The organism is Pseudomonas sp. P4_C1, from assembly GCF_056402155.1.
Genome location: NZ_JBFUHY010000008.1, coordinates 56,960 through 114,153, shown reverse-complemented (window position 1 = coordinate 114,153; position 57,194 = coordinate 56,960). Strand labels below are relative to the sequence as shown.

Genomic DNA, 57,194 nt, shown 5'->3' with positions numbered 1-57,194 from the left:
CGGCAGTTGTTCTGGCCGATATTTACTACGCTGGTGATAGGTGGTGTCGTGGCTACGGGCATGGGCGTGCTGCTGGGCTGGTGGTTCGGTGCCGAACACATGATCCTGATGACCATGGCGCCGAAGTCGGTAACCTCGCCGATTGCCATGTTGGTGGCTGAGCAGATCGGTGGTGTCGCGGCGCTGGCAGCGGTGTTCGTCTTGATTACGGGTGTGATCGGGGCGATTTTCGGCCCGGCCCTGTTGACCCGGCTCGGCGTGCACAGCCCGGAAGCCAGGGGGATGGCGCTGGGCATGACGGCCCACGCTGTCGGCACGGCCGTGGCGATGCAGGAAAATGAAGAGTGCGGCGCCTTCGCGGCGCTGGCGATGAGTCTGATGGGTGTGGCCACGGCGGTTCTCCTGCCGCTGGCGGTGTCGATGGTGGTGTAAGGAAATGTCTATGAGTCTGCCGCTTTTTCCGTTGAACACAGTGCTGTTTCCAGGCTGCATCCTCGACCTGCAGATTTTCGAAGCGCGCTATCTGGACATGATCGGCCGCTGCATGAAACAGGGCGGTGGTTTCGGCGTGGTGTGCATCCTCGAGGGTGAAGAGGTCGGGATCGCCCCGGCCGGCTACGCGCTGGTGGGTTGCGAAGCGCTGATCACCGATTTCAATCAACAGGACAACGGTCTGTTGGGGATTCGGGTTCGAGGCGGACGGCGTTTCCATGTATTACGATCGGAAATCCAGCGCGATCAATTGACCGTCGCCGAGGTCGAGTGGCTGGAAGACGAACCGGAGCAGCCACTGCAGGACGAGGACGCCGACCTGGTGGCATTGCTCAAGGCCCTGGCGGAACACCCGATGGTTGAAGCCTTGAACATGGGCACTGAAGCGACCGGGCAACAGTCACTGGCCAATCAGTTGGCGTACTTGTTGCCCTTCGCTGAACTGGACAAGATCGACCTGCTGCAACTCGACGATCCGCAGCAACGACTGGATGCGATTCAGGCGTTGCTGGATGAGTTGCAAGGGGAGTTGTTTGCCTGAGGCGCTGACTTTTTTTGTTGCTTATCTGGCAGTTTGTTCGCTCCGTGAGCAGTGAAGCACCTGCCGCCCATCGATAACCCATAGCGACGCCAGGATAGTCTCCAGGCGTCGTTTTTTATGGGTAGCACGCCGGTGGGTGGGATCGATTTTACAGAATCAGGTTCTGTAATGCTCGGGAACTGGCCAGACGATATCGTTGGCAAATACCTCCACATCTCTGGGAAGTTCCAGCACCGGTTTTCCCGAAGCGGCAACCTCGTCTATCAGCTGATCATAGCGAGTCACCGGTACGAAGAAAGTCCCATCACCCGGCACTACCTCCTTTCGATAGGATACGGCCTGGTTGTCTCCCGCCCAGGTTGCTTTCTCGATAGCGTCAGCGTCGGCCCCGGCTTGTGTGTAAATATCGTCGACCCTGGCGGCCCGGGTCAATTCTGAATTCACCAGCCAGATCCTCTCCGCACTGATGCCTCGGGTGGGCATTGATATGCGGCCTTCCAGTGCATCCGGGTCAAAATGTATTCCAGTTCGATTTAGTTCAATGTTTTCCCAGCCGGGTACGACCTCGATCCCGCGTGTGTCAATGACATAGATGAATCCCAAGTGTTGGTTGCGTCTGAGCGCCGGATAGTCTTTTGAGTCGTCAAACACAAAGGAGCTGTCAGAGTCCGACTCGGAGCCGTCACGATTTCCTTCTGTAACAGTGCTGTCCGAATCCGAATTCCTGGCGGGGTAGAGGTTGGCTTGAGAGTTGTACTTCAGTGGGTGCTCATAACCGCCGAGATGTTTTTTATACCCGATGGCGTTACCCAGACTGAACGTTACGCTGAATCCCCGTTTTGTGGTGGAGCCGGTTGCATTGCCTTTAAGGTGGATCATGCGCCTGTCTCGGGCCAATTCCATCGGTGTACGATGATCGCCCCTGAACATCGATGGAATATCCGTTCGGTATAAAGCGCCGTGCAGGTTGCGCTGATAGCCAGCGTGTTGCAGAAATTCGTCAAAGAATTCTTCAGTAAACCTATCCCGAAGTTTGTGCTGGCGGCCATAATCGTCGCCTTCATTTCGCAATTTTAAGATGTACGGTTCCAGCTCTTCAGCGACCAGTTTAAATCTCTGATCGTCGTCTTTATTTTGAGTCAAAAGCTTGTGTTGTTCAGCCCACTCAGGCATTTGTCCGCTTGCCAGTTCCTGGCGCAACCGTGCCTGTTGGTTCTCGCTCAGGTTGTAGCTGCGCAGCAGTTTCGCGCGCTCGGCAAAGGAATGCTGCGGATAAACCCATTTCAATGAATCGGTTAAATAGAGGTGGGTGGCAGGTTCTGCGAAACGCCTGACCCATAACGGCACTTTACCGGTTTGTTGCACTTCTGCCCGGAATAGCAAAATTTCCGGGCCGTGAATCCGATACAGTTTCCAGATGTCGCCATCGGTCCATTGCGCCAGGTTCACCGGTACAGACGCATCACCCCTGGCTTGGGCTGGATCCACGCGAACCCATCGGTGTTGTTCATCCCTGAAGGCGAAACCACTCTCGGGGGCTTGAAAAGGCGAGCCGCCGTAGCTGACTGCGTAATACCCCTGGGCATCCGGTAGATGGCTGACGGTGTATCGGTTGCTGTCGAAGTAAGTGGTGGGTTTGTTCAGGCTCCAGACATCGCCCGTGACGCTTCGATAAAGCGGTGGCCCGAAAGCGCCTTGTTCTTGGGGTGACTTTGCGCGGTAAGTGTTGAGTCTGGTATCGAACTCGACCATCACTGTTTGTGTACTGTTACCCACGCCGTCGACGACCTCGACGTCGACAAACCGTCTGTTCTTGAAAATCCTCAGTCCATTCTCGTCGGGTGCGGGTAACTTGCTGGAAACCTGTTGTACATAGGGCTCCAACAGTGGAGTCCTGACATCATGGTGGGATGTGGCGGGAGCAGGGATTCCGGTCGCCACCACGATTGGTAACTTGAGCGCAGTGTTGTCGAGCGCAGGGTCCTGGGCCGGTTTCACAGGGGCGGAGGAGACGGTTGAGCCTTCGGGCCAGAATCGGTTTGCTGGACCGAACACTGGATCGTCGGTCGAGCCGTCCGGCGTTCTCGGTCGCTGCGTTGAGGTTCCTGGTGCTTCGACCGTTGGGGTGGTGGGACGGATTCCAGGTTTTTGACGCATGAGGGTGCACTCCATCTTTAATGAATCAGCCATTCCTTCGGCTGAATGAGGCCAGCGCCGACGTGACGATGAACGTCACGTCGGGCTTGCGGTGATAAGTCGATGACAGGCTGATCAACCAGGCTGGATCGGTTGTATAAACAGAGCCTGGGGGGCAATGCGGTAGTCGGGATCCGTATCGATGCCCCAATAATCGTCGGTTGAGTTGTAGTACACCGTTCCGTCAATCCGTGGCGAGAAGCCGATATGTTCAACAACAATTTTTGCGGCCAGTTCTTCTCGCTGCCGGTGGGCCCGGATGTCGATTAGCAAGGCATCGATGCTGGCGTAGCCTCGCGCGTTGATCAGGTAGAGTTGCAGCACTTCAAATAAAAGCTCGACGGAATAAATGTTTCCGGATGAAGTCGCTACGCTGATGGAGTCTACCGGCCCCGGATGGTCCACACTCGGCAACAGGATCGCTGCGCTACCGACTTTCAGTTTTTCGGACGTCAGGTGTATTTCGTTGCGCGTAACGGTTTCTGTCAATTGCGTACTGAAGAGGGTCCAGGTCGATGCGTTAGAGGTTTGCGCGACGGCACCCGGTGTGGACAGGCTGAACAGGGTGTTGCTGAGGGGATACACATCGTAGGTCGAGGCTTGGCCATGCACGACATAGATCCCTTTATGCGGGGGCGGGGGGAAGTTGACCTTCTGCGGACTGGCGGCAAGCAAATAAGGCTTGATGCGTACGGGGTTGAGAAAGCGATAGTGCCCGTGACGAAGCTTCAGGCATTCCCGGGTGCTACGTGATTTGTAACCCGGATTGGTTGCGTCCTCACGGTAGGAAATATTCGGGGGGACCAGTCGATAGGATTTGCCATCCTGCATCACCAGGACAACGTCATGCGCGCAGTGAATGCCGGCGATCCGAATGCCGCTATTCATATAGGCCGCTATGTGTCGCTGTTGTTTTTCGCGAATGATGCCTGTGAGATTAACAATTTTCGAAGGCAGAAAAATCCATATATTGAAGTTTGAATACTTCAGAAACGTGTAGCCCGAGATGCCCGTTTCCGCTTCGACGGTATAGCTGACTTTAATTTCATCTATTTCCTCATCTTTGTAGTCCAGATATACCGCGACGGAAGTTTCAGGCGTGTTGGCTTCGGCGATGAAGTTGACTCTGCGGCCATCGCGCGAAACAAAGTAGTGCGGCGAATCCCGCTTGGCGATCACCACTGCTCCGCTGTTGGTTATATAGGGCGCCGGCGCCGGGGGGCCGCCAGTCGCCTCGCACTCTACATCGTAATCGAGTGAGTCAGGCAGTTGAGCAGGCAAGATGGGCACCAGCTGGTAACCGTCCTGGGTTCTAAACTGCAACCGGTTGTTTTTCACCCGGCGCAGACCGTCGACATGTTCATAGATATTCTCGACGGTCAGCGCGTGTTGCGGGAGCTCGCCGTCCGTGTCCCGCAACGAACGGATGACCAGCGAGGTATCGATGATCCTCCAGCTTTGAATGCGCTCCATGGGCCAGCCGAATTCGATGAGGCTCGCTTGTTCGCCGTCTTCGACTAGTGATACTCGAGCGTTTGTATCCGCAATGTAGTAGCGGTCCGTTCCGGGGCCGCCATCAACCCGAGCGTCCCAGCCGCGGATCGCGATCGTGTCATCTCCTGGTCCGGCATCGATGTGGTCGTAACCGTTGGCCGAGATCTGATTGGCTTTGTCGTCCCCGGTGACTCGATTTGAACCCTTTCGCAAGGTCGAGATGTTTTCGATGGAGGTGAACTCCGCGATCAGGATGTCGTCTTTCGCACGGTCCTCATGACGCAAGGCCACCTTGCCGGTCTGCAGGTTGACATCGTAACCGACATGAAGTGTATCAGCGCGGGGACGGGAACCCTCGAAGGCCAGGGTGTCGGAGCCCTCAAAACCGTCCAGAACACTGGTGCGTGCCGGCTGCACTGGCCGGTTCAGTTCCGCTTCGGTTGTTTCGAAGTAAAAACTGTCATTCTTGTCACCACCGACCAGTTTTTTGACCCCGTTGCGATAGACGAAAATATTGGGCTTGTCCTTGGGGGCGTAGACCTGATCATCGCCGTCACCGAGTCGCCAAAGAATGCCTTTGTTTTCGCCTCCGCTGCCTTTGACACTGCCTTTGAGGTTTGACGGAAGCCCGTCACGCGCAAGGATAATATCGTCGGTCTCAACGATAGCCGGCTCCGTATCAAGCTTGTAGGGTTCTTCTCCGGCGTTTTCGTCCCATTGGTAGTGCCAGATTTTGATTGTCTTCAGTGTGACGTCGAAACCGCCATTTACGATGTATTCCAGTTCTTCTTTATAAGGACCTTCAAGTAAGGTTTTTGCCGAAAGCTCTAACTGTGCGGTGTAATCACTCAAGGTCTTGTTAATTTTGAAGCGGTCCATCACATCCTTTTGCACTTCTTGACGAAAGAAGGCGAGCAATCCGGCAAGCATCCGTTCGCCAAAGTCCAGTTCAACGTAATCATCAATATCGTCCACGATCCGTGCGGCCCGGTAGATTTCCCCTCCCACGATGAGGATCGCAGCGGCGGCGAGGCCAACAGGACCGGCGACGCTGCCGAAACCGGCCAGCGCTGCCGCGCCCAGCGAAAGACTGAGTATCGCGCTCGTCACGTTCATCGCGCCGCTGACATAGTCATCCTGTGCTGCCTTGCCTTGCTTGCCCGCAGCGGCCTGGAAGGAACTGACGGCTCCGTAAATGTCGAATGGCAGAGTGAGGACGCTGGCAAATAACCCGGCCCCTCGACTCAGGGTTTTCCCCACCGATGTGGCGCAGTACCCATTGAAGGCCGTTCCGCCGCCTACGAGCATCTTTATACCGACTTTGGACAGGCCTCGTTCGACGATCAGTGAACCTGCTTCGCTTGCGATACCGCCGGCGTTTATTCCTGCATCAAGCCATTCACCGGCGTCAACGGCGTCCCTGATTCCGCGCATGCCGCTGTAAATGCCATAGGCCTGCATACCTACGCCGAAGCGGCTGAGATTTTTATTGACCCAAGGTGGCAAAGGAACGTCGGCTGGATGAATGTCGATTTTCTGGGCTGCGTCGGCCAGCCTCGCGAAACGATCCGTCGGGCTGCCAGGCGTGATTGATTTGTCGGCGGCCATGAGGCGTGGGGCGTTCTCCGAGCGCAAGCAGGCCAGTTCGAAGATGAACGTGGTCACTTTGCCACTGTCTGCGGGATTGGCGGAAATGTCCCGGGCCATGACCTTGGCCGGATCGATGCTCAGAGCGTCGAGGAAATCCTGATAGGGCTTTTTAAAGTTCGTGTTTGCCGCGCTGATGTCTTGGCCAGCGATCTTCGCGCCCAATTTGCTGAGTTCCACACGGCTTATGGTGCTTTCGCCAAAACGCAGTGGCCCCAGCTTTTTATCCAGCGAGGCAAGCGTGTCGGCAGATGAAGAGTTGGCTGTTACAGCGTCCGGCGCAGGTGTCAGGGGTGGCGCGCTGGGAGACGTATCAATCACGTCCGTTGGCCCAGGTGTCAGAGGTGGAGCGCTGGGAGAAGTATCAATCTGGCCGGCGGGCGGCGCATGACTGTTGGCCGATGCGCTGATCGCCGTGACCTGCATCGGTAAGTGGGTTGAAGTTTCCATGGCGGGTTCGATAAGTTTGGCCATTGTTTAATCCTTTAAATAATGAATGTTATAAGCCCCGGTTTTTACCGGTGCGCAAGGTCGGGTGTTTCCCTCAAGGCCATATGACGTCATAGCCAAATTCGTTTTTATTGCCAGACAGCTTCAGCATCGGTTTACCCGCGGCCTCCACTTCATCGATCAATTGGTCGTATTCATGTTTGTTGGCGTGACCCGCATGGGTAGCGGCTTCGATACGTGCGCCGCGACTGCCGGCTTGCGCCTCGATGTCGTATACCTTTGCGCCCTTTGTCAGGGCTGAGTTCAACAGCCAGATACGCTCTGCCTCCAGCCCCTTTTTAGTCACCGAAATCAATCCTTCGTAGTCATCGTCGGGAAACCAGGTGGGCGGCGTGTCGCGGGCCGCTGAATTGAAACTGTGGTTTTCTTCATGCGGGACCACTTCCAGGTTGCGGGTGTCCAGCGCATACAAAAACATTTCCGTTTGCCGCGCTCTGGTGCTTTGGTAATTGCGTTCATGATCCCAGGGGATCGGACTTCCCGCATCCGACCATTCGGAAGATTCGCTGCTGTCCGTATCGCTTGCATTGCTTGCATCACTGTCCGAATCGTCAGTGTTTCGTCCTGGGTATTTGTTGGTTTGCGAGTTGAATCGCAAGTACTCGGGATCGGGGGTTGAGGCGTACATCAGGCCCTCATTGAGGCTGAAGGTGGCGCTCATCGGCTTATGGGTGGTGGCGCCGGGGTGGTGCGCATAGCGAGGCAGCATGGCGCCGTCGTTCGCCACTTCGAACGGGGTGCGCTCGTCGCCCCTGAACAGAGCCGGTATGTCCGTTCGATACAGACAGTTGTTCTTGTTACGCCGATAGCCCAGTTTCGCCAGCAGCGCCTCGCGCAATGCGGGGGTCAGGCTGGTCTCGGGGTCATAGCCGTCATGCCGGGCATCACGCTTGAGATTCAGCTCATTGATGGCGTCTCGGCTGAATTGATCGAGGTAAAGTGGATTGCCAACGTCTTCAGTCATGCGTTTGTGCGCTAGTGCCCATGGCGGCAATGTCAGCTCGGTCTGCAGGTGCTGTTGCAGGCGAGACAGTTGGCTCGGCAGCAGGTTGTAGGATTGCAAGAGCGCCTGGCGTTCGTTCGAGGTCAGGGTCGGGTGCAGCCAGCGCAGTGAATCTCGCAGCAGGTTGACGACCGGGTCCTCCGTTACATTGGGTTCGACCCACTGTGGGGGCTTGCCCGAGGCTTGTGCTTCGCTGCGGAAGCGCTCGATATCCCGACCGTGAATCCCGTAGAGCTCCCAGATCTCCCGGTCGGTCCAGTGTGTCAGGTGGGTGGGTTGCGAGCCGAATCCTCCTGCGGGAGGGTCGACCTCAATCCAGTTTCCGTAACGATCCTTGAACGCAAACCGTGTGTCCGATTGATTCGACCCCGACCTTGGCTTGAACTCGTGATAACCCTGGGCATCCGGCGAGCGCATCGATGCGGTGTACAGTCTTTGATTGATGTAGGTTGGCGTGTCCGAAGATCGTGGTCGTTTCGGTACGACCATTGTCGCAGGCTGCTCGCTCGATGATGGCGCGGGTCGCTTCGTCGCGGTGCCACTGCCTGTCTGGAAGTCATCGCCGGTAACAGGTTTTTCACTGATCTGCGCTGTCAGGCGCCAGGTGGAACCTGTTTCGTTTTTATAAAGGATCGGGCCGGACGGATGTTGCTCCGTCAGTAACTTCATTCGATAGACACCGAGTTTTGCATCCAGATCGACATGAGCGGTCTGTAAAACGCCGCCATCGTCTACATCGACAAATTTGCGCCCGACGATGTAGCGCAAGCCGTCTGCATCCGGTGCTTGCATGCCGCGCAGAAAGTTCGCAGATAACCAGTATTTGGTCAATGATGTATCGCTCTGCGAAGAATCGGTTATTGTTCGAGTCGGCAAATCGGTTATTTCAATGGCAGGGTGGACAGGTGGATCAATGTCCGGGCGAGTTGCAAGACCATTATTGGACCTCAAAGGAGCAGTGGCGTCGGCAGGCCAGGTTCTATGGGGCACGAATATTGAAGTGCTCGAATCAGGCCTTATTGTTGGCTCGTTCGTTGATACCGGTTTATTCGGAGTTGTTACGGGTGGCTTGCGGGGTGTTTTGGGACTCATGGCAAACTCGCTTATAAAATAAAATTGATAAGTTATGTTGATCCGCCTGATGGCATTTTTGGTGAATATGAAAAAGCGATAAGTTAGTAGTTACATTGTTGAAATATGGATTGTGCGTGGTTCACGACAAAGTGGGTTTTAATGTAATTGATTTTTCAGGTCGTGAAAGGTGAAGACTTTGGAAGTGACGGGAAAATATGTAACTTCGATTATTAGTCAGGCGGATGTTCAGCGAAGACGCGGCCGCGTCGCAATCAGGCAACTCGCGAGATCAAGCACCACGCTTGTCGGAGAATTCCTTGAAGCGTGGCGAAGAAGGGACTCTGTTGCTGTGAGTCGATAGACTGGCGAACCCGTGATGTCAGTAGGCGTACCGCAACATTGCAGGGGGCAGATGACGCAAGGCGAAAAAACTGAACAATGCCAACAGTGCCGGCAGGATCAGCCACCAGACCTTGAAGGGCATGGCATTGAGGGACGTCTGGCGTTGGCTCAGCCACAAGCTCACGGCACACACGCACGCTGCCAGCATGGCGCCGGCCAGCACGTCGGTGGGCCAATGTGCGCCGAGATAAACCCGGGACAAGGCGATCGACAGTGCCGGCAGGCAGGCCAGCAGCAGCCAGGTCAGGCGCATACGCGGGGGCTGTCCGCGACCGGCGAGTACCCCAAGGGTCAGAAACAAGGCAAACGCCCCCGAAGCGTGGCCACTGGGCATGCTGTAGCTGGTCAAGGGGTCGCTGAGCACTTCCGGGCGTACCCGGGCGAAGAAGTTCTTGGTCGCGGTATTGGCCAGGGCGGTGCAGAGCAGGGTGCCGCCGGCAAACAGCGCCTGGCGCCATTGTCGGCACAGCAATAGCAGGCCGGTGAGCAGGGCACTGAACAGCAGCATGTTGCGGAACTCACCGATCAGGGTGAGTGTGATCGCGATTTCATCCAGCACGGGTTGGCGGTGTTCCTGCACCAGCGTCATCACGCCTTGATCGAGTGCCGTCAGGTACGGATAGCCGATGAACAGGCCGATCAGAATCAACAGGCTCATGCTGCCGATCCAGATGGTTGCGCGACGGTGGCGGCGCAGGCTGCTGTTGACGCTGAGTCCGATCATCACCGCAATACTGCCTGCGACAATTCCGGCTTCCAGCCAGAACCCTTCAGGCAATGGCAGGCGCAAGGCCGCCCCGGTGGCCCAACCCGGCAGCAGATAAGCCAGGCTCCAGCCGGCGGCGGCCAGCAGGCTGACAGCAGCGAAGCGCGGGAAGGGCATGTCGCACATCCCGGCGACCATTGGCAACATCGGTCGCAGCGGGCCGATGAAGCGACCGACCAACAGGCTGGCAATGCCGTAGCGCTGGAAATAGCTTTCAGCGCCGGCCATCCATTCAGGATGATGGCGCAACCCCGGTAGTCTTCGGATGTTCTGGTGGAAATGGCGCCCGAGGAAGTACGAGATCAGATCACCGAAAATCCCGCCGAGAAAGCCCAGCAACAAAGTTTCGCTCAGTGATAGCGCGCCGCTGCCGGCCAAAACGGCGACGGCGAACAGCAGCACGGTGCCTGGCACGATCAAGCCGGCAATCGCCAGGCACTCCACAAAGGCAACAATGAAGACCGCAGCAGCCAGCCACTGCGGATTGGCCGCCAGCCATCCGGTCACGCTATCGAGCCATGGGCCCATAAAACCACTCCATCAAAACTTCAATTGATCCCAAAGGATGCAGGCAATCTTCAGCAGCACTCAGTTCCCCCTTGTGGGATTTCATTTGTCGCGGATTTAGCGCATATCAGGGCCGCAAGAAATAATCCCGGCCTTCGACCTGGCCGCGTCGCAGCGGGTTGCGCGTACACCATTGCGCGTAGGTCGCGTCGACAAAGCGGTACATCAGGTGCTCATCACGGCCATGGGGAATGCCCAGGCGTGTGGTTTGAATGATGTGCGAAGGCGCCGGCCCGGTGTCTTCTACCAGAAGAACGTCATGATCGAAACGCTTGGCATCCCACATCGGAACCTTCAACCCCAGTGCCTTGCACAGCAAGGTCTGCCCGGCGCAGAGTTTCTGCGATGGCCGCGCACGTCCTTGAGCATCGGGATTGTTCAGCAGCATCTGCGCAAGGCTCGCCGGCCCGCTGATTTCATCGACCCACGGATAAGCCGATTTGATCAGCACCGCATTGCCTGGCCCTTGAGCGCTGAAGTTCAGCGAATCGCCGCCACGGGCGTAATACATATAGATGTGGCCGCCATCCAGAAATAAAGCCTTACGCTTTTCCGTGTAGCCCAGCGAGGCGTGGCTGCCTTTTTCCGCGCAGTAATAGGCTTCGGTTTCGATGATCCGCGCGCTCAGCCACAGATCGCCGACCCGATGACGGATGACTTTACCGAGCAGATCCTGCGCCAGCATTTGCGCATCTCGGTCGAAAAAGGCATCCGGTAAGCCCAGCGGCAGGCGCTCGGCGCGGTTGCGAACGGTCAGATTGGACATGGCAGGCAACGTTTATCCAGACTGAAGAGGTCGTGATGATAACAATGCACGGCTTAATTGGGCCTGAACGCTGGCGAATCAGCGTTCATTTCGACCATCCGCCCGTCACCGCTGTTAGTCCCGGGACGCGACAGCTATAATCTGCCGCTTTCCTCTTTGCCAAGACCCCAGCAGACCATGACTGAGTCCGTTCTTGACTATATGACCCGATTGGGTCGCGCCGCCCGTGAAGCCTCCCGGGTCATCGGCCGTGCCAGCACCGCGCAGAAAAACCGCGCCTTGCAGGCTGCTGCCAATGCCCTGGACGCCGCTCGCGCCGAGCTTGCAGCAGCCAATGAACAGGATCTGGCTGCCGGTCGTGCCAATGGTCTGGAGCCAGCGTTGCTGGAGCGTCTGGAACTGACCCCGGCACGCATCGACGGCATGATCGTCGGTCTGCGTCAGGTTGCTGCGCTGCCGGATCCGGTCGGTGCGATCCGCGACATGAGCTTCCGTCCGTCGGGCATTCAGGTCGGCAAGATGCGCGTGCCACTGGGCGTGATCGGGATCATCTACGAATCCCGTCCTAACGTGACCATCGATGCCGCCAGCTTGTGCCTGAAGTCCGGCAACGCGACCATCCTGCGCGGTGGCTCCGAAGCGATTAATTCCAACCGGGCGATTGCCGCGTGCATTCAGCGCGGTCTGGCCGAAGCAGAGTTGCCGGCCGCCGTGGTGCAAGTGGTCGAAACCACCGATCGCGCGGCCGTCGGCGCGCTGATCACCATGCCTGAATACGTCGATGTCATCGTGCCGCGCGGCGGTCGTGGCCTGATCGAACGTGTCAGCCGTGACGCCCGCGTACCGGTAATCAAGCACCTGGACGGCATTTGCCACGTTTACGTGAGTGAACACGCCGATCTGGCCAAGGCCCAGCGCATTGCGTTCAATGCCAAGACTTACCGTTACGGCATCTGCGGTGCCATGGAAACGCTGCTGGTGGATCAAACCGTCGCCAGGGATTTCCTGCCGGCGATGGCGGCACAGTTCCGCGAAAAAGGCGTCGAACTGCGCGGTTGTGAACGTACCCGGGCAATCATCGATGCCGTGGTCGCCACTGAAGAAGACTGGAGCACCGAATACCTGGCGCCGATTCTGTCGATCCGTGTAGTCGACGGAATGGACCAGGCCATCAAGCACATCAACCACTACGGTTCCCATCACACCGATTCGATTGTCAGCGAACACCAGGGCGAAACCCGGCGTTTCGTGGCTGAAGTCGACTCCTCGTCGGTGATGATCAATACCCCGACATGCTTCGCCGATGGCTTCGAATACGGATTGGGTGCCGAGATCGGCATTTCTACTGATAAGCTGCACGCCCGCGGCCCGGTGGGCCTCGAAGGGTTGACCTGCGAGAAGTACATCGTGGTCGGCGACGGGCAGTTGCGCGGACAGGAGCCAGCCTGACTTGGGCGACTTAGACCTGCCAGCCCCGATCGCCGTCAGCGAGCCAGTGCCTTGCCGCATTGGCGTGCTGGGCGGAACGTTCGACCCGGTGCACATCGGCCATTTGCGTGGTGCGCTGGAAGTCGCCGAAACACTGGCGCTCGATGAACTGCGACTGACACCCAGTGCCAGGCCGCCCCATCGGGATACGCCGCAGGTGTCAGCCAAAGACCGTCTGGCGATGGTCGAGTGCGCGGTAGCCGGTGTGGCGCCGTTGGTGGTGGACGCCCGCGAATTGCAGCGGGACAAACCGTCCTACACCATTGATACCCTGGAGCTGATGCGCGCCGAACTGGCCGCCGAGACCCAGGTTTTTCTGCTTTTGGGCTGGGACGCTTTTTGCGGCCTGCCCACTTGGCACCGCTGGGAAGAGTTGCTCCAGCATTGCCATATCCTGGTGTTGCAACGCCCGGATGCCGACAGCGAACCGCCGGATGCCTTGCGCAACCTGCTGGCAGCGCGCTCGGTGAGCGACCCGCTGGCCCTCAAGGGGCCGAGCGGACAGATTGCATTCGTCTGGCAGACACCGCTCGCGGTATCCGCCACCCAGATCCGTCAACTGCTGGCCAGCGGTAAGTCGGTACGTTTCCTGGTGCCCGACGCGGTCCTGGCCTACATCGATGCGCACGGTCTCTACCGTGCGTCGAACTGAATAGGAGTGCTTCAAGGCACGTGGCAACAACGTGTATCGAAGCCCCGAACATACGAGCAAAACGAGTTTTATATGACGAGCAACAACGAAACCAAAGTAAAACGCAAAGGCACGTTCAAGAGCGCCCCGCTGCCTGAGAAAGTCCTCGCTGCCGAGCCGCCTAAAGGCGACGAGCTGGTCAAGATCGCCGTAGCCGCCCTGGAAGACGTCAAGGCCCAGGACGTGCTGGTGATCGATGTTCGCGACAAGCAGAGCATCACCGACTACATGATCATCGCCACCGGTACCTCCAACCGCCAGATCGGCGCGATGCTGGACAAGGTCCGCGAAGCGGTCAAAGCCCTGGGCATCAAGCCGCTGGGTGAAGAAGGCAAGGGCGATAGCGACTGGGTGCTGCTGGACATGGACGACGTGATCGTCCACATGATGACTTCCAATGCACGCCAGTTCTACGACCTGGAGCGCCTGTGGAAAGGTGCCGAGCAGAGCCGCGCGGCCGATGGCAAACACCACAGCCCTGAAGTTGGTCACGAGCACTTCAACAAGCTCAACAAAGACCAGGAATAAGGGACCGCTGTGCGACTGCGACTGATCGCCGTCGGTTCACGCATGCCCAAATGGGTGGAAGAAGGCTGGCATGAATATGCCAAGCGTCTTCCGTCCGAGCTGGCGCTGGAACTGGTGGAAATACCGCTCAATACCCGTGGCAAGAACGCCGACGTGGCTCGCTTCATCCGTCAGGAAGGCGAAGCCATGCTGGCCAAGGTCGGGCCGAACGAGCGGATTGTCACTCTCGAAGTCCACGGCAAGCCCTGGAGCACCGAGCAGCTGGCGGTCGAGCTCGATCGCTGGCGGCTGGACTCGCGTACGGTCAACTTCATGGTCGGCGGCCCCGAAGGGCTGGCGCCGGAAGTCTGTGCCCGGGCTGACCAGCGCTGGTCGTTGTCGCCGCTGACCTTGCCGCACCCGCTGGTGCGGATCCTGATCGGCGAACAGTTGTACCGTGCCTGGACCGTGCTGTCCGGTCACCCTTACCACAAGTAGCTCTGCCCTCATGTCCCAGCCGATCCGCATCAAGGACCACGAAAAAGACGCCCGTCTGGTGCGTGGCCGCGTCGTGTTCGGGGCCATTGCAGTGGTGGCGCTGATTGGCGTGCTGATCGCGCGCCTGTATTTCCTGCAGGTGATCCAGTACGAGTACCACTCGACCCTGTCGGAAAACAACCGCGTCCATGTGCAGCCGATTCCGCCGCCCCGTGGCTTGATTTTCGACCGCAATGGCGTGGTGATTGCCGATAACCGGCCGAGTTTCAGCCTGAGCATGACCCGCGAGCGTTCCGGCGACTGGCAGCAGGTGCTCGACGTGATCGTCGAAGTGCTGCAACTGACGCCCGAGGACCGGGTGATCTTCGAGAAGCGCATGCGTCAGGGCCGCCGGCCGTTCGAGCCGGTGCCGATCCTGTTTGAGCTGACCGAAGAGCAGATTGCGCGCATCGCCGTGAACCAGTTCCGCCTGCCAGGCGTAGAAGTGGTCGCGCAACTGGTCCGTCACTATCCGCAGGGTGCGCATTTTGCGCACTCGGTGGGTTACATGGGGCGGATCAACGAGAAAGAGTTGAAGACTCTGGATCCGGTGAGTTACAGCGGCACCCATCAAATTGGCAAAACCGGCATCGAGCGTTTCTACGAGCCTGAATTGCACGGCCAGGTGGGTTACGAGGAAGTCGAGACCAACGCCCGGGGCCGCGTATTGCGCGTGCTCAAGCGTACCGATCCGATTCCCGGCAAGGACATCGTCCTGAGCCTGGACATCAAATTGCAGGAAGCCGCCGAAGCTGCGCTGGGTGGTCGTCGTGGTGCGGTGGTAGCGCTGGACCCGAAAACCGGTGAAGTGCTGGCGATGGTCAGCCAGCCGAGTTTCGACCCGAACCTGTTCGTCACCGGCATCAGCTCCAGGGCCTATTCCGAGCTGCGCGATTCCATCGACCGGCCGTTGTTCAACCGCGTGCTGCGTGGCCTGTACCCGCCGGGCTCGACCATCAAGCCGGCGGTGGCGATTGCCGGCCTGGATTCCGGCGTGGTGACCGCTTCGACCCGAGTGTTCGACCCTGGTTACTACATGCTGCCCAACTACGACCATAAATACCGTAACTGGAACCGTACCGGCGACGGTTTTGTCGACCTCGATACGGCGATCATGCGTTCTAACGACACCTACTTCTATGACCTGGCCCACAAGCTGGGGATCGATCGGTTGTCGTCGTATCTGTCCAAGTTCGGCATCGGTCAGAAGGTTTCCCTGGATATGTTCGAGGAGTCGCCGGGTCTGATGCCGACCCGCGAATGGAAGCGTGCGACCCGCCGGCAGGCTTGGTTCCCGGGTGAAACGCTGATTCTGGGGATCGGTCAGGGCTACATGCAATCGACCCCGTTGCAACTGGCCCAGGCCACCACACTGGTGGCCAACAAAGGCATCTGGAATCGTCCGCACCTGGCCAGGACCATCGAAGGCGAGAAGCCAGTGGACCCTAACCCGATGCCGGACATTATCCTGCGCGACCCGTCGGACTGGACCAAGGTCAACCACGGCATGCAGCAGGTTATGCATGGTGCCCGGGGTACGGCGCGCAAAGCCTCGATCGGCGCGCAATACCGAATCGCCGGCAAGTCGGGTACGGCCCAGGTGGTCGCGATCAAGCAGGGTGAAAAGTACGACCGCTCCAAGGTCCAGGAGCGTCACCGTGACCACGCCTTGTTCGTCGGCTTCGCGCCGGCCGACGACCCGAAAATCGTGGTGTCGGTGATGGTCGAGAACGGCGAGTCCGGCTCCGGCGTCGCAGCTCCTGTGGTGCGTCAAGTCATGGATGCCTGGCTCCTGGACCAGGACGGTCGGTTGAAGCCCGAATACGCCAGCCCTATCAGTGCAGAGGCTACCGCCCGTGATGAATAACTTCGATCGCATGCTCTCCAGCGAGGATGTGATGCGTCGCCGTGCGACGCTGCTGCAACGCCTGCACATCGACGGCCCATTGTTGATCCTGCTGCTGACTCTCGCCGCCGGCAGCCTGTTCGTGCTGTATTCGGCCAGTGGCAAAAGCTGGGATCTGCTGGGCAAGCAAGCCACTTCGTTCGGCATCGGCCTGGTGTCGATGATCGTCATCGCCCAGTTCGAGCCGCGCTTCATGGCGCGCTGGGTGCCGCTGGGCTACGTGGTCGGGGTAATGCTGTTGCTGGTGGTGGACATCATGGGCCACAACGCCATGGGCGCCACCCGCTGGATCAACATTCCCGGGGTGATCCGCTTCCAGCCCTCGGAATTCATGAAAATCCTGATGCCGGCGACGATCGCCTGGTACTTGTCCAAACGCACCTTGCCGCCCCAGCTCAAGCATGTGGGCGTCAGCCTGATGCTGATCGGCGTGCCGTTCATTCTGATCGTGCGTCAACCGGACCTCGGCACTTCGCTGCTGATCCTGGCCGGCGGCGCTTTCGTATTGTTCATGGGTGGCTTGCGCTGGCGCTGGATCCTCGGCGTACTGGCCGCCGCCGTGCCCGTGGCGGTTGCCATGTGGTTCTTCATCATGCACGACTACCAGAAGCAGCGAATTCTGACGTTCCTCGATCCGGAGAGCGATCCGCTTGGTACGGGCTGGAACATCATCCAGTCCAAGGCCGCCATCGGTTCCGGCGGTGTGTTCGGCAAGGGCTGGTTGCTGGGCACCCAGTCGCACCTGGACTTCCTGCCGGAAAGCCACACCGACTTCATCATTGCAGTAATGGGTGAAGAATTCGGCCTGGTGGGGATCTGCGCGCTGTTGCTGATCTACCTGCTGTTGATCGGCCGCGGACTGGTGATTACCGCCCAGGCGCAGACATTGTTCGGCAAGTTGCTCGCGGGCAGCCTGACCATGACGTTTTTTGTTTATGTTTTCGTCAACATCGGTATGGTCAGTGGCCTGTTGCCGGTGGTGGGGGTGCCGTTGCCGTTCATTAGCTACGGAGGAACTTCGCTGGTGACGCTGCTGTCAGCGTTTGGGGTTTTGATGTCGATCCATACCCATCGCAAGTGGATCGCACAGGTTTGAATAAGGTGAAACTTTCAATGCAAGTAATGCGTGGCTGGGTGACTCGGTATGCGCCATGGGTCGGCCTGGTAAGCATCCTTGGCACCGTGCAGGAAGCGTTGGCCGGCGACTACGAAGGCTCACCCCAGGTGGCCGAATTCGTCGGTGAAATGACCCGCGACTATGGTTTCGCCGGTGAACAATTGATGGGCGTGTTCCGCGAAGCCGAGCGCAAGCAGTCGATTCTGGACGCCATTTCGAAACCCGCCGAACGGGTCAAGCAGTGGAGCGAATATCGCCCGATGTTCATCACCGATGCGCGCATAGCCCGGGGTGTGGATTTCTGGCGTCAGCACGAAGCGGTGTTGGCCCGTGCCGAGCAGGAATACGGCGTTCCGGCCCAGGTGATAGTCTCGATCATCGGCGTTGAAACCTTTTTCGGCCGTAATACCGGAAATTTCCGGGTGATCGATGCCTTGTCGACCCTGGGTTTCGACTATCCTCCCCGTGCCGAGTTTTTCCGCAAGGAATTGCGTGAGTTCCTGCTGCTGGCCCGCGAAGAGCAGGTCGATCCGTTGACGCTCAAAGGCTCTTACGCCGGCGCAATGGGGTTGCCGCAATTCATGCCGAGCAGTTTCCGCGCCTATGCGGTGGATTTCGACGGTGATGGCCATATCAACATCTGGACCAACCCCGACGATGCCATTGGTAGTGTCGCCAGTTACTTCAAGCGTCATGGCTGGGGCGCCGGCGAACCGGTGGTCAGCCGTGCCGATGTCCGTGGCGATCAGGTCGACGAGGGTTTGACCGCAGGAATCGAACCAACGAAAACCGTCGGGGAGTTGCGAGCCCTGGGGTGGTCAAGTCATGATGCGCTGCGCGATGATATGCCGGTTACCGCTTTCCGCCTGGAAGGCGACAATGGCTCCGAGTACTGGATGGGCCTGAAGAATTTTTACGCGATCACGCGTTATAACCGCAGCGTGATGTACGCCATGGCCGTACATCAACTGTCTGAACAGCTGGTCCAAGCACGGGGCGTCAAGTAATGCGGGCATTGCCTATCAATAAACCCCTGAAGTTGATGGCATTCGCCGCGTTGGCTGTGCTGGTCGCCAGTTGTTCGACCAGCCGCGCGCCAGCCCAGAAGTCCACCACCGCCGTGCGCTCGACGCCGGGGCTGGACATCAACCGTGCCCACAAGGATGGCGCGCCATGGTGGGATGTCGATGTGTCGCGCATCCCGGACGCCACGCCGACCCTGCATACCGGCCCGTACAAGGCCAGCCCGTACTCGGTACTGGGCAAAACCTATTTTCCGTTGCAAGAATCCAAGACGTACGTGCAGTCGGGTACGGCGTCCTGGTATGGCACCAAGTTCCATGGTCAGAACACCGCCAACGGCGAAGTCTATGACCTGTACGGCATGAGTGCCGCACACAAGACCTTACCGCTGCCGAGTTACGTTCGGGTGACCAACCTGGACAACAACAAGAGCGTGATCCTGCGCGTCAACGATCGTGGGCCGTTCTACTCGGACCGGATCATCGACCTGTCATACGCGGCCGCCAAGAAACTCGGTTATGCCGAGACCGGTACCGCGCGGGTCAAGGTCGAGGGCATCGATCCACAACAGTGGTGGGCCGCCAAGGGCCGTCCGGCGCCTTTAATGCTCAACGAGCCGCAAGTCGCGCAGAATAGCGCCCCGGTGATCACGGCCTCGGCCGGCACCGTCGAGCAATGGACACCACCGCCGCAGCAACACGCCGCAGCCGTTGTGCCCGTACAACTTGCTGACGCAAAAAAAAACGCTTCTGCACCAGCCTCTGGCCAGTATCTGCAGGTGGGCGCGTTCGCCAACCCGGACGCTGCAGAACTCCTGAGATCGAAGCTCAGCGGGATGGTGAGCGCTCCGGTGTTCATCAGCTCGATCGTGCGCAATCAGCAGACCCTGCATCGGGTTCGCCTGGGCCCGATCGGATCGCCGGGTGAAATCCAGCAGGTGCAGAACAGTGTGCGCCTGGCCAATCTCGGTTCGCCAAGTGTTGTGACTGAGTAAAACGTAGAACTTGATTGACGGTTCGTCTGCAGTTTTGGGGGATGAACCAGGTTGTTGGCTCGTCGAAGAACAAAAGCCCGGCAAAGGGTGGCTGGAGTGAGCAACTGAACACGCGATGACTCGTTAGAAAGTCATCTGATTAAATTTTGCCTTCGGGCAGTTTCCATTAGCGATTTCGAGAGACGGATGAACATCACCACCTTTGCCAAACGCCTGTGCCTTCTAGTCCCGCTGCTCCTCTCTCCAGCCGCCTTCGCGGTCGAGATGATGCCGTCGCCACCGCAACTGGCTGCCAAGGCCTACGTGCTCATGGATGCCAGCAGCGGCAACGTGCTGGTCGAGAACAATGGTGATCAGCGTCTGCCGCCGGCCAGCCTGACCAAGCTGATGACCGCGTACATCGCGACCCTGGAAATCCGTCGCGGCCAGATCGGCGAAAACGATCCGGTGACCGTCAGCGAAAACGCCTGGCGTACCGGCGGTTCGCGGATGTTCATCAAGGTCGGTTCGCAGGTCACTGTCAGCGACCTGCTGCACGGCATCATCATCCAGTCGGGCAACGACGCCAGCGTCGCGCTCTCCGAGCACATCGCCGGCAGCGAAGACGCTTTCGCCGACCTGATGAACAAGACCGTCGCCGACCTGGGCATGACCAACACCCACTTCATGAACCCGACCGGCTTGCCAAACCCTGAGCACTATTCGTCGGCTCACGACATGGCTGTGCTGGCCCGCGCGATCATCCACGAAGACCCGGCTCACTACGCGATCTACTCGCAGAAAGAGTTCTTCTGGAACGGCATCAAGCAACCGAACCGTAACCTGCTGCTGTGGCGCGACAAGACCGTCGATGGCCTGAAAACCGGCCACACCGACGAAGCCGGCTACTGCATGGTGTCTTCGGCCGTACGTGATGGCATGCGCCTGATCGCCGTGGTGTTCGGCACCAACAGCGAAGTGGCTCGTGCCGCAGAAACCCAGAAGCTGCTGACCTACGGTTTCCGCTTCTTCGAAACCCAGACCTTCTATCAGAAGGGCGCCGAGCTGGCTCAGGCTCCAGTCTGGAAGGGCTCCACGAACCAGGTCAAGGCTGGCCTGGCTGAAGACCTGACCATGACCCTGCCCAAAGGCCAGCTGAAAAAGCTCGCTGCCAGCATGACCATGAACCCGCAGCTGGTCGCGCCAATCGCCAAGGGCGACGTGATCGGTAAAGTCGAAGTGAAACTGGACGACAAGGTCGTGCACAGCGCTGATCTGATCGCTCTGGACGCTGTCGAGGAAGGTGGTATCTTCCGCCGCATGTGGGATAGCATCCGTCTATTCTTCTACGGCTTGTTCAACTGAATTTAGTGTGCACCTGCATGGCTCCGCGTTGATCTGGCGCGCAGCCATGCCCGTCGCCACGGCTTACGCTTACGAGGCCGTTACGCCATGACCGATACCGAAGTAAAGGCGCCAAAGATCGAATTCCCGGTCACTGACTATCCCGTTAAGGTAATCAGCGATACCGGTGTGGGCAACAAGGACAAGATCATCAAGATCGTCGAGAAACACGCCAAGATCAACGATGAGCGTGTTGACGAACGCCAGAGCAGCAACGGCAAATACACCACCATTCAGTTGCACATCGTCGCGACCGACCAGGACCAGCTGTACAACATCAACAGCGAACTGCGGGCCACCGGTTTCGTGCACATGGTGCTGTGATGTCTGGCGCGCTGGGCTTTCGCGAGCTCGGCCAGATGGCTTACGAGCCGGTCTGGCATGCCATGCAACGCTTCACCAACGAACGCGGCAGCGATGCCGCCGACGAGATCTGGCTGGTAGAGCATCCACCGGTGTTCACCCAGGGCCAGGCGGGCAAGGCCGAACATTTGCTGCTCCCCGGTGATATTCCGGTAGTGCAGGTCGATCGTGGTGGCCAGGTGACCTACCATGGGCCTGGCCAGTTGGTGGCTTATCTGCTGCTGGACGTGCGCAAGCTCGGGTTTGGTGTGCGCGATCTGGTCACCCGGATGGAGCAGTGCCTGATCGAGCTGCTGGCCAGTTACGGCGTAACCGCCGTGGCCAAACCCGATGCACCGGGTGTCTACGTCGACGGGGCGAAAATCGCCTCGCTGGGTCTGCGGATCCGCCATGGCTGCTCCTTTCATGGCCTGGCCCTGAACGTGGACATGAACCTGGAACCGTTTCGACGGATTAATCCCTGCGGCTATGCCGGGCTGGCGATGACCCAGCTGAGCGATCACGCAGGATCGATTGAATTTGCCGAGGTAAGTGCCCGGCTGCGCGCGCAGCTCGTCAAACACCTCGACTATGCTGAGCAGACGACCCTGACGGGCGGAATCGACTGATATGACTACTGATGCAGTGCAAACCATGATCCCGACGCTCGATGTCACCGAGCGCCCGGCCCCGCGTCCCAAGGTAGAAGCCGGCGTCAAGCTGCGCGGCGCCGAAAAGGTTGCACGCATCCCGGTGAAGATCATCCCGACTACGGAATTGCCGAAAAAGCCGGACTGGATTCGTGTCCGCATCCCGGTTTCACCGGAAGTCGACCGCATCAAGGCCCTGCTGCGCAAACACAAGCTGCACAGCGTGTGCGAAGAGGCGTCCTGCCCGAACCTGGGCGAGTGCTTCTCCGGCGGCACCGCGACCTTCATGATCATGGGTGACATCTGCACCCGTCGTTGCCCGTTCTGCGACGTCGGCCACGGCCGTCCGAAGCCACTGGACGTCAACGAGCCGGAAAGCCTGGCCATCGCCATCGCCGACCTGAAACTCAAGTACGTGGTGATCACCTCGGTGGACCGTGATGACCTGCGTGACGGCGGTGCCCAGCACTTTGCCGACTGCATCCGCGAAATCCGCAAACTGTCGCCGAATGTGCAGCTCGAAACCCTGGTCCCGGACTACCGTGGCCGCATGGACATCGCGCTGCAAATCACCGCTGCCGAGCCACCGGATGTGTTCAACCACAACCTGGAAACCGTGCCGCGCCTGTACAAGGCCGCGCGTCCGGGCTCGGACTACCAGTGGTCGCTGACCCTGCTGCAACGTTTCAAGCAGATGATGCCGCACATTCCGACCAAGTCCGGTCTGATGCTGGGCCTGGGCGAGACCGACGAAGAAGTCATCGAAGTCATGAAGCGCATGCGCGAACACGACATCGACATGCTGACCCTCGGCCAGTACCTGCAACCGTCCCGCAGCCACTTGCCGGTGCAGCGCTTCGTGCACCCGGACACCTTCGCCTGGTTCGCCGAGGAAGGCTACAAGATGGGCTTCAAGAACGTGGCGTCCGGTCCGTTGGTACGCTCTTCGTATCACGCTGACGAGCAGGCCAAGCTGGTCAAGGCCGAGCTGATGTCGTCCTGATTCTGCGCTGTGAAAAGTGCCCGCAAGGTTTAATCGGCCTTGCGGGCTTTTTTTGCCCGTCTGACAGTGATTTCGGCCCTTTCCTGCGAACGACGGGACGATTGATCCCCTTCTGTTTGTCGCCGTTCCTGACTAATGTGTGCTTGACGCTTCTACGCTGGGAGATCCATGGATGACCGCAAGACCTGACCCCACGCTCATGCCTCACACGCCTGTACCGGCGTTGCCGATGCAAGGGTTGATCGCCGTGATCGCGCCTGCCGGCCCTGCTGCGCTGGACACCGGCAAGGCCATAGCCTGGATGCGCGCACGTGGTTACTCGCTGCGGATATTTCCCGGGGTGTTCGAGAAGGATGGCTACCTCGCCGGCAGCGACGATGTACGACTCAATGACCTGCACGCCGCGTTCACCGACCCGGAGGTCGATGCCATCATTTGCCTGCGCGGCGGATACGGCACGCCTCGGTTGCTTGATCGCGTCGATTTCCAGTTGCTGYGCCACCACGCCAAGCCATTCATCGGCTACAGCGACATCACCGCGTTGCATTTGGCGATCAGCCGTTATGCGGGTTTTGTGACCTTCCATGGCCCGCTGCTCAACGCCGATCTGCTGGGTGAGCGGCTGCCACCTACCGAATCCTCTTTTTTTAACATGCTCCGTGGGCAATGCAGGGCCGGTAGCGTGCTCACGCATCCGATTGGCCGCCCGTTGACAACGATCGTACCGGGTGTCGCTCATGGGCGCCTGCTCGGTGGCAACCTGTCGATGATTGCCGCGACGATGGGTACGCCCTACCAGATCGATGCCGAGGGCGTCATTCTGTTCATCGAAGATATCAACGAGCCGCTGTATCGCATCGACCGGTTGCTGACCCATCTGCGTCTTGCGGGAACCCTGCACAAGCTGCGTGGGGTGCTGGTGGGGGACATCGCGGGAGTTGAGGTGGTCGCGCTGGAGCGCTTGCTCAAGCAGACGTTCGAGCCATTGCCGATTCCGGTGCTGTCCGGCTGGCGCAGTGGGCATTGCAACCCGAACCTGACGTTGCCGATGGGGGCGTTGGTGCGGCTGGATGCGGGGAACAAGGAGTTGCTGTTGGAACAGGATGTGGTTACCAGGCGCTAGATATTTTTCGCCTGTCAGGCAGTCATCGCGAGCAGGCTCGCTCCTACAAAGTTTGAGGTGTACGCAAGTGGCGTGATCACCTTTGAACCTGTGGGAGCGAGCCTGCTCGCGATGGCGGTATTCGCCATACGACAAACTATCGGTTACGCAATCCTTCCAGCAATTTGTGCGTCGGGTACCCATCCGCCGGCCAGCCAAACGACTGTTGGGCGCTGCGGATCGCCTTGCGCGTGTTGGCGCCAATGATTCCGTCGGCAGTGCCGGCATCGTAGTTTTGTGTGCTCAGCAGGTTTTGCAGCTCGATCCGCTCGGTACGGCTCAGTGGCAGGTCATCCTTTGGCCACGTGCCGCTGATCAGTCCCGCGCCATTGAAGCGTTCGGACAACAGGCTCACCCCCAAGGCGTAGGAGGACGAGTTGTTGTACTTGAGGATCGCCCGGAAGTTATCGAGCACCAGGAACGCCGGTCCACGGTAACCGGCCGGCAGCAGCAGGGCCGCGGACAATTGCTCGGAGCCGGCCGGGACCTGGCTGCCGTTGGGCAGCGTAACACCCAGTTGGCGCCATTCGGCGACGCTCTTGCGAGTCGTGCCATCGGCCAGCACGTAATTGAACCCGCCTGGCAACTGCACTTCGAAGCCCCACGGCTGGCCTCTCTGCCAGCCTGAGCTTTGCAGGTAATGCGCGGTCGAGGCCAGGGCATCAGCCGAGCTGCCCCAGATATCGCGGCGTCCGTCGCCATCGAAGTCCACGGCATGGGTGTTGTAGGTGGTCGGGATGAACTGGGTCTGGCCCATGGCACCGGCCCAGGATCCGAGCATCTTCTCGGGTTCGATATCGCCTTGTTGCAGGATTTGCAGGGCGGCAATCAATTGTGCGTGGGCGAAACCGGGGCGACGGCCTTCGTAGGCCAGGGTCGCCAGCGAGTTGATCACCGACTTGCTGCCCTGGAATTGGCCAAAGTTGCTTTCCATGCCCCACACGGCCACCAGCGCCTGACGATCAACGCCGTAACGCTGCTCGATGCTTTGCAGGATGTCGGCGTACTGGTTGACCAGCGACTGGCCTTTGCGTACCCGCAGTGGCGACAAGGCGCCGTCGAGGTATTCCCACACCGGTTTTGCGAATTCCGGTTGGCTGCGATCGGCACGAATCACACTGGGGTCGAAGCTGACATCGGCGAAAGCGCGATCAAACAGATCGGCGCGGATACCGGCGGCCAAGGCATCCTTGCGGAAACCCGCCTGCCATTCAGCGAAGGTCTGGGTGGGTTGGATGTCGAGGTTCTCACCGTTCGGAACCACAGGCGGAATAACCGCCGGGGCGGTGGCGACAGGGAGGGTCTGAAGCGGCTGGGCGTCGGCGGCGGTGGGTTTTTCCGCGCAGGCGACTAGCAAAACGAGGCTGGAGGCAGCAATCAATTGGCGCAAGTGCCAACGACGGGAAAGACAAAAGGGCATGCACGGGTCCAGGGAATATGGATCAGGTGCAGACCTTAACATGTTGAGCGGATGCTTGCCTTTCAGGCCGCCAGAAAGTAAGAAGCCTCCCAGCTGTCAGACTGGAAGGCTTCGCGGCGGTAGCTGCCTTTGCCCTTGGTGGGGCGTTCCTGGCGGCTGCGGAACAATGGCCGGGCAATGATGGATTTGGCCTTGTTGGGGCCATGCTTCGATGGCTTTTTGCTCATGATGATTTCTCGCAAGTGAGTGGTTTTTGCGGGGCAAATCATCGGCCGAAGTACAGGTTCTGTCTATAGGGGCGATGGATGTGGATTTTGTAGGAAGAAAGATCTCTTGATCTCACTCGGCAGGCAACGTCAATTTTTGCCCAGCCATCAATAACGTCAACCGGCTCAAGCTCATCCACGGCGAACCCGCAGCCTGGCCCTTGATCTGTGCGTCGATACGCTGTGCTTCGAGCAAAAGCTGCGCCCAGCGTTGGGCCGAATAGCGTTGCAGGGCTTTGCTCATCAACGGTTTGCGCTTGTCCCAGACCGGAGGTTTGGCCTGGCTGAAGGCCTTGTCCAGGGGCGTGCCCTGGCTGTATTGCAGCGAAATGTTGGCCAGCAGGCGCAACTCCCGGGCCAGGGCCCAGAGAATCACCGGCGGCTCGACGCCTTCACCGCGCAAGCCTTCGAGCATGCGCAACGCATGGGCCGCTTCACCATTGAGCACCGCATCGGTCAGGCCAAAGACGTCGAAGCGCGCACTGTCGGCCACCGCCGCCTGCACGGTTTCAACGGTGATCTGACCCCCTTCGGCCATCAGTTTGAGCTTTTCGATTTCCTGGGCGGCGGCCAGCAAATTGCCCTCGACCCGCGCCGCGATCAGCTCAACGGCGTCCTGGCTGGCGGAAAGCCCGGCCTGGGACAGGCGTTGGCGGATCCAGCTTGGCAACTGGGCGACATCGACTGGCCAGATCTGCACGAACTGGGTCTGCTGTCCTTCGACCAGCGCTTTGCCCCACTTGGTTTTCTGCGCACTGCCATCGAGTTTCGGCAGGCTGATCAGCAGTACGGTGTCGTCAGCCGGGCGCGAGCAGTACTCGATCAGCGCGGCGGCACCTTTGTCGCCGGGTTTACCGGAAGGCAAGCGCAGTTCCAGCAGGCGCTTTTCGGCGAACAGCGACATGCTGGCACCGGCTTGCAGCAGCGTCCCCCAGTCGAAACTGGCGTCGGCGGCAAACACCTGGCGTTCATCGAATCCCTGCTGACGGGCGGCGGCGCGAACAGCGTCGGCCGCCTCCTGGCACAACAACGGGTCATCGCCGCTGATGATGTAGACCGGCGCAAGGGCACCTTGCAGGTGTTTGGCGAGTTGGGCGGGGGCGAGTTTCATAAGAGAGGGCGAACGGGGCGCCTGAGCGCCCCGTAAGTCTTACTGCTGCGGCAGTTCGACAGGCGACTGACGCGGGGTATCCGCTTCAGCCTTCTTTGCCGCTTCCAGTGCTGCGGCATCAGCCTTGGCCCTGGCTTCAGCCGTCTGCTGCAGCTGATCCAGTTGACCTGGGCTCAGTTGTTGCAGGCGCAGCATCATGCGCTGAACCAGCTCGCGGCGGGCTTCTGTCCGGGCCGTTGCGGCTTCCTGGTCGGAACCCACCAGGTTGTTGCCGTCGTGCATGTAGATTTTCTGCACTTCAAGCTTGTCGCTCATAAGTGGCAGGTCACCGCGACCACGGATGTCGTAGTTCAATACGGTGGTCACCTGGTACTCGCCAGCACGACCGGCACCTGCGTAGCTGAGGATGCGTTGGCTTTCCTGCTCATCGGTCAGCACCAGTTTGTAAGGTGCGCCGTTGTAGACCTTGACGCCGCTGCCCTCCAGTACCTGACGCAATTGGGTCACGGTTGGGCCGTAAGCGTTACGGGCGCTCAGGTCGAGTTCCTTGATCGCCAGTTCGTCGGTGCCGGTGCCGCGCAGCTGGAAACCGCAGGCGCTCAACAGAACCGCGAGGCCCATCACCAGCAGATTGCGTTTGATCATCTTGTTGCTCCCCTTGAAACCATGTGGGCCGATCAAGCGGCCCGAAAGGTTTTACTCGGCGCCAGGCTCACCTGGCGCCCGATCCAATTAGCTGGCGACGATATTGACCAGTTTCCCGGGCACTACGATCACTTTACGGATGGTCAGACCGTCGACGAAGCGCAGGACGTTGTCGTTGGCGCGGGCGGCGGCTTCGACTTCCTCGCGACTGGCGCTGGCGGGCATTTCGATCTGGCCACGCAGCTTGCCGTTGACCTGGATGACGAGCGTCAGGCTGTCCTGCACCAGTGCGCTGTCGTCCTGCACCGGCCAACCGGCGTCGATCACAGGATCAGCGTGACCCAGTTGATTCCACAGTTCGTGGCTGATATGCGGCGTGATCGGAGCCAGCAGCAGAGTCACGGTTTCCAGACCTTCGTGAATCAGTGCGCGATCCTGCCCGGTGCCTTGCGCGGCTTTTTCCAGCACGTTCATCAGCGTCATCACCTGGGCGATGGCGGTGTTGAATTTGTGGCTCTGGCCGACGTCCTGGCTGGCCTGCTTGATGGCCAGGTGGATCGAGCGACGAACGGCTTTCTGCTCGTCATTCAGGATGGCGACGTCCAGTTTGCCCGGCAGGCCCTGGGTGACGTGGGCTTGAGCCAGACGCCAGACACGCTTGAGGAAACGGTGCGAACCTTCCACGCCGGAGTCAGACCATTCCGCGCTCATGTCAGGCGGCGAGGCGAACATCATGAACAGGCGGCAAGTGTCTGCACCGAACTGGTCGATCATCGACTGTGGGTCGACACCGTTGTTCTTCGACTTGGCCATCTTCTCGGTGCCGCCGATTTCCACCGGCAAGCCGTCAGCTTTCAATTTGGCGCTGATAACCTTGGCCTTGCTGTCACGCTCAAGCTCGACGTCCGCCGGGTTGAACCAGGTGTAAGCGCCATTGGCTTCGCGACGATAGTAAGTCTCGGCGATCACCATGCCCTGGGTCAGCAGGTTCTTGAACGGCTCGTTGGAGCTCACCAGGCCTTCGTCACGCATCAGCTTGTGGAAGAAGCGTGCGTAAAGCAGGTGCAGGATCGCGTGTTCGATACCGCCGATGTACTGATCCACCGGCAGCCAGTGGTCGGCTGCGGATTTTTCCACGAGGCCGCCTTCAAAGTGCGGCGAGGCGTAGCGGGCGTAATACCACGACGACTCGACGAAGGTGTCCATGGTGTCGGTTTCACGCTTGGCAGGCTGGCCACATTTAGGGCAGTTGCACTCGTAGAACTCAGGCATGCGCGCCAGTGGCGAGCCGGCGCCGTCCGGCACCACGTCTTCCGGCAGTACGACCGGCAATTGATCTTCCGGTACCGGCACATCACCGCAGGTGGTGCAGTGGATGATCGGGATCGGGCAGCCCCAGTAGCGCTGACGGCTGATGCCCCAGTCGCGCAGGCGGAACTGGGTGCGCGAGGCGCCCAGTTCTTTCTTGATCAGCGCCACTTCGATGGCGTCGAAGGCACCCGCGAAGTCGAGGCCATCGAACTCGCCGGAATTGATCAGCGTGCCGTACTCGCCGTAGGCGTCTTGCCATGGCGCCGGGTTGCTGTCACCGGAACTGGTGCGCACGACCGATTTAACCGGCAGGTTGTACTTGTGGGCGAACTCGAAATCGCGCTCGTCGTGGGCCGGAACTGCCATCACGGCGCCATCGCCGTAGTGCATCAGCACATAGTTGGCGACCCATACCGGCAGTTTTTCGCCAGTCAGCGGGTGCTCGACGAACAGGCCGGTCGGCAGGCCTTTTTTCTCCTGGGTGGCGACGTCGGCTTCAGCCACGCTGCCGCCCTTGCATTCTGCGATGAACGCTTGCAGCTCAGGATTGTTCTGTGCAGCGAGGGTGGCGAGGTGGTGTTCGGCGGCCACGGCGACGTAGGTCGCTCCCATGAGAGTGTCCGGACGGGTGGTGAAGACTTTCAGCGTGCCCGCTTCGCCGATGGAATCGACGTTGTACGGGAACTGCACTTCCATGCCGCGGGATTTGCCGATCCAGTTGCGCTGCATGGTCTTGACCTGTTCAGGCCAGCCCGGCAGGTCGTCGAGGCTCTCCAGCAGCTCATCCGCGTAGGCGGTGATCTTGAAGTAGTACATCGGGATTTCGCGCTTTTCGATCAGCGCGCCGGAACGCCAGCCGCGACCGTCGATCACTTGCTCGTTGGCCAGGACGGTCTGGTCGATCGGGTCCCAGTTCACGGTGCCGCTTTTTTTGTAAATCACACCTTTTTCGAACAGGCGGGTGAACAGCCATTGTTCCCAGCGGTAGTAATCGGGCTTGCAGGTGGTCACTTCGCGCGACCAGTCCACCGCCAGGCCCAGGCTGCGCAGCTGGCTTTTCATGTAGGCGATGTTTTCGTAGGTCCACTTGGCGGGCGCTACGTTGTTCTTCATCGCGGCGTTTTCCGCCGGCATGYCGAAGGCGTCCCAACCCATGGGCTGCAGGACGTTCTTGCCTTGCATGCGCTGGTAGCGGGAGATCACGTCGCCGATGGTGTAGTTGCGCACGTGCCCCATGTGTAGCTTGCCGCTGGGGTAAGGGAACATCGACAGGCAGTAGTAAGTCTCCTTGCCTGGCTGTTCACTGACTTCAAAGGACTTTTGCTCGTCCCAGAACGACTGGGCGGCGGCTTCGATTTCACGGGGCTGATATTGTTCGTGCATGGCTACTTTTGAACTGAATAGGGGTGGCCTAATCCTCTTCAATGCAACGCTGGACGGTGAACACGCCACATTGGCGTTTTCGAGGCCCAGCCGAGCTGGAAGTGGAGTTACAGGAAGCGCCGTAGCATACATGACCGCGCTCTACCGAGGGAAACCCTGATTGCTGCCGCACGTCCTGCAAAAAGCGCTGCGAGGGCCGTTGGTCGCGGCGTTCAGCCGGTTTGTTCATGGAAGCTAAGCTCTAACTGGGGAGTAGGTCTTATCTTCCAATGAGGTGAGGGATGGTTGAGTCTCAGCAAAAAGCTACAAAACCGGAGCTGTACGAAAGGCTGATCGATCGTTTGGCCTTGGCCCTGGATGCGGCAAGGACCGCTGGCCGGTTGCGCGACGAACACCCTCTGGAACTGGAACTGCGTGGTCTGAGCCCCGCAGAGTTTGCACTGGTCAAGGCGTATCTGGATCGCAGTGAGCGTGAGACACACGGATGCTTGTCAGAGGCGGTAAAGCAACTCGACGTACCACGTTCGGCCAAGATTATCTGGCTCAAGGACAAGGCTCCCGGTAGAGACGCGGTAAAGGTCCGGTCTTTCCAGTTCAAATAGGGCACAGAGCCATGCTCCATGCATTTTTGCAGCATAGTCCTTGCGTAATGATTGTCGCATTGCGCTAACCCACTTAGGCTTCGGGCATCTCCGGGAGATGCTCAATGCCTTTTCGTTATTTCGTAAAACAACTTCTTTTGCCACCCGGCATTCTATTGCTGCTGCTTTTGCTTGCCTGGTGGTTGCGCCGATCCAGGCCAAGGCTTGCCGGTGCGTGCTTTGCGCTGGGCCTGGGGGGGTTCTGGCTGATGAGCCTGCCGGTGGTGGTGCAGTGGAGTGCCGGCCTGCTCGAGCGGGAGCCACCGCTGGCCCGCGATGAATGGGCCGTCCTGGGGCAACGCGCGGATGCGATCGTGATCCTCGGCTCGGGGCGCGAACGCGGTGACGTGGCCTGGGGCGCCGACCAGCCCACGGGCGTCGGCCTGGAGCGCCAGCGCTTTGCTGCGCGGTTGGCCAAGGCTTCCGGTCTGCCGGTGCTGACTAGCGGCGGCTTGCATTACAACACGCCGCCAAGCGAAGCGCAGATGATGGCTGACTCCTTGCGTGACGATTTTGGCGTGAGCGTGCGCTGGCAGGAAGGGCGCAGCCGCACGACCTGGGAAAATGCGCAGTTCAGCGCCGAGGTGTTGCTGCCACAGGGCGTCAAGCGTGTGGTACTCGTGACTCAGGCCTGGCATATGCCACGAGCGGTCTGGAGTTTCCGCAAGGCCGGGTTTGAGGTGGTGCCGGCGCCGGTAGGGTTTCTGGGCGGCGACAACGCGCGGCCACTGGGTGGCTGGATGCCGGAGTTCAAGGCGATCTGGCAGAACGGGCAATTGATGAACGAGGCGGTGGGGCAGATCGGTTATTCGTTGTTCTATCGCTGAGAGCTAAACCTTGTGGCGAGGGAGTTTGCTCCCTCGCCACAAGTGTTCTGTATCAATTTTTAGACGGTCTTGGCCATCCGGCTCGCAATCAGCGCCCAACCGAACAACAACACGCAGACAATGAGCAATGGCCACGAACGCCATTCCAGGTACGGCGTCAGGTTATGCATCGGCACCACTTCGCCATACAGGATGCCGCGCTCGAACTGCGGGATCTGATCGGTAATCTGACCGAACGGGTTGATCAGGCCGGATACGCCGTTGTTGGTAGCGCGGATCATCCAGCGGCCGGCCTCCAGTGCACGCATCTGCGCCATCTGCAGGTGTTGCAGGGGGCCGATGGAGGTGCCGAACCAGGTGTCGTTGCTGATGGTCAGCAGCAGGTCGCTGCGGGCGGCAAGGCTGGCGGCGAACTCCGGATAAACCACTTCATAGCAGATGAACGGCGCGATCTGATAACCCTTGGCTTGCAGCAGCGGCTGGTCGGCCGGGCCGCGAGCGAAGTCCGACATTGGCAGGTCGAAGAAAGCGATTAGTCCGCGCAGCATGTCCTGCAAGGGGACATATTCACCAAACGGCACCAGTTTTTGCTTCAGGTAAGTGCCGTCGCCTTCACCGGTAGCGGTGATGCCATTGAAGAGTCGCTTTTCGTGGCGTACTTCCATGCGCACCGGGACACCGGTAATGAACGCCGATTTACGTTCGGCCGCGAAGCTTCCCATCATGTTCAGGTAGCCCTCGGCGGACTCCTTGAGCACCGGAATCGCCGTTTCCGGCCAAATGAGCAGATCGGCGCGCCTGGAGCTGAAACTCATGTCGCGGTACAACGCCAATTGCGCGTTGAGCTGCGCCGGGTCCCACTTCATGCTTTGTTCGACGTTGCCCTGAATGGCGGCGACGCTCAGTGGCGGGCCCGACGGGCTGGTCCAGGCGTGGTGCTTGAGTGCCGTACCGACCAGCCATGGGCCGACCAGCAGTAATATACCGGCTGCGATGAAGCCTTTACGCCCTGTGCGAACCAGGCGCAAGCCGTTGTAGATCAGCGCAGCTGTCAGGGCCAGGGTAAAGGAAATCAGCCACATCCCGCCGATGGGAGCAAGCCCGGCCAGCGGGCCATCGAGCTGGCTGTAACCGGAATACAGCCACGGGAAACCTGTCAGGAACCAACCACGGAAAGCTTCCTGGCCAACCCACAGCGCAGCGAAGGCCAGTGCGTCGGCCAGCGGTGCCTCATTGCGACGCAGCCAGCGCGCCCAGATCCAGGCGGGCAGGGCAAAGAACCAGGCAATCGCCGCCGTGAAGAGCAGCATCAGGAAGCCGGCCAGCAGCATCGACGCGCCGCCGAAGTGGTGAATGCTGTAGTAGATCCAGCTGGTGCCGGCACCGAACAGGCCGAAACCGAAACACCAGCCGCGACCCAGCGCCTGGCGTGGGCTCAGTTCGCGCAAACCGGCATAGAACAGGCCGACGGCGAGCAGTGCCAGTGGCCAGATATCGAACGGCGCCAGGGCCAGGGTGGTGATTGCACCGGCCGCCACGGCCAGCAGGTTACCGGGCCAGCCGGGGCGGGTTGTCCAGCGCATTTCAATCCTTAGCGAGCAATGGGCGTCAGGCGAAGCAAGTGAATCCGACGGCTGTCGGCGTTCAGGATGCGGAAGCGGTACGGGCCGATTTCAGTGATTTCGTTACGTTTTGGCAAATGCCCGAACGCGCTCATCACCAGGCCGCCAACGGTATCGAACTCATCGTCGGAGAACTCGCTGTCGAAAAAATCGTTGAAGTTCTCGATCGGTGTCAGGGCCTTGATCAGGAAATCACCGCTGGGCAGCGGCTTGATGTAGCTGTCTTCTTCGACGTCGTGTTCGTCTTCGATGTCGCCGACGATTTGCTCCAGCACGTCTTCGATGGTCACCAAACCGGCCACGCCGCCGTACTCGTCGATGACGATGGCCATGTGATTGTGGTTGGCGCGGAATTCGCGCAGCAGCACGTTAAGGCGCTTGGATTCCGGCACGAAGGTGGCCGGACGCAGCAGGTCCTTGATGTTGAAGCTGTCGCCGTTCTCCTTGAGGATCAACGGCAGCAAGTCCTTGGCCAGCAACACGCCCATCACGTCATCGTGGCTTTCGCCGATGACCGGATAGCGGGAGTGGGCCGAGTCGACCACGGCAGGCAGGAACTCGCGGGGTGTCTGGTTCGCCTTGATGCTGACCATTTGCGAGCGCGGGACCATGATGTCCCGAACCTGCAAGTCAGCCACCTGGATGGCGCCTTCGACGATGGCCAGCGCTTCGCTGTCCAGCAGTTTGTTCTGGTGTGCATCGCGCAGCAGCTCCAGCAGCTCCTGGCGGTTTTTCGGCTCGTGGGCAAAAGCCTGGGTGAGCTTACCCAGCCATGACTTCTGCCCGTTGCTCGATCGATCTTCGCTCATAGCGATTACTCTGAATCCTTTGTTGTTTCGGTGGGGAATGCGTCGGTTTCGTCGTCCGCGTACGGATCGGGAAAGCCCAGTTCTGCAAGCAACGTTCGTTCCAGTGCTTCCATCTCTTCGGCTTCGTCGTCTTCAATATGGTCGTAACCGAGCAGATGCAAGCAGCCGTGAATCACCAGGTGTGCCCAATGGGCCCTGAGCTCCTTGCCTTGCTCGGCGGCTTCGCGCTCGACCACGGCCACGCAGATCACCAGATCGCCCAGCAGCGGGATGTCGAGGAACTCATCCGGCACATCGGCCGGGAATGACAAGACGTTGGTTGCGTAATCCTTTTGTCGCCAGGTGTGGTTCAGCTCGCGGCCTTCGGCTTCGTCGACCAGACGAATGGTCATCTCCGAATCGGCGGTGCGCTGGCGCAAAGCCAGTTCGCACCACTGGCGGAACTCGGCTTCGCTGGGGGCGCAGTCTTGGGTGGCGATTTGCAGGTCAAGCTCAAGCATCGCGGCGGCTATCCTTGGCGGCGGCATCATCGGCCGCTTTGGTTTCGAAGCGCTCGTAGGCTTCGACGATGCGCTGCACCAGTGGATGGCGCACGACGTCCTTGGGCTGGAAATGGGTGAAGCTGATCCCCGGCACATCCTTGAGCACTTCTATCACGTGGTGCAGGCCGGACTTGGTGCCGCGTGGCAGGTCGACCTGGGTGATGTCCCCGGTGATGACGGCCGTGGAGCCGAAGCCGATCCGGGTCAGGAACATCTTCATCTGCTCGACCGTGGTGTTCTGGCTTTCGTCGAGAATGATGAAGCTGTTGTTCAGCGTCCGGCCGCGCATGTAGGCCAGCGGCGCGACTTCGATCACCTGTCGTTCGATCAGCTTGGCGACGTATTCGAAGCCGAGCATTTCGTAGAGCGCGTCATAGAGCGGACGCAGGTACGGGTCGATCTTCTGTGCGAGATCGCCGGGCAGGAAGCCGAGTTTTTCACCCGCTTCGACCGCCGGACGTACCAGCAGGATGCGGCGGATCTGCTCGCGCTCCAGTGCATCGACCGCGCAGGCGACGGCCAAATAGGTCTTGCCGGTACCGGCCGGACCGATACCGAAGTTGATGTCGTTACCGAGAATTTCCTTCACGTAGCGCACTTGATTCAAGCCGCGGGGGCGAATCATACCTTTCTTGGTGCGCAGGGCCACGGACGGTTCGGCGGGGGAGTGGTTGTCCAGCTGTTCGACGGCCGATTCCTGCAGGAACAGGTGAACCATGTCCGGCGACAGCTCGGTACCCTTGGTTTCCCGGTACAGGCGGCGTAGGAGGTTTTCCGCGGAGGTGGTGTGTTTGGGTTCGCCGATCAGCTCGAACTGGTTTCCGCGATTGCGGATCTCGATGGTCAGGCGCTGTTCGATCAAGCGCAAATGCTCGTCGAATTGCCCGCACAGATTGGCGAAGCGACGAGCTTCAAAAGGCTCGAGGATGAAACGATGTGGTTCTATGGGTGCGTTCAAGGTCGTATTTAGCCGCCCTGGGGAAATAGTGATGAATCAAGGATAGCGCCAGTGGCGTGGGCGCGAAAGCTCTTATACAGACCAAGTTGATTCGCTGGTCTGACGCTATCCCTGTGGGAGCGAGCTTGCTCGCGATGGCGGCGTGACAGTCGATACCTTTGCTGAATGTCAGATCGCAATCGCGAGCAAGCTCGCTCCCACAGGGGTATGCGGTGTTATTGGATCAGCGAACCCCGCAGCGAATGCGGCTGCGCGGCATCGATGTGCACGTCCGCGAACTGGCCGATCAGGGTCGGATTGTCGCAGCGGAAGTTGACGATACGGTTATTCTCGGTCCGGCCCTGCAGCTCGCCCGGGTCCTTTTTCGAGTAATCGGTCACCAGGATCCGCTGGATCGAGCCGACCATTTGTCGGCTGATCTCGAAACCTTGCTGGTTCAAGCGGTGTTGCAGGGCATTCAGGCGCTCTTTTTTCAGCTCTTGCGGCGTGTCGTCGGCCAGATCGGCGGCCGGTGTGCCCGGGCGCTGGCTGTAGACGAACGAGTAGGAAAAGTCGAAGCCGACGTCGGTAATCAGCTTCATGGTTTGCTCGAAGTCTTTCTCGGTCTCGCCCGGGAAGCCGACGATGAAATCCGAGCTGATGCAGATCCCCGGCACGGCGGCGCGCAGTTTGCGCAGTTTGGATTTGTATTCCAGCGCGGTGTGGTTGCGCTTCATCGCGGCGAGGATGCGGTCCGAGCCCGACTGCACCGGCAAGTGCAGGTGCTTGACCAGTTCCGGCACGTCGGCGTGGGCCTGGATCAGGCTGTCGGAGAACTCCAGTGGGTGCGACGTGGTGTAGCGGATGCGGTCGATACCATCGACCGCGGCGACCACGCGGATCAGTTCGGCCAGGTCGGCCAGGCGCCCATCATGAGTAGTCCCACGATAGCCGTTGACGTTCTGCCCCAGCAGCGTCACTTCCCGCACGCCGTTTTCGGCCAGGTGGATGATCTCGGCAATCACGTCGTCGAACGGCCGGCTGACTTCTTCGCCGCGGGTGTAGGGCACCACGCAGAACGTGCAGTACTTGCTGCAACCTTCCATCACCGACACGTAAGCGCTCGGGCCGTCGATGCGCGGTTCGGGCAGATGGTCGAATTTTTCGATTTCCGGGAACGAGACGTCGACTTGCGGCAGCTTGCTGATGCGCGCGGCGTCGATCATTTCCGGCAGACGGTGCAGGGTCTGCGGGCCGAAGACCACGTCGACGTACGGCGCGCGATCACGGATGGCCGCGCCTTCCTGGCTGGCCACGCAACCGCCGACGGCGATCACCATGTCCGGGTTGGCCAGCTTCAGTTCGCGCCAGCGGCCGAGCTGCGAGTAGACGCGATCCTGGGCACGTTCGCGGATTGAGCAAGTGTTGAGCAGGATCACGTCGGCGTCTTCAGCACGGGCGGTGACTTCCAGGGCCTGATGTTCGCCCAGCAGATCGACCATGCGCGAGCTGTCGTACTCGTTCATCTGGCAACCGTGGGTTTCGATGTAAAGCTTCTTGGCCATGGAAAGAGTCATCACCTGATTCAAAGAACCGCACATTATAGGGAACATGTCCCGTGGTTCCTACCGTTGCGCGTCCGGCGGACGTGCTATAGTTTGCGCCCTCATTTTTACCCCGATGTGTTACCCGCCCACCATGACCAAACGTGAAGCTCCAATCTACAAGGTGATTTTCCTCAATCAGGGCCAGGTGTTCGAAATGTACGCCAAGCAGATCTATCAAAGTGATCTGTGGGGCTTTCTGGAAGTGGAAGAGTTCGTCTTTGGCGAGCGTACGCAAGTGGTCGTCGATCCGAGCGAAGAAAAGCTCAAGGCTCAGTTCGAAGGCGTGGTGCGCAGCTTTGTGCCGATGCATTCGATCGTGCGTATCGATGAAGTCGAGCGTCTGGGGACACCGAAAATCAGCGAAGCCCGTGGCGCGGTCGGCAATGTCATGCCGTTTCCGATGCCAATGCCTGAGAAGTAAATCTCAAGATCGAGTTGCCCCCATCGCGAGCAAGCTCGCTCCCACATTGGATCTTCCAAACGCTGGAGATCAACTGTGGGAGCGAGCTTGCTCGCGATGGGGCCAGTCAGATCAACACAGGAATCAGGGTAGAGGCGCGAAAGGCGTACGCCCGTCAGCGCTCTGCAACTCCATCAAATATTTACGGAAAATTTGCCCGAGCACCTGGGTGGCGACTTCGAGTTCTTCGCGGGGCATTTTTTCGGTGACTTCGTCGGCGGTGTCCAGTGCATCTTCGGCACCGTTGACCGCCGCCATCTTCAGCAGGATGTACGCCTGAACGTTATTGGCCGGCACGCCTTCGCCGCGGAAGAACATGGTGCCGAGCTTGAATTGCGCCTGGGCGTGGCCCTGCAGCGAGGCTTTTTCGAAATAGCTCAGGGCTTGATTGAGGTCGCGCGGCGCGTTTTTGCCTTCGTAGTAGAACTCACCCAACTCGTATTGCGCTTGTGCATCCCCTTCATCCGACGCTTTCTGGCAGGCGGCGAGCGCCTGTTCCAGGTCTTGTGGCTGGGTATTGAGGGTGCAGCGACCCATCGCTGGGATTAACAACGAGTTGCCGCCTGCTTGTGCGTGCGCGAGCAGGGGCTGAAGAAGCAACAGGCAGCCCAGTGCAAGGGTGCGGCCGGTGCGGTTCATGGGAATCGACTTACCTCTGAAGGGCGCGCGGACCCATCGAGGGATCCAATAAGCGCGCATTATGAAATAAGCAGGGGCAACCTTACAAAGTCTTTACTCGTTTTTCTGCTGCGCGGGAAATATATCACCCGTTTTGCGGGGGATTTTTGCTGAACGCGCAGGAATACAGGCGGGCGTGTAGGTGAAAGCTGACGCTGGCAATGGCCAACGTCAGCTTCAGGGGCTTACTTCAAGGCAGCGAAGGCGCGTTCGGCGGCGTCCAGGGTCAGCTTCAATTCAGCTTCGCCGTGGGCGATCGAGGTGAAGCCGGCTTCGAATGCACTCGGTGCCAGGTAGACGCCACCTTCCAGCATCAGATGGAAGAAGCGACCGAACAGGGCAGCGTCGCTGGCCATGACGTCATCGAAGGTGACGATGTCATCGGCGCCGCTGAAATACAGGCCGAACATGCCGCCGGCCTGGGTGGTCACGAACGGAATGCCGGCCGCATCGGCGCGCTGTTGCAGACCGTCGAGCAGGCGAGTGGTGTAGTCGGTCAGCTCGGCATGGAAACCCGGGCGGCTGATCAGGCGCAGGGTGGTCAGGCCGGCGGCCATCGCCAGAGGGTTACCGGACAGCGTGCCGGCCTGGTAGACCGGGCCCAGCGGAGCGATGCGCTGCATGATTTCGCGCTTGCCGCCGAAGCAGCCGACCGGCATGCCGCCACCGATGATCTTGCCGAAGGTGGTCAGGTCCGGTGTCACGCCGTAGTACGCCTGGGCACCGCCGAGGGCGACACGGAAACCGGTCATCACTTCGTCGAAAATCAGCACCACGCCGTGCTTGTCGCACAGAGTCCGCAGGCCTTCGAGGAAGCCCGGAGCAGGCGGTACGCAGTTCATGTTGCCGGCCACTGGCTCGACGATGATGCAGGCTACGTCCTGGCCGACTTCGGTCAGCATGCTCTCAACGGCATCGATGTCGTTGAACGGCAGGGTCAGGGTGTGTTTGGCAAATGCTGCCGGTACACCGGCCGAGCTCGGTACGCCTTGGGTCAGTGCACCGGAACCGGCCTTGACCAGCAGGCTGTCGGAGTGACCGTGGTAGCAGCCTTCGAACTTGATGATGCTGTCGCGGCCGGTGAAGCCACGGGCCAGGCGGATAGCGCTCATGGTCGCTTCGGTGCCGGAGCTGACCATGCGCACCATTTCCATCGACGGCACGAGCGAGCAGACCAGGTCGGCCATCTGCGTTTCCATCTCGGTCGGGGCGCCGTAGGACAAGCCGTGCTCAAGCTGTTTGCGCACCGCGTCCAGCACGTCCGGGTGGCTGTGGCCGAGGATCATCGGGCCCCAGGAACCGACGTAATCCACATAGCGCTTGTTGTCTTCGTCGGTGACGTAGGCGCCTTCGGCGTGCTTGAAGAACAACGGCGTGCCACCGACGCTCTTGAACGCGCGAACCGGCGAGTTCACGCCACCGGGAATGTGTTTTTGGGCATTGGCAAACAGCGTTTCGGAACGAGACATGGTCGGGCTCTCAAATCAGATTTTCAGTAGTTCGTTGAAGGCGCGGGCGCGGCGGGTCACTTCGACCGTGCTCTCGGCGCCAAACAGGCCATGCACCACCGCCAGCAGATCGACGCCATGGGCCACCAGCGGGGCAGCGTTATCCAGGGTGATGCCGCCGATCGCGCAGATCGGCAAGTGCAACTGCTTGCGGGCCTGGTCGAGCAGGTCGAGGCTGCAGGTCGGCGCGCCGGGCTTGGTGTTCGAATTGAAGAAGCGGCCGAAGGCGACGTAGCTGGCACCTTCTTTGGCAGCCTGTTCGGCCAGTTCGAGCTGCGCGTGGCAGGTTGAACCGATGATCGCCTGACGCCCGAGCAGTGCACGGGCCGGAGTCAGTGGGCCATCGGTCTGGCCCAGGTGTACGCCCACGTTCAGGCGTGCCGCCAACTCGGCGTCATCGTTGATGATCAACTGCGTCTTGTAACGTTCGCACAACTCGCGCAAGGCTTCGGCCTCACGCAGGCGGCGGGCGTCGTCACTGCTCTTGTCGCGGTATTGCAGCAAGGTGACGCCGCCTTCCAGCGCCGCCTCCACGTACTTGAGCAACTTACCGTCCAGCAAATGGCTGTCGGTAATGGCGTACAGGCCACGTAGTTTCATCGGGCAAGCCTCACCGCATTACAAATAGAAGTTACGAACAGAAATCCAGTGGCAAACGGCGCGGCACAAACTGGCCTTTGCCCAACTGCTCGGCATCACGCAGGGTGCGCCAAGTGTAGTTAAGCGCGGTCTGTACGGCACTGGCGAGGTTTTCGCCCTGGGCCAGACGACCGGCCAGCGCACTGGCCAGGGTGCAGCCGGAACCGTGATAGCTGCCCGGCAAGCGCTGGCAGGTAAAGGTTTCGCGCTGGCCGTCGCGGCTGTACAGGCGATTGTGGATTTCGGTTTCGTCGCCATGGCCGCCGGTGATCAGCAGGTGTTTGACGAACGGCAGCAGTTTTTCAGCGCACTCGTCCGCAGTGCCTTCAGGCAGTTCGGCGAGGATCCGGGCTTCGGGAAGGTTGGGGGTCGCAATGATCGACAAGGGCAGCAGGCGTTCGCGCATGGCATAGCCGACTTCGTCCTTGCCCAGGCGTCCGCCGCCGCCGGCGCGCAGCACCGGGTCGCAGACCACCGGCAAGTGCGGATGCGCCGAAAGCAGTTCGACCACGGTGTCGACCATTTCCAGGGAACCGAGCATGCCCAGTTTGACCGCCGCGACTTCGGAGTCGTTGAGCACGGCATTGGCCTGGGCCAGTACCCACTCACGGTCGAGGACGCGGAAGTCAGTGACATTGACGGTGTCTTGCACGGTCAGGGCGGTGACGGCCGGAGCCGCATGGCAACCCTGAGCTAGCAGGGCTTCGATATCTGCCTGCAAGCCGGCGCCACCACTTGGGTCGTGGCCGGAGAGACAGAGGACAACGGGGCGAGAGCTGTAGATATTCATGGTGCGCGAGCTTACCACCAAACAACGTTTTTCGGGTGTAGCGACATCCAGTCCGGCTGTTCCCTCGCCACAGTGATTTGCCTGCCTCTGAATGTGTTCTGGTGATGTTGCTGAAACGCCCGTCCTAGAGCCTTTGTAGGAAAAATTTCAATGGTGCTTAATGGCTATCAACGGCTATGCTAGAGTGGATCCAAACCAATAACAGGTAATACCGGTTTTACGTCTGCTCAAAAGGAATGGGGGGCTTCCTGACAGAACCGGACAGGCCACGCTGGGGCTTCAATGCACTATTTGCTGATGTTGCTGTTGTGTTTGCCCCTCCTGGCAAACGCCGTCGAGTTCGATGAGTTCACTCAAAGCCTCCCCTTGGGCCGAACCCTGCAGGTCTACGAGGACGCAGGTGGTCAGGCGACCATCGCGGATATCCGTGCGCAAGCGGCGGCCGGCAACTTCAAATCGCACCAAAAAGACACGCTCAACGCCGGGTACTCGCGTTCGGTATTCTGGCTGAAAATCGACCTGCATTTCCGTCCGGCCAATCCGGCGGCGCAACGGACCTGGCTGCTGGAATTGGCCTATCCGCCCCTCGATCATCTCGATCTCTATTTGCCCGATGCGGCCGGCAACTATCAGTTGGTCAGGCAGACCGGCGATGCCTTGCCGTTCGCCAGCCGCGAGATTCGTCAGAACAACTATTTGTTCGACCTGACGTTCAAACCTGACCAGGCCGAAACCGTATTCTTGCGATTGCAAAGCGAAGGTTCGATCCAGGCACCGGTAACCTTGTGGTCGAGCACCGCCTACCTCGAAGATCAGCCTGTGCGCCTCTACGTATTGGGGCTGATCTACGGCGTGCTGCTGGGGATGCTGGTCTACAACCTGTTCATCTACCTCAGCGTGCGCGACACCAGTTACCTCTACTACATCTTCTATATCGCCTCGTTCGGCTTGTATCAGCTGTCGGTAAACGGTGCGGCTGTGCAGTATTTCTGGCCGGACAACCCTTGGTGGGCCAACGCCGCGACGCCGTTTTTCATCGGCTGTGCGGGTTTGTTCGGCAGTCAGTTCGCCCGCAGTTTCCTGCAAATGGCTACCCACAGTCGCTGGCTTGACCGCTTGTTGCAGGCGCTGGTTGCGTTCGGTGCGCTGGTGGTCGGACTGTCGTTGATGAGCAGTTACGCCCTGGCCCTGCGGCTGGCCACGGCGCTGGCGCTGACGTTCACCGTGGTGATTTTTGCCGCCGGGATCTTTGCCTGGCTGCGGGGCCTGCGGGTGGCGCGGTATTTCATTATTGCCTGGTCGGCGTTTTTGCTCGGCGGCATCGTCAATACGCTAATGGTGCTGGGCTACCTGCCGAACGTGTTCCTGACCATGTATTCCAGCCAGATCGGCTCGGCCATCGAAGTGGCGTTGCTGTCCCTGGCACTGGCCGACCGCATCAACGACATGCGCGAGCAGCAGGCACAAACCCTGTTCGACGCCAGCCAGAAGCTTGAAGTGCTCAACCAGCAACTGGCTTGCAGTAACAAGCTCAAGGACGAGTTCCTTGCCACCCTGACCCACGAACTGCGCACGCCGATGAACGGCGTGATCGGTTCGCTGGAGCTGATGCAGACGGTCGAAATGGACCCGGAGCTCGAGCAGTATCAGCTGACGGCTGCGGGATCGGCGCGGGACATGATGCGCATGGTCAACGGCATCCTCACCCTCACCGAACTGCAGGCCGGCAAACTCAAGGCCTCGGCCGACACCTTCAGCTTGCGCGGCATGGTCGAGGCATTGCGCATGCAGTTCGAGGGCAACGCATCAAGCAAGTCGCTGGACTTCAAGGTCGATGTCGCGCCAGGTGTGCCGGATCGTTTGCACGGCGACAACGTCAAGATTGCGCAGTGCCTGGAATGTCTGCTGGATAATGCCATCAAGTTCACCAGGATCGGCGGCCTGGCCCTGCGGGTGACCGGCAAGGCCATTGAGCCCGACCGGCTGGCGTTGACCTTTGCGGTGATCGATACGGGCATTGGCTTCACTGATTTGGGGGAGGCCACGATGTATCAACGGTTCTTCCAGCTCGATGGCTCGATGACCCGTGAGTACGGTGGCCTGGGTGTTGGCCTGGCGATTTGCCGACAGTTGGTCGAATTGCTGGGTGGACGCCTGACGCATCGCACCGAGCCAGGACGCGGCAGCCGGTTTCAGCTGGATGTGGAAGTCGGGCTGCCGGTGGCCGAACGTCCGGTGATGCCGTTGATGCCCCGGGATTTTCCGCGCCTGCGCTTGCCTCAGGATTGTGCCGTGCTGTTGGTGGATGACAACAGCATCAGCCAGTTGGTGATGCGCGGCATGTTGCTCAAGCTGGGCTTTCGCGTACGTACGGCCGACGGAGCCGATGTTGCACTCGATCTCTTGCAGCGCGAAGTGTTTGACGCGGTACTGGTCGATTGTCAGTTGCCGCTGCAGGGCGGTGAGCCGGTGTGCTGCCAGATCCGCGCGTTACCCGGTTATGCCGAACTGCCGCTGTTCATGATGGCCCTGGGCGGCGACCGTGAGCGCTGCCCGACCGGCGCGGTGATTGATCACTTGAACAAACCGGTGAAATTCGAAGACTTGCAGGCCGCCCTCTACCGCCGTGTGCTCTGCTCGCAACAGGGTGAAAGCGCCGACAGTTAGGCGGATATGACACTTTGATCGGCCGAGGGGCGGTGCTTAACTGAAGTCCCTTGGCCGACCAAAGGAACCCTGTCATGAACCTGCATCAGTTCGCCGAAACCCACGAAGTCACCAACCAGCCACCGTCACTGGACGGCGCCAACCTGTACCGCATCGACTTGCCGTTGCAGGAATGGTCGCGGCGGTTCGGGGCCGGTTGGGCCGAATCGCGGATCGACGCCTACGGCGCGCTGGCCGGTGGCCCGTTGATGGAAGCCGGGTTCCTGGCCAATCAGAACAAGCCGGTGTTCAACAGCCATGACCGGTTTGGTCATCGCATCGACCTGGTGGAATTTCATCCGGCCTATCACCAATTGATGCGCACGGCGGTCGAGCACGGCCTCACCTCGCTGCCCTGGGCGCACCCGCAGGACGGCGCCCATGTTGCCCGCGCTAGCATGTCGTATCTGCACAGCCAGGCCGAAGCCGGCAGCGGCTGCCCGCTGACCATGACTTTCGCCAGCGTTCCAGCCATGCGCCTGCAACCGGACCTGGCGGAAAAGTGGCTGCCGAAAATCCTCGCTACCGAATACGACCCGCGCAACGTCGGCATGGCCCACAAGGCCGGGGTCACCATCGGCATGGCCATGACCGAGAAACAGGGCGGCACCGATGTGCGGGCCAATACGACCAAGGCGTATCCGGTCGGTGCCAGCGGTCCGGGCCAGGCCTATGAGCTGGTGGGGCACAAGTGGTTTTGTTCGGCGCCGATGTGCGACGCCTTCCTGACCCTGGCGCAGACCGACAAGGGCCTGACCTGTTTCCTGTTGCCGCGCCATCGTCCGGACGACACGCGCAATCAGTTCTACATCCAGCGCCTGAAGAACAAGCTCGGCAACTGCTCCAACGCTTCCAGCGAAGTGGAGTTCCGTGGCGCACTGGCGTGGATGGTCGGTGAAGAGGGCCGGGGTGTTCCAACGATCATCGAAATGGTCGCCATGACCCGCTTCGATTGCATGGTCGGCTCCAGTTCTCTGATGCGCCAGGCGCTGACCCAGGCCAGTCATCACTGCGCTCACCGTTCGGTTGGCGGCAAACTGCTCAGCGAACAGCCGTTGATGCAGAACGTGCTGGCGGATCTGGCTCTGGAAAGCGAAGCCGCCCTGGCCTTGAGTCTGCGCATGGGGCGGGCGCTGGATCATCTGGATGATTCGCAGGAAGCGAAATTCGCCCGGCTGGTGACGGCGGTGGGCAAGTACTGGATCTGCAAGCGTGCCCCCGGGATGATCAACGAAGCCGCTGAATGCATGGGCGGTGCCGGTTATGTCGAAGACAGCATCCTGCCGCGCCTCTACCGCGAAGCGCCAGTGAATTCGACCTGGGAAGGTTCCGGCAACGTGCAGTGCCTGGACGTGCTGCGTGCCCTGTCGAAAGAGCCGGGCGTGCTCGATGCGTTGTTCAGCGAGTTGGGCGATGGCCATGGCGACAAGCGCCTGGCTGCGCATATCAATCAATTGCAGGCGGCCTTCAAGGACACCAGCGACATTCAGTACCGTGCCCGGCAGTTGACCGAGGACATCGCGCTGGGCTTGCAGACCAAGCTGTTGCTGGAAGCCGGGAATGCGGTGGTCAGTGATGCGTTTATTGCCAGCCGTCTGGATGGTGGTGGCCGAGTGTACGGCGCATTGCCACGCGGCCTGGACGTGGAAGCCATTGTCGCTCGCTCGACCCCGCAAGCACTGTAGAGAACCTGTAGGAGCGAGCCTGCTCGCGATGACGGAGTAACATTCAACATTTGTGTTGGCTGATACACCGCTATCGCGAGCAGGTCGGATCGCCGCACCGTCGCTCCTACAGTTGTTCTGTGTATACCGCAATGATGCATTGCCAACACGCCACTGTTCCCGTGAAGCGACGATGCAGGCAAGATGAAGGTCTGCAAGTCAGAACACAGGATGCTGATCGTGACCGAAGCTTTTATTGTCGTTCAAACCGCCGAGCAAGCCGTGGACCGGCTTGCACTCTTGCACAATCGTGCAACCACCGCGCTGAGCCAGGCGCTCAAGCGCTACCTCAAGGACCGCGTCGAGCCCGATGCCGAACAGCGCTCGATGTTCCGCTATCCCGAATTGCGCTTGACCTACCTATGCCAGGGCGAAGTCCCGCAGACCACTCGCGCTTACGCCAAGGTTCAGTTGCCGGGCACTTACAGCGTCACCGTCACTCATCCGTCGGCTTTCCGTAAATACCTGCTGGAACAGCTCGTTCCGCTGATGCACGACTTCACCGTGACAGTGGAGGTCGGTGTCAGCCAGCAGAACATCCCGTATCCGTATGTGGTCGAGCAGGGCGATGAACTGGCTGGCTCCGGCGTCACTGCCGCCGTGCTGGCGCGGGTGTTCCCGAGCACTGACCTGTCGGCGGCGACCGACGGCATTGCAGACGGTTTGTACGATTGGGAAAACACCGATCCGCTGCCACTGGCCCTGTTCGATGCCGCCCGGGTGGATTTTTCCCTGCGCCGGCTGGTGCATTACACCGGCAGCGACTGGCGGCATGTGCAGCCGTGGATTCTGCTGACCAACTATCACCGCTACGTCGACCAATTCATCGTTCATGGCCTGGAGCAACTGCGCACAGACCCGCGTTTTGTGCGCATGGTCCTGCCGGGCAACGTGATCATCGAAAAAAGCATGGACCACGACGAAGCCGCGGCAATTGCTGCCGGTGTGGTCTGGCACCGCTACCAGATGCCGGCCTATCACCTGATCGCCAGTGACGGCCACGGTGTGACCCTGGTCAACATCGGTGTCGGCCCGTCCAACGCCAAGAACATCACCGACCACCTGGCCGTGCTGCGCCCGCATTGCTGGCTGATGATCGGCCACTGCGGCGGCCTGCGTCAGTCGCAGACCATTGGCGATTACGTGCTGGCCCACGCCTACATGCGGCGCGACGGGATTCTCGACCGGGTGGTGCCGCCGAACATTCCGATTCCGGCATTGGCCGAAGTGCAGCTCGCGCTTCAGCAGGCGGCGGCGAACATCACCGGCGAGAAGGGCGACGAACTGAAGAAGCGCCTGCGTACCGGCACCGTGCTGACCTACGACGACCGTAACTGGGAACTGCGCTGGGCCCAGGAACGGCCGCTGATCAACCTGTCCCGTGCCGTGGCGGTGGACATGGAAAGCGGCACCATCGCTGCCCAGGGTTATCGTTTGCGGGTGCCGTACGGCACGTTGCTGTGTGTCTCGGACAAACCGCTGCACAGCGAAATCAAGCTGCCGGGCTCGGCCAACGCCTTCTATGAGCGCGCGGTCAGCCAGCACTTGAAGATTGGTATCGAGGCTGTAGATCTGTTGCGCACAGAGCTCAACTCGCTGCACTCGCGCAAACTGCGCAGCTTTGACGAGCCGCCGTTCCGCTGATCGTTATCATGGTCATTTGACGGTCAGGCCACTAGCATAGTGAGCCCTGACCGTTAGATGCTCTCTTTGCCATGTCCCGTCCTCAACGCCCCGTTTCCCGCCGCCCTGGCGTGAAACCCTCTGCTTCAGCCCCGCGCCGTGTCGCCAAGGCACCGCCGACCGAGCCGAAACTGATCCTGTTCAACAAACCCTTCGATGTGCTGACGCAATTCAGCGACGGCGAAGGGCGCGCGACCCTCAAGGATTACATCGAAGTACCGGGCATCTATCCGGCGGGACGGCTGGATCGCGACAGCGAAGGCTTGTTGCTGCTGACCAACGACGGTCAGCTTCAGGCGCGGATCGCCGACCCGAAACATAAGCTGGCCAAGACCTATTGGGTACAGGTCGAGGGTGAACCGAGCGCCGAACAGTTGCAGCGCTTGCGTGACGGCGTCGAGTTGAATGACGGCATGACCTTGCCCGCCGAGGCGCGGCAACTGGACGAACCCGAGTTGTGGCCGCGCAATCCGCCGGTGCGCTTTCGTAAAAGCGTGCCGACCAGTTGGCTGGAGTTGGTGATTCGCGAAGGGCGCAACCGCCAGGTGCGGCGCATGACCGCTGCGGTGGGTTTGCCGACGTTGCGCCTGGTACGGGTCAGAATCGGTGACTGGACGATCGAAGGGCTCGATCAGGGCCAGTGGAAAGAAGTACCGGCGCGCTTATAAGGCGCCGGATTCGATCAGGCCGATCACCACGCTCTTGATGATGAACGCCGCTACGCCCAGGCCCAACACGAAAAACAGAATGAACGAGCCGAAGCGCCCGGCCTTGGACTTCTTCGCCAGATCCCAGACGATGAAACCCATGAAAATGATCAGGATGCTGACCAGACCGGTCATCATCCACTCTTCGAAAACGGCAGGATCCATCGAACATCTCCAGCGCGGGCGTGGCTAAAAGGGCGCGGGGCAGTATACGCCTGCGCGGGTTCGCGCTGTATTGACCTGCGTCGGTGTGTCGCAGTCATTCGTCGCCTGTGCCGGCCCTATCGCGAGCAAGCTCGCTCCCACAGGTTTTGTATGGATCGCGATAGTGCGGTCAACACAAAACCTGTGGGAGCGTGGCTTGCCCGCGATGGGTCCCTCAGCTACGCAGATGAGTCAAAGGTAGTTCGGTGCTGTTCAACACCTGGTTCAACACAAAACTCGAACGCACGCTGGTCACCCCTTCAATCCGCGTCAGATGTCCCAGCAGCAGTTTCTGGTAGTGATCCATGTCCGGCACCACGACCTTGAGTTGATAGTCGGCATCCATTCCGGTCACCAGGCTGCATTCGAGCACTTGGGGCAGGGTGCGGATGGCCGCTTCGAAGTTTTCGAAACGCTCCGGCGTGTGACGGTCCATGCCGATCAGTACGTAGGCCGTCAGGCTCAGGCCGAGCATTTTACGGTCGAGCAGGGCAACCTGGCGGGAAATGTAGCCGTCGTCTTCCAGTTGCTTGACCCGCCGCGAGCATGGCGAAGGCGACAGGCCGATGCGTTCGGCCAGCTCCTGGTTGGAGATGCGTGCGTCGCGCTGCAATTCCGCCAAAATACTCAGGTCGTAACGGTCGAGCTTGCTCATCAAACGGTCCTTTGTCGTAACTATTGCGGAGGATTATGTATCCGTGGTTAAAAATTGCGCAAGTGATGTTTAATTCAGCAATCTTCGCAATCCTCTGCCGGCGCTCCCGGCCTATTCTTATCACCAGAATCACTGCTCGGACAAACAGTCCAGTGCGGCTCGCCCAATCAGGCCCGCCGCGGTCGCCACCCCCACCGGGGATGTGCCGGCCCCCGAGCTACACACTGTCCAGAAGACGGCGTGAGGTGAGCCGGCGCCACAAGCGTCGAGCCAGGACGAAGTTCTCTAAGGGGAGGCCGACGGGTCTCCCCTTTTTCTTGCGTGGAATTTGCTGCCGTGAATTAAAGCGCGGCCCTCAATAAATAAGTTGCGTGACAGATAACCTGTAGCAGAACCGGCCACTGCTTTCCCAGTCTTATGTACAGGCCCTAGCACGCAATGAGGAAAAGCATGAAGTCGCGCATCTGGCGTTTGGCCGGCGTTGGTTTGCTGTGTGTCAGTGTCACCGCGCAAACGATGGCCGATGAGCCACAAAACCATGACCGTGATGGCGGGCAACACGGCCAGGGCGGGCATCAGGGTGACAATCAGGGCCATGGTGGCAACAACCAGCCGCGCCCGCAAATCAGCCCGCCGCAGAACGAGCCCCGTGCGCAGAACAACGACAACCGCCACGACGAGCACAACGGCCAGAATCAGCATCAGAACAACGGCCAGTGGCAGAACCGTCCAGTGCCGGATTTCAACAGCCGGGTTCGCTCGCCACCACCACCGCCGCAGTTGCCGGCCACTGACATGCCGATCCAGCCCCGTCCCGACACCGTGCGCCAGACCCAGCAGCCGCAGCGTGGTTACTACCAGGACCAGCCGCGTCGCAATAACTACAACCAGCGCTGGAATGGCTACACAGTCGCACCGTCCTATGACAATCACATGCAGGGGCGCTCGAGTGGATACGGTAACGGCTGGGGGCCAGGCCCAAGGTATCGCCCCGGCCAGATGATCGACCGCTTCCCCGAACGCCACTTGCGCGTGCCTTACCGTGGCATGGATTACTACTATTCCGGCGGTTACTGGTATCGCCCGCTCGGCCCGCGCTATGAAGTGGTGAAGCCACCGCGCGGGATTCGCGTCAGATACCTGCCCGATTACGCCCAGCAAGTGTTCATCGGCGGGGCACTGCTGTTCCTTGCGGCCGGTTCGTATTACGCCTATGAGGAAAGCACTCAGGACTACGTCGTGGTCGAGCCGCAGGTTGGCGAACCACCGGCCGGCAGCAATGGTTATGACGTGGAGGCGTATCCGGCCAACGGTCAGTCGACGGAGCAGGTCGGTCGGGATGGCTACGAGTGTTATCAATACGCGGTGCAGCAGAGTGGTTTCGATCCACGAACCGCTACCTACCAGCCAGACCCGTCGGTGGTGCAAGCCTACCGACAGGCCCAGGGCAACTGCCTGAGCAGTCGCGGTTATCAGGTGAATTACTGAGCCCGGGCGGCTTTCACCACTTCCCGCGGGTCGGCGTGCACCAGCACTTCGGCGCGTGGGTAGGCGTTGTGAATGGCCGCGGCAGCCTGATCGCTGATGCCGTGGGCGACTGACAGCGTCAGTTCCCCCGGCAACTCCAGATGCAACTGCACAAACCACTGGTTGCCGGAGATCCGCGTACGCAAGTCATGGGCACCCAACACACCGGGTACGCTGCACGCCAATTCCAGCATGTGCTGGCTGACATCCGGCGGCAGTTCTTCATCCATCAACACCGCAAAACTCTCCCGGGCGATCCGCACTGCGCTCCAAAAGATATAAGCGGCGATGCCCAGGCCAAACCAGGCGTCGACCTGATCCCAGCCAAACCCGGCCAGTACCAGCGCCAGCAGAATGCTGCCGTTGAGCAACATGTCCGAACGGTAATGCAGCGAGTCGGCACGCACCGCGTTGGAGCCGGTAGCCTTGACCACCCGATGTTGCAACATCAGCAAGGCCAGGGTCAGGGCGAGCGAGAACACAATCACACCGATGCTGATCCACGGCGCGCCGACCGGTTCGGGATGTTTCAGCCGATCAAAGGCCTGCATTGCAATCAGTACCGCACTGCCGCCAATGAACAACGCCTGGGCCATGCCCGACAACGACTCGGCCTTGCCGTGGCCGTAGCGATGATCGTCGTCGGCCGGACGCAGGGCGTAATGCACCGCCAGCAGGTTGAGCAATGAGGTGACGCCGTCGAGTGCCGAGTCGGTGAGCCCGGCGAGCATGCTCACCGAGCCGCTCAGCCACCAGGCAATGGCTTTGGCGACGATCAGGGTGCACGCCACCGCCACCGAGGCACGGGTCGCCAGCCGCAGCAGGCGGGCGTGTTCGGAGCTGGAGGTCATAGTGGCCATCGTTACTTGAAGAGTCCTTTTGCGCGCAGGGATTATGCGGCGGGTTGCAGGCCGAACATCGCCAGTTGCTGAGTGCTGCCTTTGCTCTGGATCAGGCGTGGATCGTCCAGCGGGAAGCTGCGGCCCAGTTCGCTTTCCAGAATAGTCTGTAACTTGCGGTTATCGACTTTGCCGTCGGGGCCGATGGCGTCCTTGAGTTTTTTCGGGTCGACCTGGGCGGTCTTGCCCGGTTCGAAGTAAATCGCGCCGGTGGCGAAGTCCACGGCAAACGCGATCAGGCCGGGGATGATGTAGAACAGCAGGCCAACGGCGTCGAGCGCGGCGATGGCCGGGTCGATCTTGCCTTCGATCTGGCCACGGCGATCGGGGTAGAAGATCGATCCGCAGGCGGTCACTTGAGTCAGCAAGGTTGCGACCAGAACACCGCCAATCAGGCGAAAGGGAGCACGCATATGAAATCTCCTGGGTAATCTCGAAACGAAACGTCGTCGGTATGAATTAGGACCGTGATTAACGCCACGCAGTTCGCCGTTATACTCGCGCTGGCAGGGCGTGCCCACAGTAAATTGCGGCCGCGTCTCACCCCTACAGAGATAGTTGAGGATGGACGTTGTTTTTTTCAGTTCAACAACGCGTAACGGCTGACACTTGTAATCGGGGTTCGGCCCTCCGGGCTGAAGCTGTGGACGCGCCATGCTGCGTTGCGGAACTTGGTAAGGAAACGACCCTTACCTGCGTCCCGCGCCTTGCCTGGCACGCCCACAGCTTCAACGCGACTCGCAATTTACTGTGGGCACGCCCTGGGGAGCCAGCATGATTTCTTTGCCGATCGATGAAGTTTTACCCGCCCTGCGTGAAGCCCTCGCTACACGCCACGAAGCCGTGCTCGAAGCGCCGCCCGGTGCCGGTAAGACCACCCGTGTGCCTTTGGCCTTGCTCAACGAGCCGTGGCTGGCCGGGCAGACTATCCTGATGCTCGAACCCCGTCGGTTGGCTGCACGCGCAGCGGCGGAACGGCTGGCCAGTGAGCTGGGGGAGAAGGTCGGCGAGACCGTGGGTTATCGCATTCGTCTCGACAGCAAGGTCGGCCCCAACACCCGCATCGAAGTGGTCACCGAAGGCATTCTCACCCGGCGTTTGCAGGACGACCCGGCGCTGGAAGGCGTGGGCCTGCTGATCTTCGATGAATTTCACGAACGCAGCCTCGACGCTGATCTGGCCTTGGCCCTGAGCCTTAATGGCAGGGAGCTGTTCCGGGACGATCAGCCGCTGAAAATCCTCTTGATGTCCGCCACGCTCGAAGGCGAACGCTTGGCCGGGTTGCTCGACGACGCACCGATCCTGCGCAGCGAAGGGCGCATGTACCCGGTGGCGATGCGCTGGGGCCGGCCGTTCCAGGCCGGTGAATTCATCGAGCCACGTCTGGTGCAGACCATCCTTGAAGCCTTGAACGACGAGACCGGCAGCGTGCTGGTGTTCCTGCCGGGGCAGGCGGAAATCCGGCGTGTGCATCAGCAACTGGCGGATGCGTTGGGCGATAATCCACAGGTTCTGTTGTGCCCGTTGCACGGTGAACTGGACCTGGCCGCGCAACGTGCAGCGATTGATCCGGCACCGGCGGGCAAGCGCAAAGTGGTGCTGGCCACCAATATCGCCGAAACCAGTTTGACCATCAACGGCGTGCGCGTGGTGATCGATGCCGGGTTGGCGCGGGTACCGCGTTTCGACCCCGGCAGCGGCATGACCCGTCTCGACACCCAGCGCATTTCCAAGGCCAGCGCCACCCAGCGCGCGGGCCGGGCCGGGCGACTGGAACCGGGCGTGTGTTATCGCTTGTGGTCCCAGGACCAACACGAGCAACTGGCGGCCYATGGCAGTGCGGAAATCCTTTCGGCGGATCTCGCCGGGTTGGCCTTGCAACTGGGACGTTGGGGCGTGACGCCCGGGCAGTTGGTGTGGCTCGACGTGCCGCCGGCCGCCGCTTATGCACAGGCCCAGGATCTGCTCGAACGCCTGGGGGCGCTGGAGGGTGAAGCGCTGACCCGTCACGGTCAGGCCATGGCCGAACTGCCGGCGCATCCGCGCATCGCGCATTTACTGTTGCGCGGCCAGGCGCTGGGTCTGGCGGAAATGGCCTGTGACGTCGCCGCGCTGCTCGGTGAACGCGATATCTTGCGCGGCGCAGGGGCGGACTTGCACAGCCGACTGGTATTGCTGTCTGGCGAAGAACGCGCCGCACGGGGTGCTCAGGGCGGGGTGCAACGCGCCCGGCAACTGGCGCGGCAGTATCGTGGTTACCTGCGCGGCAAAGCCTCGGAGCCGGTCAGCGATCCGGATCATCCACGCTGGCTCGGCGCGTTGCTGGCGCTGGCCTATCCCGACCGCGTCGCCCAACAACGGCGCGCCGGTGGTGCGGAATATCGCTTGGCCAACGGACGCGCCGCACTGTTCGCCGAGGCCGACAGCCTGATGAAGCAACCGTGGCTGGTAATCGCCGACCTTGGCAGTCGCCAGGGCCAGCGTGAAGAGCGGATTTATCTGGCGACGGACTTCGATCCGGCGCTGTTCGACTCCGTGCTGGCCGAGCAGGTGCGCTGCGTCGATCAACTGGATTGGGATGAACGTGAAGGGGTGCTGCGGGCAGAGCGTCAGCGCAAGGTTGGCGAGCTGATCCTCAGCCGCGAGCCACTGACAGGCCTCGACGAAGCCGCCCGCAGCCAGGCGCTGGTGAACCTGGTGCGGCGCAAAGGCCTGGAGCTGTTGCCGTGGACCCCGGAGCTGCGTCAATGGCAGGCGCGCGTCGCGTTGTTGCGGCAACTGGACCTCGCCGGCAAAGGCGAGAGCGAATGGCCGGACGTCAGCGACGCGGCGTTGCTCAAGAGTCTGGAGCACTGGCTGATGCCGTATCTGGGCAAGGTTTCGCGACTCAGCCACTTCGCCAATCTGGACCTGTCGAGCATCGTCCACAACCTGCTGCCGTGGCCGCTGCCGCAACGGCTTGACGAACTGGCGCCGCATCATTTGAGTGTGCCGTCGGGCTCGTCGATTCGTCTGGACTACAGCGAACAGCCGCCGATTCTGGCGGTGCGTTTGCAGGAGTTGTTCGGCCTGGCGGAAACCCCGCGCATCGCCGGGGGCCGGCAGGTGGTCAAGCTGCATCTGCTGTCACCGGCGCGGCGGCCGGTGCAGGTGACCCAGGACCTGGCCAATTTCTGGCGCAGCACCTACGCCGAGGTGAAGAAGGATCTGAAGGGGCGTTATCCGAAGCATTACTGGCCGGATGATCCGCTGGTGGCGGAGGCGACTGCGCGGATCAAACCGCGCAAGTAATCGCAGCTCCTATGAGGTCTGGGTTGATCTTTCGGATTTCGCCGTGAGTTGTTCGCGGCAATAGTCCGCGAACAACTGCGCCGGCTTGGTCAGTTGCCCACGCTTGAGCCATGCCGCCACCAGCCCCGAACCGGTGACGTCTTCGGCGATGTCCACGCACACCACTTTCTGCCCGTCGTAGGTGCACTCCGAGTGCGGCTTGGTCACCAGAATCGAAAAACCAAAGCCCTGGCCAACCATGCCGCGCACCATCTCGATGGATGGCGAGCTGAAGGCGATGCGTGGGGTCAGTCCGAGCTCATCGAACAGACTGACGAAGTAGGTCCGGCTCGGCTGCACGTCCAGAAGAATCATCGGCTCCAGGCACAGATCCCGCAGCGACACTTGTGCCTGTTGGGCAAAGCGGTGATCCGCCGGTAGTAATGCGTAAGGTCGTTGCGCCGGCATCAGCGGTTCGGTTTCGATGGTGCCGTCCAGATCGTGCTCGTAAAGGATCGCCAGATCGAAGGCACCAGAAGTCAGGCCCTGCACCAGCTCTTGCTGCTCGCCGTCGCGGATGCGGATTTCCACCCCCGGGTACAACGCCGAAAACCCGGCGATCAATTGCGGCAGGTACAGCGGCGCGACGGTTTCGAAGCAGCCAATATCAATCTGCCCGGAGACCACGTCGTTATCGGCCAGGGCGTTTTGTTCGAACTCCCTGGCCATGCGCAACAGTTCCTGGGCCTTGCGATAGAAGCGCGCACCGCTGGGGGTCAACGACACGCCCTGGGCGTGATGGCGGATCAGCAGTTGCACACCGAAGCTGTCTTCCAGCCCTTTGATGGCCGTGGAGATCGAAGGCTGGGCGATGTACAGCTTGCGCGAGGCCTCGGCGACGCTGCCGCATTCAACAGTGGTGATGAAATATTTCAGTTGACGCAGATTGTAGGCAGCCACAGCAAACCTCGGGGGAGAACGGATCAGGCATCCGGGCAATTTGCGCGCCACCCCTATCCGCTCGGGCAGCGATTTGTTGTGGTTGAACAATAACCACATGCTGCACCAGAAGGGAGATTGGCTACGTAGTTTTTTCTTGGCCTGCGAACACATTTTTACTGGTTTTCCACTGCTTGGGCCTGAGCGACTATCCAATACACAAGAATGTCCTCTGGAGCATCTGAACGTGTTCGAGCTTGAGTATTGGCAACGCAAGGCCGCTTCCCTGCGGTTTCCCGACCAGGCTGTGATCAACGGCCAGCGCCGTGCGGCGCAGTCGGGGCAGACTTTCGCCGCGATCAACCCCGCTACCGGGCAATGCCTGGCCAACGTTGCCGCTTGCGGCGAAGAAGACGTGAATGCGGCGGTGCGTAATGCGCGGCAGGTCTTCGAGGCGGGCACCTGGGCGGCGCGCTCACCGACCGAACGCAAGCAAGTGCTGTTGCGCCTGGCCGACTTGATCCTCGAAAACCGTGAAGAGCTGGCACTGCTCGATTCACTGAACATGGGTAAACCAGTCGCCGATGCCTACAACATCGACGTGCCGGGTGCCGCTGGGGTGTTGCGCTGGTACGCCGAAAGCCTCGACAAACTCTACGATCAGGTCGCGCCGAGCGCGCAGAACGTGCTGGCGACCATCACCCGCGAAACCCTCGGCGTGGTGGCGGCCGTGGTGCCGTGGAATTTCCCCCTGGACATGGCGGCGTGGAAACTCGCGCCGGCCCTGGCCGCCGGCAACTCGGTGATCCTCAAACCGGCCGAGCAGTCGCCGTTTTCCGCCCTGCGTCTGGCTGAGCTGGCGCTGGAGGCGGGTCTTCCTCCAGGTGTACTCAACGTGCTGCCGGGCCTCGGCGAGCAGACCGGCAAGGCTCTGGGTCTGCACCCGGACGTCGATTGCCTGGTGTTCACCGGCTCCACCGAAGTCGGCAAATATTTCATGCAGTACTCGGCCCAGTCGAACCTCAAGCAGGTGTGGCTGGAGTGCGGCGGCAAGAGCGCCAACCTGGTGTTCGCCGATTGCCAGGACCTGGATCTGGCGGCCGAGAAAGCCGCATTCGGCATCTTCTTCAATCAGGGCGAAGTCTGCTCGGCCAACTCGCGATTGCTGGTGCAACGCTCGATTCATGACGAGTTCGTCGAACGCCTGAAGGCCCAGGCCGAGCGCTGGTTGCCGGGGGATCCGCTGGACCCGTCGAGCGCCGCCGGAGCCATCGTCGACAGCCGTCAGACCGCGCGCATCATGAAGTTTATCCAGCAGGCCGAACAGCAAGGCGCGACCAGGATCTGTGGCGGTCGGCAGTCGATTTTCAACGGCTCGGACAACTTCATCCAGCCGACGATTTTCACCGGTGTGACCCCGGAT

The 57,194-nt window shown here is 60.3% G+C and carries 49 protein-coding genes (2 of these 49 running past the window's edge); 25 read left to right on the top strand and 24 right to left on the bottom strand.

Annotation, left to right across the window (positions count from 1 at the left end):
• Both AC1DU9_RS08235 and AC1DU9_RS08230 read left to right on the top strand, forming a co-directional pair.
• Positions 1-432: the 3' portion of an LrgB family protein gene (locus AC1DU9_RS08235; protein ID WP_223460881.1), read on the top strand. Its footprint begins 285 nt before the window's first position; only the last 432 of its 717 coding nucleotides appear in the window; its start codon lies beyond the left edge, outside the window; it ends in the stop codon at positions 430-432.
• Positions 433-442: 10 nt separating this feature from the next.
• A complete protein-coding gene (locus AC1DU9_RS08230) occupies positions 443-1,033 on the top strand; it encodes an LON peptidase substrate-binding domain-containing protein (protein WP_223460883.1) in 591 nt (196 codons plus the stop codon).
• Between the two features lie 156 nt (positions 1,034-1,189).
• On the opposite strand, the gene AC1DU9_RS08225 is transcribed toward AC1DU9_RS08230, so the two are convergent.
• The 5 genes from AC1DU9_RS08225 to AC1DU9_RS08205 form a co-directional block, all read right to left on the bottom strand.
• Positions 1,190-3,190 carry a hypothetical protein gene (locus tag AC1DU9_RS08225; RefSeq protein WP_223460885.1) on the bottom strand — a complete coding sequence of 667 codons (2,001 nt, stop codon included), beginning with the start codon at positions 3,188-3,190 and terminating at the stop codon, positions 1,190-1,192.
• A 114-nt stretch (positions 3,191-3,304) separates the two neighbouring features.
• Complete coding sequence (locus AC1DU9_RS08220) at positions 3,305-6,844, bottom strand: calcium-binding protein (protein ID WP_223460887.1); 3,540 nt, start codon at positions 6,842-6,844, stop codon at positions 3,305-3,307.
• Between the two features lie 70 nt (positions 6,845-6,914).
• The gene (locus tag AC1DU9_RS08215) at positions 6,915-8,714 is read right to left on the bottom strand and encodes a hypothetical protein (RefSeq protein ID WP_457265684.1); all 1,800 of its coding nucleotides are present in this window, start codon (positions 8,712-8,714) and stop codon (positions 6,915-6,917) included.
• A 622-nt stretch (positions 8,715-9,336) separates the two neighbouring features.
• Positions 9,337-10,653 (bottom strand): bifunctional DedA family/phosphatase PAP2 family protein, encoded by a 1,317-nt coding sequence (locus AC1DU9_RS08210; protein ID WP_223460893.1) that lies wholly within the window; start codon positions 10,651-10,653, stop codon positions 9,337-9,339.
• 106 nt (positions 10,654-10,759) lie between these two features.
• The gene (locus AC1DU9_RS08205; protein WP_223460895.1) at positions 10,760-11,458 is read right to left on the bottom strand and encodes a DNA-3-methyladenine glycosylase; all 699 of its coding nucleotides are present in this window, start codon (positions 11,456-11,458) and stop codon (positions 10,760-10,762) included.
• Positions 11,459-11,635: 177 nt separating this feature from the next.
• Here AC1DU9_RS08205 and AC1DU9_RS08200 point away from each other — a divergent pair, with 177 nt between their 5' ends.
• The 13 genes from AC1DU9_RS08200 (at position 11,636) to AC1DU9_RS08140 (ending at position 24,222) form a co-directional block, all read left to right on the top strand.
• A complete protein-coding gene (locus tag AC1DU9_RS08200; protein WP_223460897.1) occupies positions 11,636-12,907 on the top strand; it encodes a glutamate-5-semialdehyde dehydrogenase in 1,272 nt (423 codons plus the stop codon).
• Between the two features lies 1 nt (position 12,908).
• A complete protein-coding gene (gene nadD / locus AC1DU9_RS08195) occupies positions 12,909-13,598 on the top strand; it encodes a nicotinate-nucleotide adenylyltransferase (protein WP_263289728.1) in 690 nt (229 codons plus the stop codon).
• Between the two features lie 72 nt (positions 13,599-13,670).
• On the top strand, positions 13,671-14,165 hold the full coding sequence (gene rsfS, locus AC1DU9_RS08190) for a ribosome silencing factor (protein ID WP_110658309.1): 495 nt from the start codon (positions 13,671-13,673) through the stop codon (positions 14,163-14,165).
• 9 nt (positions 14,166-14,174) lie between these two features.
• Positions 14,175-14,642, top strand: coding sequence for a 23S rRNA (pseudouridine(1915)-N(3))-methyltransferase RlmH (rlmH, locus tag AC1DU9_RS08185; RefSeq protein WP_003185785.1), 468 nt, complete (start codon positions 14,175-14,177; stop codon positions 14,640-14,642).
• Between the two features lie 10 nt (positions 14,643-14,652).
• Positions 14,653-16,548, top strand: coding sequence for a penicillin-binding protein 2 (gene mrdA, locus AC1DU9_RS08180; protein WP_223460899.1), 1,896 nt, complete (start codon positions 14,653-14,655; stop codon positions 16,546-16,548).
• 31 nt (positions 16,549-16,579) lie between these two features.
• The gene (gene rodA / locus AC1DU9_RS08175; protein ID WP_108216488.1) at positions 16,580-17,683 is read left to right on the top strand and encodes a rod shape-determining protein RodA; all 1,104 of its coding nucleotides are present in this window, start codon (positions 16,580-16,582) and stop codon (positions 17,681-17,683) included.
• Between the two features lie 17 nt (positions 17,684-17,700).
• A complete protein-coding gene (mltB, locus tag AC1DU9_RS08170) occupies positions 17,701-18,711 on the top strand; it encodes a lytic murein transglycosylase B (RefSeq protein WP_223460901.1) in 1,011 nt (336 codons plus the stop codon).
• Positions 18,711-19,721: a septal ring lytic transglycosylase RlpA family protein gene (locus AC1DU9_RS08165; RefSeq protein ID WP_223460903.1), complete on the top strand. Its 1,011-nt coding sequence runs from the start codon at positions 18,711-18,713 to the stop codon at positions 19,719-19,721. The genes mltB and AC1DU9_RS08165 overlap by 1 nt, the downstream gene beginning before the upstream one ends.
• A gap of 186 nt (positions 19,722-19,907) precedes the next feature.
• Complete coding sequence (locus tag AC1DU9_RS08160) at positions 19,908-21,065, top strand: D-alanyl-D-alanine carboxypeptidase family protein (protein ID WP_223460905.1); 1,158 nt, start codon at positions 19,908-19,910, stop codon at positions 21,063-21,065.
• An 87-nt stretch (positions 21,066-21,152) separates the two neighbouring features.
• Complete coding sequence (locus AC1DU9_RS08155) at positions 21,153-21,428, top strand: DUF493 domain-containing protein (protein WP_007990615.1); 276 nt, start codon at positions 21,153-21,155, stop codon at positions 21,426-21,428.
• Positions 21,428-22,075 carry a lipoyl(octanoyl) transferase LipB gene (gene lipB, locus AC1DU9_RS08150; protein WP_223460907.1) on the top strand — a complete coding sequence of 216 codons (648 nt, stop codon included), beginning with the start codon at positions 21,428-21,430 and terminating at the stop codon, positions 22,073-22,075. Before AC1DU9_RS08155 ends, lipB begins: the two co-directional genes overlap by 1 nt.
• Before the next feature lie 25 nt (positions 22,076-22,100).
• A complete protein-coding gene (gene lipA / locus AC1DU9_RS08145; RefSeq protein WP_160385797.1) occupies positions 22,101-23,099 on the top strand; it encodes a lipoyl synthase in 999 nt (332 codons plus the stop codon).
• A gap of 172 nt (positions 23,100-23,271) precedes the next feature.
• Entirely contained in the window at positions 23,272-24,222 is a 951-nt protein-coding gene (locus tag AC1DU9_RS08140) for a S66 peptidase family protein (protein WP_477809991.1), read from the top strand.
• A gap of 136 nt (positions 24,223-24,358) precedes the next feature.
• Here the strand turns inward: AC1DU9_RS08140 and AC1DU9_RS08135 are convergent, their stop codons facing one another.
• The 5 genes from AC1DU9_RS08135 to leuS form a co-directional block, all read right to left on the bottom strand.
• Positions 24,359-25,681, bottom strand: a complete 1,323-nt coding sequence (locus tag AC1DU9_RS08135) for a lytic murein transglycosylase (RefSeq protein WP_223460911.1) — start codon at positions 25,679-25,681, stop codon at positions 24,359-24,361.
• 62 nt (positions 25,682-25,743) lie between these two features.
• Positions 25,744-25,908: an alternative ribosome rescue factor ArfA gene (arfA, locus tag AC1DU9_RS08130; protein ID WP_223460913.1), complete on the bottom strand. Its 165-nt coding sequence runs from the start codon at positions 25,906-25,908 to the stop codon at positions 25,744-25,746.
• A 112-nt stretch (positions 25,909-26,020) separates the two neighbouring features.
• Positions 26,021-27,058, bottom strand: a complete 1,038-nt coding sequence (gene holA, locus AC1DU9_RS08125; protein ID WP_223460916.1) for a DNA polymerase III subunit delta — start codon at positions 27,056-27,058, stop codon at positions 26,021-26,023.
• A gap of 39 nt (positions 27,059-27,097) precedes the next feature.
• The gene (locus AC1DU9_RS08120; RefSeq protein ID WP_223460918.1) at positions 27,098-27,703 is read right to left on the bottom strand and encodes an LPS-assembly lipoprotein LptE; all 606 of its coding nucleotides are present in this window, start codon (positions 27,701-27,703) and stop codon (positions 27,098-27,100) included.
• An 87-nt stretch (positions 27,704-27,790) separates the two neighbouring features.
• Complete coding sequence (gene leuS / locus AC1DU9_RS08115; RefSeq protein WP_477809990.1) at positions 27,791-30,397, bottom strand: leucine--tRNA ligase; 2,607 nt, start codon at positions 30,395-30,397, stop codon at positions 27,791-27,793.
• A gap of 281 nt (positions 30,398-30,678) precedes the next feature.
• On the opposite strand from leuS, the gene AC1DU9_RS08110 reads away from it, so the two are divergent.
• A complete protein-coding gene (locus tag AC1DU9_RS08110) occupies positions 30,679-30,999 on the top strand; it encodes a hypothetical protein (protein ID WP_223460922.1) in 321 nt (106 codons plus the stop codon).
• Positions 31,000-31,103: 104 nt separating this feature from the next.
• Complete coding sequence (locus AC1DU9_RS08105) at positions 31,104-31,865, top strand: YdcF family protein (protein WP_223460924.1); 762 nt, start codon at positions 31,104-31,106, stop codon at positions 31,863-31,865.
• Between the two features lie 59 nt (positions 31,866-31,924).
• Here the strand turns inward: AC1DU9_RS08105 and lnt are convergent, their stop codons facing one another.
• The 5 genes from lnt to miaB form a co-directional block, all read right to left on the bottom strand.
• Positions 31,925-33,448, bottom strand: a complete 1,524-nt coding sequence (gene lnt / locus AC1DU9_RS08100; RefSeq protein WP_223460926.1) for an apolipoprotein N-acyltransferase — start codon at positions 33,446-33,448, stop codon at positions 31,925-31,927.
• Between the two features lie 8 nt (positions 33,449-33,456).
• Positions 33,457-34,296 (bottom strand): HlyC/CorC family transporter, encoded by an 840-nt coding sequence (locus AC1DU9_RS08095; RefSeq protein WP_223460928.1) that lies wholly within the window; start codon positions 34,294-34,296, stop codon positions 33,457-33,459.
• A gap of 5 nt (positions 34,297-34,301) precedes the next feature.
• Entirely contained in the window at positions 34,302-34,796 is a 495-nt protein-coding gene (gene ybeY / locus AC1DU9_RS08090; protein WP_223460930.1) for an rRNA maturation RNase YbeY, read from the bottom strand.
• The gene (locus tag AC1DU9_RS08085; protein ID WP_223460932.1) at positions 34,789-35,796 is read right to left on the bottom strand and encodes a PhoH family protein; all 1,008 of its coding nucleotides are present in this window, start codon (positions 35,794-35,796) and stop codon (positions 34,789-34,791) included. Before AC1DU9_RS08085 ends, ybeY begins: the two co-directional genes overlap by 8 nt.
• 215 nt (positions 35,797-36,011) lie before the next feature.
• A complete protein-coding gene (gene miaB, locus AC1DU9_RS08080) occupies positions 36,012-37,340 on the bottom strand; it encodes a tRNA (N6-isopentenyl adenosine(37)-C2)-methylthiotransferase MiaB (RefSeq protein WP_223460934.1) in 1,329 nt (442 codons plus the stop codon).
• A gap of 133 nt (positions 37,341-37,473) precedes the next feature.
• Here miaB and AC1DU9_RS08075 point away from each other — a divergent pair, with 133 nt between their 5' ends.
• Positions 37,474-37,803 carry a DUF1820 family protein gene (locus tag AC1DU9_RS08075; protein WP_003185742.1) on the top strand — a complete coding sequence of 110 codons (330 nt, stop codon included), beginning with the start codon at positions 37,474-37,476 and terminating at the stop codon, positions 37,801-37,803.
• A gap of 123 nt (positions 37,804-37,926) precedes the next feature.
• On the opposite strand, the gene AC1DU9_RS08070 is transcribed toward AC1DU9_RS08075, so the two are convergent.
• The 4 genes from AC1DU9_RS08070 to AC1DU9_RS08055 all read right to left on the bottom strand — a co-directional run bounded on the left by AC1DU9_RS08070 (position 37,927) and on the right by AC1DU9_RS08055 (position 41,457).
• Positions 37,927-38,481: a tetratricopeptide repeat protein gene (locus AC1DU9_RS08070; protein ID WP_223460936.1), complete on the bottom strand. Its 555-nt coding sequence runs from the start codon at positions 38,479-38,481 to the stop codon at positions 37,927-37,929.
• 224 nt (positions 38,482-38,705) lie between these two features.
• On the bottom strand, positions 38,706-39,989 hold the full coding sequence (gene hemL / locus AC1DU9_RS08065) for a glutamate-1-semialdehyde 2,1-aminomutase (protein WP_223460939.1): 1,284 nt from the start codon (positions 39,987-39,989) through the stop codon (positions 38,706-38,708).
• Between the two features lie 15 nt (positions 39,990-40,004).
• Entirely contained in the window at positions 40,005-40,628 is a 624-nt protein-coding gene (gene thiE / locus AC1DU9_RS08060) for a thiamine phosphate synthase (protein ID WP_223460941.1), read from the bottom strand.
• A 31-nt stretch (positions 40,629-40,659) separates the two neighbouring features.
• Entirely contained in the window at positions 40,660-41,457 is a 798-nt protein-coding gene (locus AC1DU9_RS08055; RefSeq protein WP_223460943.1) for a hydroxymethylpyrimidine/phosphomethylpyrimidine kinase, read from the bottom strand.
• A 282-nt stretch (positions 41,458-41,739) separates the two neighbouring features.
• Between AC1DU9_RS08055 and AC1DU9_RS08050 the strand changes: the two genes are divergently transcribed.
• The 4 genes from AC1DU9_RS08050 to AC1DU9_RS08035 all read left to right on the top strand — a co-directional run bounded on the left by AC1DU9_RS08050 (position 41,740) and on the right by AC1DU9_RS08035 (position 48,238).
• Positions 41,740-44,124, top strand: coding sequence for a hybrid sensor histidine kinase/response regulator (locus AC1DU9_RS08050; RefSeq protein ID WP_223460945.1), 2,385 nt, complete (start codon positions 41,740-41,742; stop codon positions 44,122-44,124).
• A gap of 74 nt (positions 44,125-44,198) precedes the next feature.
• Positions 44,199-45,848, top strand: coding sequence for an acyl-CoA dehydrogenase family protein (locus tag AC1DU9_RS08045; protein WP_477809989.1), 1,650 nt, complete (start codon positions 44,199-44,201; stop codon positions 45,846-45,848).
• A gap of 183 nt (positions 45,849-46,031) precedes the next feature.
• Positions 46,032-47,531, top strand: coding sequence for an AMP nucleosidase (gene amn, locus AC1DU9_RS08040; RefSeq protein ID WP_223460950.1), 1,500 nt, complete (start codon positions 46,032-46,034; stop codon positions 47,529-47,531).
• A gap of 71 nt (positions 47,532-47,602) precedes the next feature.
• A complete protein-coding gene (locus AC1DU9_RS08035) occupies positions 47,603-48,238 on the top strand; it encodes a pseudouridine synthase (protein ID WP_223460952.1) in 636 nt (211 codons plus the stop codon).
• On the opposite strand, the gene AC1DU9_RS08030 is transcribed toward AC1DU9_RS08035, so the two are convergent.
• Positions 48,233-48,442, bottom strand: coding sequence for a DUF2788 domain-containing protein (locus AC1DU9_RS08030; RefSeq protein ID WP_003228500.1), 210 nt, complete (start codon positions 48,440-48,442; stop codon positions 48,233-48,235). The genes AC1DU9_RS08035 and AC1DU9_RS08030 overlap by 6 nt on opposite strands.
• Positions 48,443-48,656: 214 nt before the next feature.
• On the bottom strand, positions 48,657-49,136 hold the full coding sequence (locus AC1DU9_RS08025; protein WP_007937367.1) for an Lrp/AsnC family transcriptional regulator: 480 nt from the start codon (positions 49,134-49,136) through the stop codon (positions 48,657-48,659).
• Between the two features lie 450 nt (positions 49,137-49,586).
• On the opposite strand from AC1DU9_RS08025, the gene AC1DU9_RS08020 reads away from it, so the two are divergent.
• On the top strand, positions 49,587-50,624 hold the full coding sequence (locus AC1DU9_RS08020) for a DUF6515 family protein (RefSeq protein ID WP_477809988.1): 1,038 nt from the start codon (positions 49,587-49,589) through the stop codon (positions 50,622-50,624).
• Here the strand turns inward: AC1DU9_RS08020 and AC1DU9_RS08015 are convergent.
• On the bottom strand, positions 50,618-51,514 hold the full coding sequence (locus AC1DU9_RS08015; protein ID WP_223460957.1) for a cation diffusion facilitator family transporter: 897 nt from the start codon (positions 51,512-51,514) through the stop codon (positions 50,618-50,620). The genes AC1DU9_RS08020 and AC1DU9_RS08015 overlap by 7 nt on opposite strands.
• 41 nt (positions 51,515-51,555) lie before the next feature.
• The gene (locus tag AC1DU9_RS08010; protein ID WP_477809987.1) at positions 51,556-51,975 is read right to left on the bottom strand and encodes a polyribonucleotide nucleotidyltransferase; all 420 of its coding nucleotides are present in this window, start codon (positions 51,973-51,975) and stop codon (positions 51,556-51,558) included.
• A 361-nt stretch (positions 51,976-52,336) separates the two neighbouring features.
• Between AC1DU9_RS08010 and hrpB the strand changes: the two genes are divergently transcribed.
• On the top strand, positions 52,337-54,853 hold the full coding sequence (hrpB, locus tag AC1DU9_RS08005; protein ID WP_477809986.1) for an ATP-dependent helicase HrpB: 2,517 nt from the start codon (positions 52,337-52,339) through the stop codon (positions 54,851-54,853).
• Between the two features lie 9 nt (positions 54,854-54,862).
• Here the strand turns inward: hrpB and AC1DU9_RS08000 are convergent, their stop codons facing one another.
• Entirely contained in the window at positions 54,863-55,792 is a 930-nt protein-coding gene (locus AC1DU9_RS08000; RefSeq protein ID WP_223460961.1) for a LysR family transcriptional regulator, read from the bottom strand.
• Between the two features lie 226 nt (positions 55,793-56,018).
• Here AC1DU9_RS08000 and AC1DU9_RS07995 point away from each other — a divergent pair, with 226 nt between their 5' ends.
• A protein-coding gene (locus AC1DU9_RS07995) for an aldehyde dehydrogenase (protein ID WP_477809985.1) crosses the window boundary here: on the top strand, positions 56,019-57,194 show its 5' portion. The gene runs 315 nt beyond the window's last position; only the first 1,176 of its 1,491 coding nucleotides appear in the window; it begins with the start codon at positions 56,019-56,021; the stop codon falls past the right edge of the window.

What these genes read in the sequence shown, in the direction of transcription:
- AC1DU9_RS08230 (WP_223460883.1), top strand. Translation starts at nt 443, where the DNA reads ATGAGTCTGCCGCTTTTTCCGTTGAACACAGTGCTGTTTCCAGGCTGC.
- AC1DU9_RS08225 (WP_223460885.1), bottom strand. Translation starts at nt 3,190, where the DNA reads ATGCGTCAAAAACCTGGAATCCGTCCCACCACCCCAACGGTCGAAGCA.
- AC1DU9_RS08220 (WP_223460887.1), bottom strand. Translation starts at nt 6,844, where the DNA reads ATGGCCAAACTTATCGAACCCGCCATGGAAACTTCAACCCACTTACCG.
- AC1DU9_RS08210 (WP_223460893.1), bottom strand. Translation starts at nt 10,653, where the DNA reads ATGGGCCCATGGCTCGATAGCGTGACCGGATGGCTGGCGGCCAATCCG.
- AC1DU9_RS08205 (WP_223460895.1), bottom strand. Translation starts at nt 11,458, where the DNA reads ATGTCCAATCTGACCGTTCGCAACCGCGCCGAGCGCCTGCCGCTGGGC.
- AC1DU9_RS08200 (WP_223460897.1), top strand. Translation starts at nt 11,636, where the DNA reads ATGACTGAGTCCGTTCTTGACTATATGACCCGATTGGGTCGCGCCGCC.
- rsfS (WP_110658309.1), top strand. Translation starts at nt 13,671, where the DNA reads ATGACGAGCAACAACGAAACCAAAGTAAAACGCAAAGGCACGTTCAAG.
- mrdA (WP_223460899.1), top strand. Translation starts at nt 14,653, where the DNA reads ATGTCCCAGCCGATCCGCATCAAGGACCACGAAAAAGACGCCCGTCTG.
- rodA (WP_108216488.1), top strand. Translation starts at nt 16,580, where the DNA reads ATGCGTCGCCGTGCGACGCTGCTGCAACGCCTGCACATCGACGGCCCA.
- mltB (WP_223460901.1), top strand. Translation starts at nt 17,701, where the DNA reads ATGCAAGTAATGCGTGGCTGGGTGACTCGGTATGCGCCATGGGTCGGC.
- AC1DU9_RS08165 (WP_223460903.1), top strand. Translation starts at nt 18,711, where the DNA reads ATGCGGGCATTGCCTATCAATAAACCCCTGAAGTTGATGGCATTCGCC.
- AC1DU9_RS08160 (WP_223460905.1), top strand. Translation starts at nt 19,908, where the DNA reads ATGAACATCACCACCTTTGCCAAACGCCTGTGCCTTCTAGTCCCGCTG.
- AC1DU9_RS08155 (WP_007990615.1), top strand. Translation starts at nt 21,153, where the DNA reads ATGACCGATACCGAAGTAAAGGCGCCAAAGATCGAATTCCCGGTCACT.
- lipB (WP_223460907.1), top strand. Translation starts at nt 21,428, where the DNA reads ATGTCTGGCGCGCTGGGCTTTCGCGAGCTCGGCCAGATGGCTTACGAG.
- lipA (WP_160385797.1), top strand. Translation starts at nt 22,101, where the DNA reads ATGATCCCGACGCTCGATGTCACCGAGCGCCCGGCCCCGCGTCCCAAG.
- AC1DU9_RS08135 (WP_223460911.1), bottom strand. Translation starts at nt 25,681, where the DNA reads ATGCCCTTTTGTCTTTCCCGTCGTTGGCACTTGCGCCAATTGATTGCT.
- arfA (WP_223460913.1), bottom strand. Translation starts at nt 25,908, where the DNA reads ATGAGCAAAAAGCCATCGAAGCATGGCCCCAACAAGGCCAAATCCATC.
- holA (WP_223460916.1), bottom strand. Translation starts at nt 27,058, where the DNA reads ATGAAACTCGCCCCCGCCCAACTCGCCAAACACCTGCAAGGTGCCCTT.
- AC1DU9_RS08120 (WP_223460918.1), bottom strand. Translation starts at nt 27,703, where the DNA reads ATGATCAAACGCAATCTGCTGGTGATGGGCCTCGCGGTTCTGTTGAGC.
- AC1DU9_RS08110 (WP_223460922.1), top strand. Translation starts at nt 30,679, where the DNA reads ATGGTTGAGTCTCAGCAAAAAGCTACAAAACCGGAGCTGTACGAAAGG.
- AC1DU9_RS08105 (WP_223460924.1), top strand. Translation starts at nt 31,104, where the DNA reads ATGCCTTTTCGTTATTTCGTAAAACAACTTCTTTTGCCACCCGGCATT.
- lnt (WP_223460926.1), bottom strand. Translation starts at nt 33,448, where the DNA reads ATGCGCTGGACAACCCGCCCCGGCTGGCCCGGTAACCTGCTGGCCGTG.
- AC1DU9_RS08095 (WP_223460928.1), bottom strand. Translation starts at nt 34,296, where the DNA reads ATGAGCGAAGATCGATCGAGCAACGGGCAGAAGTCATGGCTGGGTAAG.
- ybeY (WP_223460930.1), bottom strand. Translation starts at nt 34,796, where the DNA reads ATGCTTGAGCTTGACCTGCAAATCGCCACCCAAGACTGCGCCCCCAGC.
- miaB (WP_223460934.1), bottom strand. Translation starts at nt 37,340, where the DNA reads ATGGCCAAGAAGCTTTACATCGAAACCCACGGTTGCCAGATGAACGAG.
- AC1DU9_RS08075 (WP_003185742.1), top strand. Translation starts at nt 37,474, where the DNA reads ATGACCAAACGTGAAGCTCCAATCTACAAGGTGATTTTCCTCAATCAG.
- AC1DU9_RS08070 (WP_223460936.1), bottom strand. Translation starts at nt 38,481, where the DNA reads ATGAACCGCACCGGCCGCACCCTTGCACTGGGCTGCCTGTTGCTTCTT.
- hemL (WP_223460939.1), bottom strand. Translation starts at nt 39,989, where the DNA reads ATGTCTCGTTCCGAAACGCTGTTTGCCAATGCCCAAAAACACATTCCC.
- thiE (WP_223460941.1), bottom strand. Translation starts at nt 40,628, where the DNA reads ATGAAACTACGTGGCCTGTACGCCATTACCGACAGCCATTTGCTGGAC.
- AC1DU9_RS08055 (WP_223460943.1), bottom strand. Translation starts at nt 41,457, where the DNA reads ATGAATATCTACAGCTCTCGCCCCGTTGTCCTCTGTCTCTCCGGCCAC.
- AC1DU9_RS08050 (WP_223460945.1), top strand. Translation starts at nt 41,740, where the DNA reads ATGCACTATTTGCTGATGTTGCTGTTGTGTTTGCCCCTCCTGGCAAAC.
- AC1DU9_RS08045 (WP_477809989.1), top strand. Translation starts at nt 44,199, where the DNA reads ATGAACCTGCATCAGTTCGCCGAAACCCACGAAGTCACCAACCAGCCA.
- amn (WP_223460950.1), top strand. Translation starts at nt 46,032, where the DNA reads ATGAAGGTCTGCAAGTCAGAACACAGGATGCTGATCGTGACCGAAGCT.
- AC1DU9_RS08035 (WP_223460952.1), top strand. Translation starts at nt 47,603, where the DNA reads ATGTCCCGTCCTCAACGCCCCGTTTCCCGCCGCCCTGGCGTGAAACCC.
- AC1DU9_RS08030 (WP_003228500.1), bottom strand. Translation starts at nt 48,442, where the DNA reads ATGGATCCTGCCGTTTTCGAAGAGTGGATGATGACCGGTCTGGTCAGC.
- AC1DU9_RS08025 (WP_007937367.1), bottom strand. Translation starts at nt 49,136, where the DNA reads ATGAGCAAGCTCGACCGTTACGACCTGAGTATTTTGGCGGAATTGCAG.
- AC1DU9_RS08020 (WP_477809988.1), top strand. Translation starts at nt 49,587, where the DNA reads ATGAAGTCGCGCATCTGGCGTTTGGCCGGCGTTGGTTTGCTGTGTGTC.
- AC1DU9_RS08015 (WP_223460957.1), bottom strand. Translation starts at nt 51,514, where the DNA reads ATGACCTCCAGCTCCGAACACGCCCGCCTGCTGCGGCTGGCGACCCGT.
- AC1DU9_RS08010 (WP_477809987.1), bottom strand. Translation starts at nt 51,975, where the DNA reads ATGCGTGCTCCCTTTCGCCTGATTGGCGGTGTTCTGGTCGCAACCTTG.